Source organism: Streptomyces zhaozhouensis, assembly GCF_900230195.1.
GTDB lineage: Bacteria > Actinomycetota > Actinomycetes > Streptomycetales > Streptomycetaceae > Streptomyces > Streptomyces zhaozhouensis.
The window spans coordinates 226,342-282,669 of sequence record NZ_OCNE01000001.1 but is presented as its reverse complement, the minus strand read 5'-3'; the positions used below and the strand labels follow the sequence as shown (position 1 = coordinate 282,669).

Annotated in this window: 55 protein-coding genes (2 of these 55 cut by a window edge); 37 read left to right on the top strand and 18 right to left on the bottom strand. The window is 73.1% G+C overall.

Annotation, left to right across the window (positions count from 1 at the left end; translation table 11 throughout):
- The 9 genes from ftsW to CRP51_RS01285 form a co-directional block, all read left to right on the top strand.
- A protein-coding gene (gene ftsW / locus CRP51_RS01325) for a putative lipid II flippase FtsW (RefSeq protein WP_245880335.1) crosses the window boundary here: on the top strand, positions 1-797 show its 3' portion. The gene continues 529 nt to the left of window position 1, outside the view; only the last 797 of its 1,326 coding nucleotides appear in the window; the start codon falls outside the window, past its left edge; the stop codon is at positions 795-797.
- A gap of 6 nt (positions 798-803) precedes the next feature.
- Positions 804-1,895, top strand: coding sequence for an undecaprenyldiphospho-muramoylpentapeptide beta-N-acetylglucosaminyltransferase (gene murG, locus CRP51_RS01320; RefSeq protein WP_097229035.1), 1,092 nt, complete (start codon positions 804-806; stop codon positions 1,893-1,895).
- Between the two features lie 53 nt (positions 1,896-1,948).
- Positions 1,949-2,758, top strand: coding sequence for a cell division protein FtsQ/DivIB (locus tag CRP51_RS01315; protein WP_097229034.1), 810 nt, complete (start codon positions 1,949-1,951; stop codon positions 2,756-2,758).
- 293 nt (positions 2,759-3,051) lie between these two features.
- Complete coding sequence (gene ftsZ / locus CRP51_RS01310; protein ID WP_097229033.1) at positions 3,052-4,287, top strand: cell division protein FtsZ; 1,236 nt, start codon at positions 3,052-3,054, stop codon at positions 4,285-4,287.
- On the top strand, positions 4,284-5,015 hold the full coding sequence (gene pgeF, locus CRP51_RS01305; RefSeq protein WP_097229032.1) for a peptidoglycan editing factor PgeF: 732 nt from the start codon (positions 4,284-4,286) through the stop codon (positions 5,013-5,015). Before ftsZ ends, pgeF begins: the two co-directional genes overlap by 4 nt.
- Positions 5,012-5,743 carry a YggS family pyridoxal phosphate-dependent enzyme gene (locus tag CRP51_RS01300; RefSeq protein ID WP_097229031.1) on the top strand — a complete coding sequence of 244 codons (732 nt, stop codon included), beginning with the start codon at positions 5,012-5,014 and terminating at the stop codon, positions 5,741-5,743. Before pgeF ends, CRP51_RS01300 begins: the two co-directional genes overlap by 4 nt.
- Before the next feature lie 134 nt (positions 5,744-5,877).
- A complete protein-coding gene (locus tag CRP51_RS01295; protein ID WP_097229030.1) occupies positions 5,878-6,501 on the top strand; it encodes a cell division protein SepF in 624 nt (207 codons plus the stop codon).
- Positions 6,502-6,571: 70 nt separating this feature from the next.
- Positions 6,572-6,859 carry a YggT family protein gene (locus CRP51_RS01290; RefSeq protein WP_097229029.1) on the top strand — a complete coding sequence of 96 codons (288 nt, stop codon included), beginning with the start codon at positions 6,572-6,574 and terminating at the stop codon, positions 6,857-6,859.
- Between the two features lie 49 nt (positions 6,860-6,908).
- A complete protein-coding gene (locus CRP51_RS01285) occupies positions 6,909-8,225 on the top strand; it encodes a DivIVA domain-containing protein (RefSeq protein ID WP_097229028.1) in 1,317 nt (438 codons plus the stop codon).
- Between the two features lie 112 nt (positions 8,226-8,337).
- Here the strand turns inward: CRP51_RS01285 and ileS are convergent, their stop codons facing one another.
- Positions 8,338-11,478: an isoleucine--tRNA ligase gene (gene ileS / locus CRP51_RS01280; RefSeq protein WP_097229027.1), complete on the bottom strand. Its 3,141-nt coding sequence runs from the start codon at positions 11,476-11,478 to the stop codon at positions 8,338-8,340.
- Between the two features lie 463 nt (positions 11,479-11,941).
- On the opposite strand from ileS, the gene CRP51_RS01275 reads away from it, so the two are divergent.
- From CRP51_RS01275 to CRP51_RS01260, 4 genes are read left to right on the top strand one after another with little or no spacing between them, the layout of a single operon-like run.
- Entirely contained in the window at positions 11,942-12,406 is a 465-nt protein-coding gene (locus tag CRP51_RS01275; RefSeq protein ID WP_245880295.1) for a TraR/DksA family transcriptional regulator, read from the top strand.
- 42 nt (positions 12,407-12,448) lie between these two features.
- On the top strand, positions 12,449-13,102 hold the full coding sequence (gene lspA / locus CRP51_RS01270; protein ID WP_097229025.1) for a signal peptidase II: 654 nt from the start codon (positions 12,449-12,451) through the stop codon (positions 13,100-13,102).
- A gap of 25 nt (positions 13,103-13,127) precedes the next feature.
- Positions 13,128-14,069 (top strand): RluA family pseudouridine synthase, encoded by a 942-nt coding sequence (locus CRP51_RS01265; RefSeq protein WP_097229024.1) that lies wholly within the window; start codon positions 13,128-13,130, stop codon positions 14,067-14,069.
- A gap of 10 nt (positions 14,070-14,079) precedes the next feature.
- Positions 14,080-15,672, top strand: a complete 1,593-nt coding sequence (locus CRP51_RS01260) for a Na+/H+ antiporter (RefSeq protein ID WP_097229023.1) — start codon at positions 14,080-14,082, stop codon at positions 15,670-15,672.
- Positions 15,673-15,691: 19 nt separating this feature from the next.
- Here CRP51_RS01260 and CRP51_RS01255 read toward each other — a convergent pair whose 3' ends face one another.
- Positions 15,692-16,744, bottom strand: a complete 1,053-nt coding sequence (locus CRP51_RS01255; RefSeq protein ID WP_097229022.1) for a mechanosensitive ion channel family protein — start codon at positions 16,742-16,744, stop codon at positions 15,692-15,694.
- 150 nt (positions 16,745-16,894) lie between these two features.
- Here CRP51_RS01255 and CRP51_RS01250 point away from each other — a divergent pair, with 150 nt between their 5' ends.
- Complete coding sequence (locus CRP51_RS01250; protein ID WP_097229021.1) at positions 16,895-17,458, top strand: dienelactone hydrolase family protein; 564 nt, start codon at positions 16,895-16,897, stop codon at positions 17,456-17,458.
- Positions 17,459-17,474: 16 nt separating this feature from the next.
- On the opposite strand, the gene CRP51_RS01245 is transcribed toward CRP51_RS01250, so the two are convergent.
- The 3 genes from CRP51_RS01245 to CRP51_RS01235 form a co-directional block, all read right to left on the bottom strand.
- On the bottom strand, positions 17,475-19,031 hold the full coding sequence (locus CRP51_RS01245; RefSeq protein ID WP_097229020.1) for a serine/threonine-protein kinase: 1,557 nt from the start codon (positions 19,029-19,031) through the stop codon (positions 17,475-17,477).
- A gap of 118 nt (positions 19,032-19,149) precedes the next feature.
- Positions 19,150-20,094: a thioredoxin domain-containing protein gene (locus CRP51_RS01240; RefSeq protein ID WP_097229019.1), complete on the bottom strand. Its 945-nt coding sequence runs from the start codon at positions 20,092-20,094 to the stop codon at positions 19,150-19,152.
- 66 nt (positions 20,095-20,160) lie between these two features.
- A complete protein-coding gene (locus CRP51_RS01235; protein WP_097229018.1) occupies positions 20,161-20,844 on the bottom strand; it encodes a hypothetical protein in 684 nt (227 codons plus the stop codon).
- Positions 20,845-21,203: 359 nt separating this feature from the next.
- Between CRP51_RS01235 and dnaE the strand changes: the two genes are divergently transcribed.
- The 4 genes from dnaE to CRP51_RS28665 all read left to right on the top strand — a co-directional run bounded on the left by dnaE (position 21,204) and on the right by CRP51_RS28665 (position 26,455).
- On the top strand, positions 21,204-24,746 hold the full coding sequence (dnaE, locus tag CRP51_RS01230; protein WP_097229017.1) for a DNA polymerase III subunit alpha: 3,543 nt from the start codon (positions 21,204-21,206) through the stop codon (positions 24,744-24,746).
- Positions 24,747-24,855: 109 nt separating this feature from the next.
- Entirely contained in the window at positions 24,856-25,101 is a 246-nt protein-coding gene (locus CRP51_RS01225; protein WP_097229016.1) for a hypothetical protein, read from the top strand.
- 107 nt (positions 25,102-25,208) lie between these two features.
- Positions 25,209-25,808 carry an RNA polymerase sigma factor gene (locus tag CRP51_RS01220; RefSeq protein WP_097229015.1) on the top strand — a complete coding sequence of 200 codons (600 nt, stop codon included), beginning with the start codon at positions 25,209-25,211 and terminating at the stop codon, positions 25,806-25,808.
- A complete protein-coding gene (locus CRP51_RS28665; protein ID WP_097229014.1) occupies positions 25,805-26,455 on the top strand; it encodes a hypothetical protein in 651 nt (216 codons plus the stop codon). The genes CRP51_RS01220 and CRP51_RS28665 overlap by 4 nt, the downstream gene beginning before the upstream one ends.
- 72 nt (positions 26,456-26,527) lie before the next feature.
- On the opposite strand, the gene CRP51_RS28660 is transcribed toward CRP51_RS28665, so the two are convergent.
- Positions 26,528-26,671 carry a hypothetical protein gene (locus CRP51_RS28660; protein WP_170970390.1) on the bottom strand — a complete coding sequence of 48 codons (144 nt, stop codon included), beginning with the start codon at positions 26,669-26,671 and terminating at the stop codon, positions 26,528-26,530.
- Between the two features lie 183 nt (positions 26,672-26,854).
- On the opposite strand from CRP51_RS28660, the gene CRP51_RS01210 reads away from it, so the two are divergent.
- The 6 genes from CRP51_RS01210 (at position 26,855) to CRP51_RS01190 (ending at position 32,452) form a co-directional block, all read left to right on the top strand.
- Positions 26,855-28,045, top strand: a complete 1,191-nt coding sequence (locus CRP51_RS01210) for an NYN domain-containing protein (protein ID WP_097229013.1) — start codon at positions 26,855-26,857, stop codon at positions 28,043-28,045.
- A 118-nt stretch (positions 28,046-28,163) separates the two neighbouring features.
- Positions 28,164-29,180 carry an ABC transporter ATP-binding protein gene (locus CRP51_RS01205; protein ID WP_097229406.1) on the top strand — a complete coding sequence of 339 codons (1,017 nt, stop codon included), beginning with the start codon at positions 28,164-28,166 and terminating at the stop codon, positions 29,178-29,180.
- 32 nt (positions 29,181-29,212) lie between these two features.
- The gene (locus tag CRP51_RS01200; protein WP_097229407.1) at positions 29,213-30,001 is read left to right on the top strand and encodes an ABC transporter permease; all 789 of its coding nucleotides are present in this window, start codon (positions 29,213-29,215) and stop codon (positions 29,999-30,001) included.
- Between the two features lie 80 nt (positions 30,002-30,081).
- The gene (locus CRP51_RS01195) at positions 30,082-30,744 is read left to right on the top strand and encodes an ABC transporter permease (RefSeq protein WP_212615801.1); all 663 of its coding nucleotides are present in this window, start codon (positions 30,082-30,084) and stop codon (positions 30,742-30,744) included.
- A gap of 131 nt (positions 30,745-30,875) precedes the next feature.
- Positions 30,876-31,037: a hypothetical protein gene (locus tag CRP51_RS28655; RefSeq protein ID WP_170970389.1), complete on the top strand. Its 162-nt coding sequence runs from the start codon at positions 30,876-30,878 to the stop codon at positions 31,035-31,037.
- The gene (locus CRP51_RS01190) at positions 31,034-32,452 is read left to right on the top strand and encodes a glycosyltransferase (RefSeq protein WP_245880294.1); all 1,419 of its coding nucleotides are present in this window, start codon (positions 31,034-31,036) and stop codon (positions 32,450-32,452) included. Before CRP51_RS28655 ends, CRP51_RS01190 begins: the two co-directional genes overlap by 4 nt.
- A 25-nt stretch (positions 32,453-32,477) precedes the next feature.
- Here CRP51_RS01190 and ybaK read toward each other — a convergent pair whose 3' ends face one another.
- Both ybaK and CRP51_RS01180 read right to left on the bottom strand, forming a co-directional pair.
- On the bottom strand, positions 32,478-32,966 hold the full coding sequence (ybaK, locus tag CRP51_RS01185) for a Cys-tRNA(Pro) deacylase (protein ID WP_097229012.1): 489 nt from the start codon (positions 32,964-32,966) through the stop codon (positions 32,478-32,480).
- Positions 32,967-33,043: 77 nt separating this feature from the next.
- On the bottom strand, positions 33,044-33,826 hold the full coding sequence (locus CRP51_RS01180) for an LON peptidase substrate-binding domain-containing protein (RefSeq protein WP_097229011.1): 783 nt from the start codon (positions 33,824-33,826) through the stop codon (positions 33,044-33,046).
- 93 nt (positions 33,827-33,919) lie between these two features.
- On the opposite strand from CRP51_RS01180, the gene hisD reads away from it, so the two are divergent.
- From hisD to hisF, 8 genes are read left to right on the top strand one after another with little or no spacing between them, the layout of a single operon-like run.
- Positions 33,920-35,254, top strand: coding sequence for a histidinol dehydrogenase (hisD, locus tag CRP51_RS01175; protein WP_097229010.1), 1,335 nt, complete (start codon positions 33,920-33,922; stop codon positions 35,252-35,254).
- Positions 35,251-36,375, top strand: a complete 1,125-nt coding sequence (locus CRP51_RS01170) for a histidinol-phosphate transaminase (protein ID WP_097229009.1) — start codon at positions 35,251-35,253, stop codon at positions 36,373-36,375. Before hisD ends, CRP51_RS01170 begins: the two co-directional genes overlap by 4 nt.
- Positions 36,372-36,962, top strand: a complete 591-nt coding sequence (hisB, locus tag CRP51_RS01165; protein ID WP_097229008.1) for an imidazoleglycerol-phosphate dehydratase HisB — start codon at positions 36,372-36,374, stop codon at positions 36,960-36,962. The genes CRP51_RS01170 and hisB overlap by 4 nt, the downstream gene beginning before the upstream one ends.
- Positions 36,959-37,120, top strand: coding sequence for a CG2302 family histidine operon protein (locus tag CRP51_RS28650; RefSeq protein WP_170970388.1), 162 nt, complete (start codon positions 36,959-36,961; stop codon positions 37,118-37,120). The genes hisB and CRP51_RS28650 overlap by 4 nt, the downstream gene beginning before the upstream one ends.
- On the top strand, positions 37,114-37,764 hold the full coding sequence (gene hisH, locus CRP51_RS01160; RefSeq protein ID WP_097229404.1) for an imidazole glycerol phosphate synthase subunit HisH: 651 nt from the start codon (positions 37,114-37,116) through the stop codon (positions 37,762-37,764). The genes CRP51_RS28650 and hisH overlap by 7 nt, the downstream gene beginning before the upstream one ends.
- Positions 37,761-38,519 carry a bifunctional 1-(5-phosphoribosyl)-5-((5-phosphoribosylamino)methylideneamino)imidazole-4-carboxamide isomerase/phosphoribosylanthranilate isomerase PriA gene (priA, locus tag CRP51_RS01155; protein WP_170970387.1) on the top strand — a complete coding sequence of 253 codons (759 nt, stop codon included), beginning with the start codon at positions 37,761-37,763 and terminating at the stop codon, positions 38,517-38,519. The genes hisH and priA overlap by 4 nt, the downstream gene beginning before the upstream one ends.
- Positions 38,516-38,914 carry a Rid family hydrolase gene (locus CRP51_RS01150; protein ID WP_097229007.1) on the top strand — a complete coding sequence of 133 codons (399 nt, stop codon included), beginning with the start codon at positions 38,516-38,518 and terminating at the stop codon, positions 38,912-38,914. The genes priA and CRP51_RS01150 overlap by 4 nt, the downstream gene beginning before the upstream one ends.
- Positions 38,914-39,684, top strand: a complete 771-nt coding sequence (gene hisF, locus CRP51_RS01145; RefSeq protein WP_097229006.1) for an imidazole glycerol phosphate synthase subunit HisF — start codon at positions 38,914-38,916, stop codon at positions 39,682-39,684. Before CRP51_RS01150 ends, hisF begins: the two co-directional genes overlap by 1 nt.
- Before the next feature lie 192 nt (positions 39,685-39,876).
- Here hisF and CRP51_RS01140 read toward each other — a convergent pair whose 3' ends face one another.
- Positions 39,877-40,779 carry an AraC family transcriptional regulator gene (locus CRP51_RS01140; protein ID WP_097229005.1) on the bottom strand — a complete coding sequence of 301 codons (903 nt, stop codon included), beginning with the start codon at positions 40,777-40,779 and terminating at the stop codon, positions 39,877-39,879.
- Positions 40,780-40,866: 87 nt separating this feature from the next.
- On the opposite strand from CRP51_RS01140, the gene CRP51_RS01135 reads away from it, so the two are divergent.
- Positions 40,867-41,694 carry an NmrA family NAD(P)-binding protein gene (locus CRP51_RS01135; RefSeq protein WP_212615800.1) on the top strand — a complete coding sequence of 276 codons (828 nt, stop codon included), beginning with the start codon at positions 40,867-40,869 and terminating at the stop codon, positions 41,692-41,694.
- A 52-nt stretch (positions 41,695-41,746) separates the two neighbouring features.
- Here CRP51_RS01135 and CRP51_RS01130 read toward each other — a convergent pair whose 3' ends face one another.
- Positions 41,747-43,615: a glycoside hydrolase family protein gene (locus CRP51_RS01130; RefSeq protein ID WP_097229003.1), complete on the bottom strand. Its 1,869-nt coding sequence runs from the start codon at positions 43,613-43,615 to the stop codon at positions 41,747-41,749.
- 63 nt (positions 43,616-43,678) lie between these two features.
- Positions 43,679-44,743, bottom strand: a complete 1,065-nt coding sequence (locus tag CRP51_RS01125) for a LacI family DNA-binding transcriptional regulator (protein WP_097229002.1) — start codon at positions 44,741-44,743, stop codon at positions 43,679-43,681.
- 215 nt (positions 44,744-44,958) lie between these two features.
- Between CRP51_RS01125 and CRP51_RS01120 the strand changes: the two genes are divergently transcribed.
- The 3 genes from CRP51_RS01120 to CRP51_RS01110 are packed head-to-tail and all read left to right on the top strand — an operon-like array spanning position 44,959 to position 48,083.
- Positions 44,959-46,275, top strand: a complete 1,317-nt coding sequence (locus CRP51_RS01120) for an ABC transporter substrate-binding protein (protein WP_097229001.1) — start codon at positions 44,959-44,961, stop codon at positions 46,273-46,275.
- Positions 46,272-47,186 carry a carbohydrate ABC transporter permease gene (locus CRP51_RS01115; protein ID WP_097229000.1) on the top strand — a complete coding sequence of 305 codons (915 nt, stop codon included), beginning with the start codon at positions 46,272-46,274 and terminating at the stop codon, positions 47,184-47,186. Before CRP51_RS01120 ends, CRP51_RS01115 begins: the two co-directional genes overlap by 4 nt.
- Positions 47,187-47,192: 6 nt before the next feature.
- Positions 47,193-48,083: a carbohydrate ABC transporter permease gene (locus tag CRP51_RS01110; RefSeq protein ID WP_097228999.1), complete on the top strand. Its 891-nt coding sequence runs from the start codon at positions 47,193-47,195 to the stop codon at positions 48,081-48,083.
- A gap of 133 nt (positions 48,084-48,216) precedes the next feature.
- Here the strand turns inward: CRP51_RS01110 and CRP51_RS01105 are convergent, their stop codons facing one another.
- From CRP51_RS01105 to CRP51_RS01095, 3 genes are read right to left on the bottom strand one after another with little or no spacing between them, the layout of a single operon-like run.
- Positions 48,217-48,957 carry a succinate dehydrogenase/fumarate reductase iron-sulfur subunit gene (locus CRP51_RS01105; RefSeq protein WP_097228998.1) on the bottom strand — a complete coding sequence of 247 codons (741 nt, stop codon included), beginning with the start codon at positions 48,955-48,957 and terminating at the stop codon, positions 48,217-48,219.
- On the bottom strand, positions 48,954-50,942 hold the full coding sequence (locus CRP51_RS01100) for a fumarate reductase/succinate dehydrogenase flavoprotein subunit (protein WP_097228997.1): 1,989 nt from the start codon (positions 50,940-50,942) through the stop codon (positions 48,954-48,956). The genes CRP51_RS01105 and CRP51_RS01100 overlap by 4 nt, the downstream gene beginning before the upstream one ends.
- Positions 50,943-50,946: 4 nt before the next feature.
- The gene (locus CRP51_RS01095) at positions 50,947-51,669 is read right to left on the bottom strand and encodes a succinate dehydrogenase cytochrome b subunit (protein WP_097228996.1); all 723 of its coding nucleotides are present in this window, start codon (positions 51,667-51,669) and stop codon (positions 50,947-50,949) included.
- Positions 51,670-51,792: 123 nt separating this feature from the next.
- Between CRP51_RS01095 and CRP51_RS01090 the strand changes: the two genes are divergently transcribed.
- On the top strand, positions 51,793-52,686 hold the full coding sequence (locus CRP51_RS01090; RefSeq protein ID WP_097228995.1) for a LysR family transcriptional regulator: 894 nt from the start codon (positions 51,793-51,795) through the stop codon (positions 52,684-52,686).
- A gap of 92 nt (positions 52,687-52,778) precedes the next feature.
- On the opposite strand, the gene CRP51_RS01085 is transcribed toward CRP51_RS01090, so the two are convergent.
- The 4 genes from CRP51_RS01085 to CRP51_RS01070 all read right to left on the bottom strand — a co-directional run.
- On the bottom strand, positions 52,779-53,435 hold the full coding sequence (locus CRP51_RS01085; protein ID WP_097228994.1) for a hypothetical protein: 657 nt from the start codon (positions 53,433-53,435) through the stop codon (positions 52,779-52,781).
- Positions 53,436-53,440: 5 nt separating this feature from the next.
- Positions 53,441-54,385, bottom strand: a complete 945-nt coding sequence (locus CRP51_RS01080; protein ID WP_097228993.1) for a carbohydrate ABC transporter permease — start codon at positions 54,383-54,385, stop codon at positions 53,441-53,443.
- Positions 54,382-55,332: a carbohydrate ABC transporter permease gene (locus CRP51_RS01075; RefSeq protein ID WP_097228992.1), complete on the bottom strand. Its 951-nt coding sequence runs from the start codon at positions 55,330-55,332 to the stop codon at positions 54,382-54,384. Before CRP51_RS01075 ends, CRP51_RS01080 begins: the two co-directional genes overlap by 4 nt.
- 156 nt (positions 55,333-55,488) lie before the next feature.
- A protein-coding gene (locus tag CRP51_RS01070) for an ABC transporter substrate-binding protein (RefSeq protein ID WP_097228991.1) crosses the window boundary here: on the bottom strand, positions 55,489-56,328 show its 3' portion. It continues 468 nt past the right edge of the window; only the last 840 of its 1,308 coding nucleotides appear in the window; its start codon lies beyond the right edge, outside the window; it ends in the stop codon at positions 55,489-55,491.

Sequence of the window (56,328 nt, the reverse complement as noted above, 5' to 3'; positions counted from 1 at the left end):
AGGGGGAGCGGGCGCTGCTCACCCAGTGGCGGCACCTGCTGATCCCGCTGATCCCCGGCGCGCTGCTGGTGTGCGGGCTGGTGATGGTCGGCGGCGACATGGGCACCGTGATGATCCTCGTCGGCATCCTCTTCGCGCTGCTGTGGCTGGCCGGGGCGCCCACCCGGCTCTTCGTCGGGGTGTTGTTCGTCTCGGCCGCGCTCTTCGCGCTCTTCATGGCGACCGCCCCGCACCGGATGGACCGGCTGGCCTGCCTGGGCGCCACCGACCCGGGCCCCGACGACCGCTGTTGGCAGGCGGTGCACGGGATCTACGCGCTGGCCTCCGGCGGCTGGTTCGGCTCGGGGCTCGGGGCCAGCGTGGAGAAATGGGGCGAACTGCCCGAGCCCCACACGGACTTCATCTTCGCCATCACCGGGGAGGAGCTGGGTCTTGCGGGGACGCTGTCGGTCCTCGGTCTCTTCGCGGCTCTAGGCTATGCGGGTATCCGCGTGGCCGGACGCACGGAGGACCCCTTCGTGAGGTACGCCGCGGGAGGTGTGACCGCGTGGCTGATGACCCAGACCGTGATCAACATCGGTGCGGTGCTGGGTCTGCTGCCGATCGCCGGTGTGCCCCTCCCGCTGTTCTCCTACGGGGGTTCCGCCCTGCTGCCCACCATGTTCGCGGTCGGACTGCTGATCGCCTTCGCGCGCGGCGAGCCGGCCGCGAAGGCGGCCCTGGCGGCGCGGTCACACGGGCTGAGAAGGAAGACGATGAGACGGCGCGCGAGGTCGGCGCCGTCCGGAGAGCGGTGAAATTCGGTGCATGTAGTCCTCGCTGGCGGAGGGACCGCCGGCCACATCGAGCCCGCGCTCGCTCTGGCGGACGCCCTGCGCAGACACGATCCGACCGTGGGCATCACCGCTCTCGGCACGGAGCGCGGTCTGGAGACCCGTCTGGTACCCGAGCGCGGCTACGAGCTGGGGCTGATCCCCGCCGTGCCGCTGCCGCGTAAACCCACCCCCGAACTGATCACCGTCCCCGGCCGGTTGCGGGGCACGATCAAGGCCACCGAGGAGATCATCGAGCGGACCAAGGCCGACTGCGTCGTCGGCTTCGGCGGCTATGTGGCGCTCCCGGGCTATCTCGCCGCCAAGCGGCAGCGCGTGCCGATCGTGGTGCACGAGGCCAACGCCCGCCCCGGTCTCGCCAACCGGATCGGCGCCCGCTACACCCGTTTCGTCGCCGTCTCCACGCCGGACAGCAAGATGCGCCACGCGCGCTACCTCGGCATCCCGCTGCGCCGCTCCATCGCCACGCTCAACCGCGCGGCGGTCCGCGCCGAGGCGCGCGCCGCCTTCGGGCTCGACGCCAACCTCCCGACGCTGCTGGTCTCCGGCGGCTCGCAGGGCGCGCGCCGGCTCAACGAGGTGATCGCCTCCGCCGTCCCCGTGCTCCAGCGCTCCGGGATCCAGGTCCTGCACGCGGTGGGTCCGAAGAACGAGCTGCCGCAGCTGGACACCATGCCGGGGATGCCGCCGTACGTGCCGCTGGCGTACGTGGACCGGATGGATCTGGCCTACGCCGCCGCCGACATGATGCTCTGCCGGGCCGGCGCGATGACCGTCGCCGAGCTCTCCGCCGTCGGCCTGCCCGCCGCCTACGTGCCGCTGCCCATCGGCAACGGCGAGCAGCGGCTCAACGCCCAGCCGGTGGTCAAGGCCGGCGGAGGACTGCTGATCGACGACGCCGAGCTGACCCCGGAGTGGGTCAGGGACAACGTGCTGCCGGTGCTCACCGACGCCGGCCGCCTGCACGCGATGTCGACGGCCGCGGCCGAGTTCGGCCGCAGGGACGCGGACGACCTGCTGGTCGGCATGGTGCACGAGGCGATCGCGGCCCGCCGGGGGTAGCGGTCAGGTTGCCGGCGGCCCGACCGCCGGCGGAGCGAGGGAGTGGAGGAAGCGTGGCCGGAGCGACGACCGCCGAACGCGGCGAGGCACGCCGTCAGTCGGATGCCGGCCCGCCCTCGCCGGGGGCGCGCCGCCGGCGCCCGGACTGGCTGCCCAGGCCCCGGGTGCTGGTCGCCTGGACGGTGCTGCTCGCGGTGGTCGGCGGCTTCGGTGCCTGGGCGCTCTACGGCTCGGACTGGCTGCGGATCTCCCGCGTCTCGGTGCACAGGTCCGAGGGGCCCGAGAAGTTGACGGAGGAGCAGATCCTCCGGGCCGCCGCCGTTCCGGTCGGTTCCCCGATGGCCTCGCTGGACAAGGGGGCCGTCAGCGGCCGGCTGCGCGCCGAACTGCCGCGCGTGGACAGCGTCGACGTGGTGCGGGCCTGGCCGGACGGCGTCTCGCTGAAGGTCGTCGAGCGGCGGGCGGTGCTCCAGGAGGCCACCGACGAGGGCTACGCCGAGGTCGACGACGACGGGGTGGCCTTCGCGGAGAACGCGGAGGCGCTGGAGGGCGTCCCGCTGCTGGAGCTGGAGGAGCGCGACACCCCGAGCTGGCGCCGGTTCGGCGAGGAGCGGGTGCGCGCCGAGGCCGCCTCGGTGCTCGCCGCGCTGCCCGAGGAGGCGCGGGAGGAGCTGCGGGTGGTCTCGGTCGCCTCGTTCGACTCCATCACGCTGGAGTTGTCCGGCGACCGCACCGTCAGCTGGGGCAGCGCGGAGGACTCCGACGCCAAGGCGGAGGCGCTGCGTACGCTGTTCCACGCGGCCGCCGACGCACGGCACTTCGACGTCAGCGCGCCCAGCGTCCCGGCCGCGTCCCGGGGTTGACGCAGGGTTGACAACGGGACGCATCACCGCAGGCCAGACACCTGGTTGACGGTTCCGGGCCGTGATCACATAGGGTGAAAAGAAAAACAGGAGGTTCGGCGTGTTCGTTGAACGCGCACCACTTATCGACTTAGTGTCCGTTCCTAGGAATCCAAGGAACGGCAAGCACAGGTAACCCTAAACTTGAACGCTAGGGTTAGGGGCGGCTTATCACCCGTCCCATCGGCATCAGTCGGCGCACTGCGGCACCACGCGGAGCGGCGACACGTAAATCGAGGCGAGAGGCCTTCGACGTGGCAGCACCGCAGAACTACCTCGCAGTCATCAAGGTCGTCGGCATCGGCGGCGGTGGCGTCAACGCCATCAACCGGATGATCGAGGTCGGTCTCAAGGGCGTCGAGTTCATCGCGATCAACACCGATGCGCAGGCGCTGCTGATGAGCGACGCCGACGTCAAGCTGGACGTCGGCCGCGAACTGACCAGGGGTCTCGGCGCCGGCGCCAACCCCGAGGTGGGACGCAAGGCTGCCGAGGACCACCGCGAGGAGATCGAGGAGGTCCTCAAGGGGGCCGACATGGTCTTCGTCACCGCGGGGGAGGGCGGCGGCACCGGCACCGGCGGCGCCCCGGTCGTGGCGAACATCGCGCGTTCCCTGGGGGCCCTGACCATCGGCGTGGTCACCCGCCCGTTCACCTTCGAGGGGCGGCGGCGGGCCAACCAGGCCGAGGACGGCATCGCGAGCCTCCGCGACGAGGTCGACACCCTGATCGTCATCCCGAACGACCGTCTGCTGTCGATCTCCGACCGCCAGGTGAGCGTTCTCGACGCCTTCAAGTCCGCCGACCAGGTCCTTCTCTCCGGTGTGCAGGGCATCACCGACCTGATCACCACCCCCGGCCTGATCAACCTCGACTTCGCCGACGTCAAGTCCGTGATGTCGGAAGCCGGTTCGGCGCTGATGGGCATCGGCTCGGCGCGCGGCGACGACCGCGCGGTGGCCGCGGCGGAGATGGCGATCTCCTCCCCGCTGCTGGAGGCCTCCATCGACGGCGCCAGGGGCGTGCTGCTCTCCATCTCCGGCGGCTCCGACCTCGGTCTCTTCGAGATCAACGAGGCGGCCCAGCTGGTCAGCGAGGCGGCGCACCCGGAGGCCAACATCATCTTCGGCGCCGTCATCGACGACGCCCTCGGCGACGAGGTCCGGGTCACCGTGATCGCGGCCGGCTTCGACGGCGGCCAGCCGCCCTCGCGCAACCGCGACAAGAGCCTCTCCGCCTACGGCGCCAAGGAGGAGTCCGGCTCCCTTGGCTCCGAGCGGCCGAGCGAGCCGGAGCCCGAGCGCCCGTCGTTCGGCGGCCTCGGCACCCTGCCGCCCCGCGAGCCGGCCTCGCTCTCCGAGCGCGACAGCGAGCCCGCCCCGGTCGAGCCGGCGCGCGAGACCCCGAAGAGCTCCCCGCAGGTCCCCTCGGCCCGCCCGTACGAGGGTGGTCAGGCCGAGGAGCTGGATGTCCCCGACTTCCTGAAGTGATAACCCACGAGAGCACCGCGAGCGGCGCCCACTTCGCCTTCACCGACAGGGAGGGCGGGGTGAGCGCCGCTCCCCGTGCGAGCGCCAACCTCGGCGACGCCGTCGGCGACGACCCGGCCGCGGTCGCGACCAACAGAGCTTCCGCCGCCCGGGAGTTGGGCCTTGACCCGGCCCGGGTGCGCTGGATGCGCCAGGTGCACGGCGGCGAGGTCGCCGTCGTGGACGGAACGTCAGCGGACGGCGGTCCGCCCCGGGTCGACGGCCTGGTGACGGCCGAACGGGGGGTGGCGCTGGCCGTGGTCACCGCCGACTGCGTCCCGGTGCTGCTGGTCGACCCCGAGGCCGGAGTGGCCGGCGCGGCCCACGCGGGCCGGCCCGGGCTGCTGGCCGGCGTGGTGCCGGCGACGGTCGAGGCGATGCGCGCGTGGGGCGCGCGGCCCGAGCGCGTGGTGGCCCGCACCGGGCCCGCGATCTGCGGGCGCTGCTATGAGGTGCCGGCCGAGCTGGCCGAGACGGCGGACCAGGCGGTGCCGGGCAGCGCCGCCGAGACCTCCTGGGGGACCCCGGCGATCGACATCCCCGCGGGGGTGCGCCGGCAGTTGGCCGACGCCGGGGTGGGCGACGTCTCCTCGTCCGAGGTCTGCACCCGGGAGTCCGAGGCCCACTTCTCCTACCGCCGCGCGTCAATCACCGGCCGGCAGGCCAGCTATGTGTGGGTGGCGCCATGAAGGAGACGGGGGCGCGCGCCGCCGAGCTGGCCGCCAACCTCGCCCGGGTGGAGGAGCGCGTGCGGACGGCGTGCGAGGCCGCGGGGCGCGCCAGGTCCGAGGTGCGGCTGGTGGTCGTGAGCAAGACGTATCCGGCCGAGGACGTGCGGCTGCTCGCGGGCCTCGGTGTGCGGGAATTCGCGGAGAACCGGGACCAGGAGGCGGTCGCGAAGGCGGCGTCCTGCGCGGATCTTCCCCTGGTCTGGCACTTTGTGGGGCAGTTGCAGACAAACAAGGCCCGTTCGGTGGCGGAGTATGCGGATTATGTGCATTCCGTGGACCGGATAAAGCTGGTCAACGCACTCTCGGCAGCGGTGCGTCGGCGGGAGCGCCCCTCGCTGAACTGTCTGATTCAGGTGGCTCTGGAAAAGGAGTCGGGCGAGGGTGAGGGACGCGGGGGAGCGGCGCCGGCGGAGGTCGGGGCGCTGGCCCGCGCGGTGGCCGACGCCCCGGGGCTGCGGCTGGCCGGGCTGATGACGGTCGCTCCGCTCTCCGGAGGCTTCGCGGGACGCCCGGCGGCGGCCTTTGACCGACTGATAGAAATTTCCAGGGACCTGCGCGCGACCGATCCTGCTGCGAACATGGTCTCCGCCGGTATGAGCGCCGACCTGGAGGAGGCGATCGCGGCGGGGGCGACACACGTACGCGTCGGCAGCGCGGTGCTCGGCGTCCGTCCCGCCCTCGGGTAACGTCGCCAAACGAGGGGCCAGAGTCGAAAATATGGTCATCCCCGAGGAATTCGGGCAGATTAGCGCAGATTATCGTGGATCTTCCCCGGCCCTTCCGGCCGAAGCCGATCCACCACAGAGCGGAGGACGCAGCGATGGCTGGCGCGATGCGCAAGATGGCGGTCTACCTCGGCCTCGTGGAGGACGACGGCTACGACCGCCCGGGGTACGGCCCCGATGACGAGTTCGAGCCCGAGCCGGAGCCGGAGCGCAACCGGCGTCAACCGGCGCACGAACCACCGGCGAGGGAGCGCGCGGACGAGCCGGCACGGGTGGTCCACCCTCCGGCCCAACGGGAGACGGAGCCGACGCCCGCGCCCGTGCTCACGGACAGCAGACGACCCGGGAGGATCGCTCCCGTGTCTTCCATCACACCAGAACGACAGAACGTGGAGAAGAGCGCGCCCGTGATCATGCCCAAGGTCGTGTCGGAGCGGGAGCCGTACCGGATCACCACGCTGCACCCCAGGACCTACAACGAGGCCCGTACCATCGGGGAACACTTCCGCGAGGGAACCCCGGTGATCATGAATCTGACCGAGATGGACGACACCGACGCGAAGCGACTTGTCGACTTTGCGGCTGGTCTGGTCTTCGGTCTGCATGGCAGCATCGAGCGAGTGACGCAGAAGGTGTTCCTGCTGTCGCCTGCTAACGTCGATGTAACGGCGGAGGACAAGGCCCGGATCGCTGAGGGCGGGTTCTTCAACCAGAGTTGACAGCAGGCAGAGCAGGACCGAGTGACCCGGCACGGGGCCGGGCACGGACCAGGGGAGAGGTACCGGCGGGATGGGCATCGTTCAACAAGTGCTGTTGATCGCCTTGTACTGCTTCCTCGGGCTGTTGCTCTTCCGCCTCGTGATGGACTGGGTCCAGTTGTTCGCGCGATCCTGGTCGCCCGGCAGCAAGCCGATGATTGTCGCCCTGGAAGCCACCTACACTGTCACAGATCCGCCACTGAAGACGCTGCGGAAGGTCCTTCCGCAGCTCCGCTTCGGGGGTGTGGCCCTTGATCTGTCCTTCTTCGTGTTGATGATCATCGTCTACATCCTGATCAACGTCGTGGCCAGCCTGTGAACGAGTACGGTCTTGCCGCTATGCCGACGATTTACGTTGAGGTGAAGAGATGCCGCTGACTCCCGAGGACGTGCGGAACAAGCAGTTCACGACCGTCCGTCTGCGAGAGGGCTACGACGAGGACGAGGTCGACGCCTTCCTCGACGAGGTCGAGGCGGAGCTGACCAGGCTGCTCCGAGAGAACGAGGACCTGCGCGCGAAGTTGGCCGCGGCGACCAGGGCCGCCGCGCAGAACCAGCAGAACATGCGCAAGCCGGAGCCTCAGGAGCGACCGGGTGGCGGGCAGATGCCGGCCATATCAGGACCGGGTCAACAGCAGCAGCAGATGGGCGGCCCGCCGCAGCTGCCCGCGGGACCCGGTGGTCCCGGTGGCCCGCAGGGTCACCCCGGTGGTCCCGGTGGTCCGGGTCCGATGGGTGGTCCCGGTGGGCCCGGCGGTCCTGGGGGGCCCGGTCCGATGGGCGGCCCCGGCGGACCCATGGGCGGTCCCGGCCAGCAGCATCAGCAACACCCCGGCGCCCCGGTGCCGATGGGCGCCCACGGCGGTCCCGGTGGCCCGCAGGGTCATCCCGGTGGTCCCGGTGGTCCCGGTGGTCCGGGTCCGATGGGTGGTCCCGGTGGGCCCGGCGGTCCTGGGGGTCCCGGTCCGATGGGCGGTCCCGGCGGACCCATGGGCGGCCCCGGCCAGCAGGCCGGCGGCAACGAGAGCGCCGCGCGGGTGCTCTCGCTGGCGCAGCAGACCGCCGACCAGGCGATCGCCGAGGCGCGTTCCGAGGCCAACAAGATCGTCGGTGAGGCCCGCAGCCGCGCCGAGGGGTTGGAGCGGGACGCCCGCGCCAAGGCCGACGCGCTGGAGCGGGACGCGCAGGAGAAGCACCGGGTCGCGATGGGCTCCCTGGAGTCCGCCCGCGCCACCCTGGAGCGCAAGGTCGAGGACCTGCGCGGCTTCGAGCGCGAGTACCGCACGCGACTGAAGTCGTACCTGGAGAGCCAGCTGCGGCAGTTGGAGAGCCAGTCGGACGACTCGCTCGCCCCGCCGCGCTCGCCCGCCGCACCGGCGCCCTCGCTCCCGCCGTCGCCCCAGCCGTCGCTCGCGTCGGCCGGCGCGCCCTCCGGCGGTCCCGGCGGAGGCAGCCTCGGCGGCCACCAGTCGCTCGGCGGCAACCAGCAGATGGGCGGTCACGGCGGGCACGGCGGCGGCCACGCCGGCCCCGGCCAGAACGGCCCCTCCTCGTACGGCGGCCAGCAGCAGATGGCGCCGGCGATGACCCAGCCGATGGCACCGGTGCGGCCGCAGGGTCCGCAGCCGATGCAGCAGGCGCCGTCGCCGATGCGGGGCTTCCTGATCGACGAGGACGACAACTGACCTTCCGTCCTCGACGGTCGGATCACCGAAGGGGCGGGGCCCGGACACTGAGTCCGGGCCCCGCCCCTTCGCTGTCTCTCCGGGGGCCTTCGCGGGGGGTCTTCGCGCCAGGTCAGAGACGGCGGAGCCAGAAGGTGGCGCCCAACGCCTCGTCGCCGAACGGGCCGAGGAAGTCCTCCCCGCCGTCGCCCTCCGCGAAGTCACCGGCCAGCACCTCGCTGGAGACCAGCGCCTGGTGGTCGGTCAGCGCCCGCACGGTCTCCTGGTCCTCGGCGGCCCACCGGACGGCGATCCGGTCGGCGACCTCAAGACCGCTGTTCTTCCTGGCCTCCTGGAGCAGCCGGATCACGTCCCTGGCCAGCCCGGCCCTGCGCAGCTCCGGGGTGAGCTCCAGGTCGAGGGCGACCGTGGCCCCCGTGTCGGAGGCGACCGCCCAGCCCTCGCGCGGGGTCTCGGTGATGATGACCTCGTCCGGGCTGAGCGTGACCCGTTCACCGTCCACCTCGACGGTGGCCGTGCCGGCGCGCAGCGCCGCCGAGAGCTCCGCGGCGTCCGCCTCGGCGATCGCGCGGGCGACGGGCTGGGTGCCCTTGCCGAAACGGCGGCCGAGCGCGCGGAAGTTGGCCTTGGCCGACGTGTCCACCAGCGAGCCGCCCATCTCGGCGAGCCCGCCGAGGGTGAGGACGTTCAGCTCCTCGGCGATCTGCTCGCGCAGATCGTCGCCGAGCAGCTCGAAGCCCTGGGCGGCGACCAGCGCGCGGCTCAGCGGCTGGCGGGTCTTCACGCCGGACTCGGCGCGGGTCGCCCGGCCGAGCTCCACCAGCCTGCGGACCAGCAGCATGTCGCTGGAGAGATCGGCGTCCACCAGCGACAGGTCGGCCTCCGGCCAACCGGCCAGATGGACCGAGTCGGGCGCGCCCGGGGTGACCGGCACCACCAGGTCCTGCCACACCCGCTCGGTGACGAACGGGACCAGCGGCGCCATCAGCCGGGTGACCGTCTCCAGCACCTCGTGCAGGGTGCGCAGCGCGGCCGGGTCGGCCTGCCAGAAGCGGCGGCGCGAGCGGCGGACGTACCAGTTGGAGAGGTCGTCGACGAAGGTGGAGACCAGCTTGCCCGCGCGCTGGGTGTCGAAGTCGTCCATGGCCTCGGTGACCATCTTGACCAGCGCGTTCAGCTCGCTCAGCACCCAGCGGTCCAGCAGCGGGCGCTCGGCGGGCGCCGGGTCCCGCTGCCCGGGGACCCAGCCGCCGGTGCGGGCGTACAGGGCCTGGAAGGCGACCGTGTTCCAGTAGGTGAGCAGCGTCTTGCGCACCACCTCCTGGATCGTGCCGTGCCCGACCCGCCGGGCCGCCCAGGGGGAGCCCCCGGCGGCCATGAACCAGCGGACGGCGTCGGCGCCGTGCTGCTCCATCAGCGGGATGGGCTCCAGGATGTTGCCCAGGTGCTTGGACATCTTCCGGCCGTCCTCGGCCAGGATCAGCCCGAGGCAGACCACCGACTCGTAGGACGAACGGTCGAAGACCAGCGTGCCGACGGCCATCAGCGTGTAGAACCAGCCGCGCGTCTGGTCGATGCCCTCGCAGATGTACTGCGCCGGATAGTGCCGCTCGAACTGCTCGCGGTTGCGGTACGGGTATCCCCACTGGGCGAACGGCATGGAGCCGGAGTCGTACCAGCCGTCGATGACCTCGGGCACCCGGGTGGCCGTCGCCGCGCAGCCGTCCTCGGGGCAGCCGAAGGTGACCGCGTCCACGTAGGGCCGGTGCGGGTCGAGCCCGGACTGGTCGGCCCCGGTCAGCTCGGTCAGCTCGGCGAGCGAGCCGACGCAGGTCAGGTGGCCCTCCTCGCAGCGCCAGATGGGCAGCGGGGTGCCCCAGTAGCGGTTCCTGGAGAGCGCCCAGTCCACGTTGTTGTTGAGCCAGTCGCCGTAGCGGCCGTGCTTGACCGACTCCGGGTACCAGTTGGTCCGCTCGTTCTCCCGCAGCAGCTGGTCGCGCACGGCGGTGGTGCGGATGTACCAGGACGGCTGTGCGTAGTAGAGCAGCGGGGTGTGGCAGCGCCAGCAGTGCGGGTAGCTGTGCTCGTAGGCGACATGGGCGAAGAGCCGGCCGCGGGCGGCGAGATCGGCGGTCAGCGCCTCGTCGGCCTTCTTGAAGAACTGGCCGCCGACCAGCTCCAGCCCTTCCTCGAAGGTCCCGTCGGCGCGGACCGGGTTGAGCACCGGAAGACCGTAGGCGCGGCAGGTCAGCAGGTCGTCCTCGCCGAACGCGGGGGACTGGTGCACCAGCCCGGTGCCGTCCTCGGTGGTGACATACTCCGCGTTCACCACGTAGTGCGCCCGCGCGCCCCCGAAGTCCAGCAGCTCGAACGGCCGTTGGTAGTCCCAGCGCTCCATCTCCGCGCCGGTGAACGTCTCGCCCGTCGGCTCCCAGCCCTCGCCCAGCGCGCGGCCCACCAGCGGCTCGGCGACCACCAGGCGCTCCGTGCCGTCGGTCGCCACGACGTAGGTGACCTCGGGATGGGCGGCGACGGCCGTGTTGGAGACCAGCGTCCAGGGGGTCGTCGTCCACACCAGCAGCGAGGCGTCGCCCGCCAGCGGTCCCGAGGTGAGGGGGAAGCGGACGAAGACCGAGGGGTCCACGACCGTCTCGTAGCCCTGCGCCAGCTCGTGGTCCGACAGGCCGGTCTCGCAGCGCGGGCACCAGGGGGCGACCCGGTGGTCCTGGACGAGCAGGCCCTTGTCGAAGATCCGCTTCAGCGACCACCAGACCGACTCGATGTACTCGGGGTCCATCGTGCGGTAGGCGCCCGCGAGGTCGACCCAGTACCCCATGCGGCGGGTCAGCTCGTCGAACGCGTCGGTGTGGCGGGTGACCGACTCGCGGCACCTGGCGTTGAACTCGGCGATGCCGTACGCCTCGATGTCCTGCTTGCCGGTGAAGCCCAGCTCCTTCTCCACGGCCAGCTCGACCGGCAGGCCGTGGCAGTCCCAGCCGGCCTTGCGGGTCACGTGGTAGCCCCGCATGGTGCGGTAGCGCGGGAAGACGTCCTTGAAGACCCGGGCCTCGATGTGGTGGGTGCCGGGCCGGCCGTTGGCCGTGGGCGGGCCCTCGTAGAAGACCCACTCGGGCCGGCCCTCGGACTGCTCCAGGCTGCGGTCGAAGGTCTTCTCCCGCTCCCACAGCGACAGGATCTCGTGCTCCAGGGCCGGCAGCTCGACCTGGGGTGGTACATGGCGGTACTGCGTCATCGGACCGTCCTCCGGCGGGACATGGCGTTCTCCGTCCGGAGGGACGAGAGCACGCGCTCCCGCGGTACCACCCTCCTTGGCCGGGGCCGCTGGCCCGGCCCGCTCGTTGGGCCGCGATGCCGGATCTACTCGCCCGCTGGGCTTTCCGCCGGCGGCTCCGGGGTGATCTTCACATCGGGCGGACCCCCGGGCTTCCACCGTCCCCGGGTCGCTTCGGGCCGCTGACGACGCTACTCGTCCCCTTCCACGCCTTTCGCTGCGACCAGTGTACGGGCGCTCGGGGCCCCGCGTTGACCGGTTATCCGGGGGCCGGGCGGGGCACAACGCAGATGCGGACCGGCGTGGCCTCACGGCGGAGCCCCGTGGTCGATTTATCGTTCCGGACACGATTCGCCAGCAAGATCACACTATGTGAGGGATCGCGTCAGCGACGCGGGGGCCCGGGCAGACAGGAGCCGAGCAGGTGGCAACGAAGAAGAGCACCACGCAGCAAGGGGCCGAGGCCACCTCGACCATGGACCCGGCCGCGCCCGACGGGCTGGCGGTCCGTGCCGGTGAGGACCCCTGGACCGCCGAGGAGGTCGCGGAGGCCCGCGCCGAGCTGACCACCGAGGCCGACCGGCTGCGCGCGGAGATCAGCGCGGCCGAGGAGGCGCTCACCGGCCTGATGCGGGACTCGGGCGACGGCGCGGGCGACGACCAGGCGGACACCGGCTCCAAGAACGTGACGCGCGAGCACGAGATGGCGCTGACCACCAACAACCGCGAGATGCTCTACCAGACCGAGCGTGCCCTGCGGCGCATGGAGGCCGGCACCTACGGGCTCTGCGAGAAGTGCGGGAACCCGATCGGCAAGGCGCGGATGCAGGTCTTCCCGAGGGCCACGCTCTGCGTGGACTGCAAGCAGAAGCAGGAGCGCCGGTTCTGACGGACTTCCGAGCCTCGTACTGCCGTGTCGTACCCTCGTTCCGTGAGCGAGGCGGAGCGAACCATCGATACCCCCGAAGATTCCCCACAGGTCGCCGAGACCCCGGGGGACGCCGTGCGTGAGGACGACGCGAAGCCCGGGGAGGAGCCCGCCTCGGAGGAGGGCGCCGCGACGCGGGAGGACGAGCCCGCCGGCCCGCGCGGGCCGCGCCGGGTCGGGGTGCTCGCCGTGGTGGCGGGGCTGGCCTATCTGCTGGACCTGGCCACCAAGATCTGGGTCGTCGAGTACCTGGAGAACCCGGACCCCAACCGCAGCATCGACGTCATCGGCGAGTGGCTGCGTTTCGAGGCGGTGCGCAACCCCGGCGCCGCCTTCGGGTTCGGCGAGACGCTGACCGTCATCCTCACCTGCATCGCGGCCACCGTGGTCGTGGTGATCATCCGACTGGCCCGCAAGCTGCACAGCGCGCCCTGGGCGGTGGCCCTCGGCCTGCTGCTGGGCGGCGCCCTGGGGAACCTGACCGACCGGCTGCTGCGCTACCCCGGCGTCTTCGAGGGGCACGTGGTCGACTTCATCGCCCCGAAGCACTTCGCCGTCTTCAACCTGGCGGACTCGGCGATCGTCTGCGGCGGCATCCTGATCGTGCTGCTGTCCTTCCGCGGCCTCGACCCCGACGGGACCGTGCACCGGGACTGATGTCGTTTCGGGCATACTCGTTCGGGTGAGCACGCTTCCCGAAAACCGCACCCTGCCCGTACCTGAGGGACTGGAGGGGGAGCGGGTAGACGCCGCGCTCGCCCGGATGCTCGGCTTCTCCCGCACCAAGGCCGCGGAGCTGGCCGCGGCGGGCAAGGTGCGACTGGACGGGGCCGAGGTCGGCAAGTCCGAACGGGTGACCGGCGGTTCGTGGCTGGAGGTCGAGATGCCTGCGCCGCCCGCGCCGGTGCGGGTGGTGGCCGAGCCGGTGCCCGGGATGGGGATCATCCACGACGACGACGACCTGGTGGTCGTCGACAAGCCCGTCGGCGTCGCCGCGCACCCCAGCCCCGGCTGGCGCGGGACGACCGTGATCGGGGGGCTGGCCGCGGCCGGGTTCCGCGTCGCCACCTCCGGCGCGGCGGAGCGGCAGGGCATCGTGCACCGCCTGGACGTGGGGACCTCGGGGCTGATGGTGGTCGCCAAGTCCGAGTCGGCCTACAGCGATCTGAAGCGGCAGTTCCGCGAGCGGACCGTGGACAAGCGGTACCACGCGGTCGCCCAGGGCCATCCCGACCCGCTCTCCGGCACCATCGACGCGCCCGTGGGGCGCCACCCGACGGCCGACTACAAGTGGGCCGTGGTCGCCGAGGGCAAGCACGCGGTGACCCACTACGACCTGGTCGAGGCGTTCCGGGCGGCCAGCCTGCTGGACATCAGGCTGGAGACCGGCCGCACCCACCAGATCCGGGTCCATCTGTCGGCGCACCGGCATCCCTGCGTCGGCGACCTCACCTACGGCGCCGACCCGACGCTGGCGCGGCGTCTCGGCCTGACCAGGCAGTGGCTGCACGCCGTGCGGCTGGGGTTCGCGCACCCGGCCGACGGCCGCTGGGTGGAGTTCGCGAGCGACTATCCGGACGACCTCGGCCACGCCTTGACGGTTCTGCGCGAGGAGAGCGCGTAGGAAAGACCGTGTGGACCAACTGACGCTGCTCTTCGCCCTGTTGCTCGGCTCCGTCGTGACCGTGCCGCTGGCGGAGTGGCTGCGCGTTCCGGCGCCCGTGGTGATGACCGTCCTCGGCGGCGGCCTGGCGCTGCTGCCGGCGGTGCCCGAGGTGTCGCTGCCGCCGGAGCTGATCCTGCCGCTGGTGCTGCCGCCGGTGCTCTACGCGGCGGTGCAGCGCACCTCCTGGCGGCAGTTCGCGGCCAACGTCCGCCCGATCCTGCTGCTCGCCGTCGCGTTGGTCTTCGTCACCACGGGCGTGGTGGCCGCCGTCGCCCAGCTGGTGGTCCCCGACCTGCCGCTCGCGCCGGCCGTCGCCCTGGGCGCGCTGGTCGCGCCGCCCGACCCGGTGGCGGCCACGGCGGTGGCGGGCCGGCTGGGGCTGCCGCGCCGGATGGTGTCGATCCTGGAGGGCGAGGGCCTCTTCAACGACGTCACCGCCATCACGCTCTACCACGTGGCCATCGCGGCGGCCGTCACCGGATCGTTCTCCGCGTGGGGCGCCGGCGGCGAGCTGGTGCTGTCGGCGGTGGTCGCGGTGCTGGTGGGACTGGTCCTCGGCTGGCTGACCGCCCGGCTGCTCGTGGTGCTGGGGGACGCGACGCTGCGCACCGGGCTGACGCTGCTGGTGCCGTTCGCCGCCTACGCGGTGGCGGAGGAGCTGCACGGCTCCGGGGTGCTCTCCGTGCTGGTCGCCGCGCTGTTCCTGGGGGAGCTGGCCACCGACCCGGACGACGTGACCGGGCGGCTGACCGGGCAGAGCTTCTGGGCGGTGATGGACCTGCTGGTCACCGGCGTCGCGTTCGGGCTGATCGGCCTGGAGCTGAACGCGGTGCTGGCGGCGGCCGCCGGGCGGTGGGGCGAACTGCTGCCCGCCGCCGGCCTGACGCTGGTCGCCGTGGTGCTGGTGCGGCTGGTGTGGCTGCTGCCGGCGGCCTGGCTGGCGAAGCGGCTGCATCGCGGCGCCGACCTCCGGGAGGACATCCCGTTCAGCTGGCGGGAGACGGTGATCATGTGGTGGTCGGGGATGCGGGGCGTGGCCTCCGTGGCGCTGGCGTTGGCCGTGCCGCTGACGGTCGACGACGGGGGCGCCTTTCCCGAGCGGGACGCGATGGTCTTCGTCGCCTTCGCCGTGGTGGTCGGCACCCTGCTGATCCAGGGGCTGACACTGCCGTGGCTGGCGACCAGGCTCGGCGTGCGGGGGGACAGCGGGGCCGAGGAGGCGCTGGAGCACGAGCTGGCGGTGCGGGCGGCGAGCGCCGCCAAGGACCGGCTGCGGGAGATCGCCCGGGAACGCGAGCTTCCGGAGGAGGTCACCGAGGCGCTGCTGCGGCGGGCCTACGAACTGGGGACGCGGATCTCCCCGCGGATGGCGGAGGAGGAACGCCGCGACCAGGTCTCGCACCGGGTGCGGCGGGCGCGGGAGTTTTCGCTGCTGCACGCCGAGCTGCTGTCGGCGGCCCGGCGGGCGGTGCTCGACGCCAGGGCCGAGCCCGGCACCGATCCCGAGGTGGTGGACCGGGTGCTCAACGCGCTGGACCGCCGGGGCCTGCCGCACGGCTGAGCGCGGCGCCCTCCGCGGCTCAGACCCCGGGCGTCGGCGCGACGGCGGCCGGGGAGGTCGCCACGCGGGGCAGGGCGTAGGGGTGCTGGTCCCGCAGCCAGGTGATCAGCTCCTCGCGGACCGCGCAGCGCAGCGTCCACACGTCGTCCGCGTTCCTGGCCGACATCGCGGCCCGCACCTCGATGGTGGTGGGCGTGGTGTCGGTGATCACCAGGCTCCAGGAGCGGCCGTCCCAGTCCTTGCGGCCGAGCAGGAACTCCTGGAGGCGCTTGCGGAGCTCGGCGACGGGCGCGGTGTGGTCCAGGTGGAGGAAGACCGTGCCGGTGATCTCGTTGCCGCCGCGCGACCAGTTCTCGTAGGGCCTGCTGTTGAAGTAGGAGACCGGCATGGTCAGTCGGCGGTCGTCCCAGATGCGGACGGTGAGGAACGCCAGGGAGATCTCCTCGACGGTGCCCCACTCGCCCTCCACCACCACGGTGTCGCCGATCTTCACCGAGTCGCCGAAGGCGACCTGGAGGCCGGAGAACAGGTTGCCCAGCATCGACTGGGCGGCGACGCCGGCGATGATGCCGATGACGCCGGCCGAGGCCAGCATCGACGTGCCCAGGGTGCGCAGCCCGGGGAAGACCAGCAGTATCGCCACGGCCGCGGCGACCACGGCGAGGACGGAGGTGACCACCCGCCGCAGCATCGCCAGCTGGGTGCGGAACTGGCGCACCCGCGCCTCCTCCTGCGTGCGGGAGGCGTAGCGGGTGAGGATGTTCTCCGCGACCGCGTTGGCCACCCGGATCGCCAGCCAGCCGGCGGCGGCGATGGTGACGGTGGCCAGCACGCCGTGGAAGACGTCGTTGCGGCGCAGTTCGAGATCGAACAGGTCGTAGGCGATCTGCACGGCCGACGAGGCCAGCAGGACCTGGAGCGGCAGTTGGCAGCGGCGCAGCAGCCCCCAGATGCGGGTCTCGCCGTGGCGCGCGTCGGCGACCCGGAGCATCCGGTCGATGATCCAGCCTATGACCAGGGTGAGCGTGACGGTGCCGCCGATCACCAGCAGCGGGCGCAGCACGTCATCCATCGCATCCCTCTTCGTTTCCCTCGGGTTTCCCGGCCCCCCCGCCGGGTCGGTGTCGGTTCGTTCGGGCAGGGCCCTGGGGGCAAGGCTAACTGGCAGGATGGGAGCGCCCTGTCAGACGAGGAAGGCGGCCCGACGACCGTGAGCGATGTCATGCTTCTCCACTCCGCGTACGGCCTGCGGCCCGCCGTCCTGGAGGCGGCCGAGCGGCTGCGGTCCGCCGGGCACCGGGTGTGGACGCCCGACCTCTACGACGGCCGCACCGCCGAGACGGTGGAGGAGGGGATGGCGATCAAGGACGAGATCGGCCGCGACGAGCTGCTGCGGCGGGCGATCGCGGCGACCGCCCCGCACTCGGACGGCGGCGTGGTCTACGCCGGCTTCTCGCTGGGCGGTTCGCTGGCGCAGACCATCGCGCTCAACGACGCGAGGGCGCGCGGGCTGCTCCTCCTGCACGGAACGGCCGACATCGCCGAGGAGACGGCCGTCGACGACCTGCCGACGCAGCTGCACGTCGCCGACCCCGACCCGTTCGAGCCGCACGACTGGCTGACCGCCTGGTATCTGCGGATGGGCAGGGCGGGCGCCGACGTGGAGGTCTTCCGCTACCCGGGCGCCGGGCACCTGTACACCGATCCGGGGCTGCCGGACCACGACGCGGAGGCGGCCGAGGCGACCTGGCGGGTCGCGCTCGGCTTCCTGGCCGAGCTGGGCTGAGACGGCGGCGGGCCGGTCAGTCGTCCTCGTCGCACCGGCCGCTGCCGCCGTCGACCGGGTCGCAGACCAGCTCGACGTCGTCCGGGTCCTGGCTGAGATAGCGGCCCACGCAGGCCTCCTTGGTGATCAGCCCGGCCTCCGCGCAGCGGGCCACGGCCTCGCGCCCGTCGGCGAACGGGCCGGGGGCGTAGATCACCCAGTACCCGGGGTTGAGCGAGGCGTAGTCGTCGCTGCGCAGTACCTGGGCCTCGGGGATCAGCGTGCGCACCGCGGCCAGCCGCTCGTCCCTGGTCCGGGTGCCGGTGCCGACCGGCTCGGAGAGGAGCTGGGCCACCCAGCGGTCGCCGGTCTCCTCCGGCTCCTCGGTCTCGGTCTCCGACTCGACGGGGTCCGGCGGCTCCTCGTCCTCCTCCGGCTCCTCGGGAGCGCCGCCCCCGTCGTCGGTCTTCTCCGCGGTCTCCTCGGGCTCCTCGGGAACGGTGGCCCGTTCGCTCGGACCGGCGTCGGGGCGCGCGTCGTCCCCGCCGCCGTCCCGCAGCAGCCAGGCCGCCCCGACGCCGAGCAGCAGCAGGACGCCGGCCGCCGCGACGGCCAGCGGAGCCCGGCGGGCCCGGCCGCCGCCCGGCGGCGTGAGGGGCCCGGTCACCGCTCCGGGCGCCGGGGGCGCCTGCGGCGGGGCGGGCGGCGCCGGCCGGGGCAGGTCGGGCGAGGTCGGCGTCCGCGGCACCGCGGGGCCCGCCTCGGCGAGCCGCGCCGCCTCACCCAGCAGCCGCTCGACGGCCTCGGCGTCGGGGCGCAGGGCAGGGTCCCGTCGGAGCAGCGCGCCGAGCGTCGCGGTCAGCGGGCCCGAGCGCACCGGCGGCGGCACCGGCTCCTCCAGCACGGCGGTCAGGGTGGCCAGCGTGGTGCCCCTGCGCAGCGGCGAGTGACCCTCGGTGAGGACGTAGAGGGTGATGCCCAGGGACCACAGGTCGGCCGCCGGGTGGTCGGGCGCGCCCCGCACCCGCTCGGGGGCCAGGTACTCGGGGGAGCCGACGATCGCGCCGGTGACCGTGAGGGTGCCGGTGGAGCCGGCCAGGGCGGCGATGCCGAAGTCGGTGAGCACGGCGGAACCGTCCTCGCGCAGCATGATGTTGGCCGGCTTGACGTCGCGGTGGTGGATGCCGGCGGCGTGCGCCGCCCGGAGCGCGGCGAGCACGTCGCGCCCCCAGCGGATCGCGTCCGCCGGAGCGACCGGGCCCGCCTCGGCGCGGTCGTGCAGCGACTCGCCGGGCAGCAGCTCCATCACCAGCCACGGGTAGGGCCGCACGTCGACGATGTGGTAGATCCGCACCACGTGCGGATGGCTGAGCCGGGCCAGGGCACGCGCCTCGCGCAGCACCCGCTCGCGCAGCACCTCGGGGCTGGGCGCGCCCTTCCCCATATCCTCGGCGGGGCGCACCTCCTTGAGCGCGACCTCGCGGTGCAGGGCCAGGTCCCTGGCGCACCAGACGGTGCCCATGCCGCCCCGCCCGAGCCGCCTCAGCAGCTCGAAGCGTCCGTCCACGACCTGTCCGCGCTCCGCCCCCCGCATGGTCCCAGGGTAGAGCAGCAGGCGGCGCGCTCAGCCCAACGGACGGGCGTTCCCCGTGGGTTCGCCCGCCCGTCGTGCGGTGCCGTGCGGCCGGCCCGGCCCGTGCGGCCGGCGGCGGTCACTCGGTGCCGGGGTTCTCCTCGCCGCCCTCGGGGTCCTCGCCGGACCCGTCCTCGGCGTTCTCCTCGTCCGAGCCGCCCTCGGCGTTCTCGTCCGAGCCGTCCTCGGGCCGCTCGTCGACGAGCGCGGCGGCCAGCACGGCGTCCCAGTCCTCGGGGGTCCTGGGCGTCTCGATGGGCGTGCCGTTGACCTTGACGGTCGGGGTGCCCGTGACGTCCTCGTCCGCGTCGAACTTCTGCGACATCTGGAGCGCCCAGCCGGCGAACGCGCTGTTGTTGACGGCCTTCTCGAACTCGGCGTTGCCCTCCAGCTCGGGCACGTTCTGCGCCAGCTCGATCAGCCGCTCGTCGTCGCCGAACTCGTCGGTGCTCTCGGCCGGGTGGTTGTCCGCCGCGTAGAGCTGCTCGTGCAGGCCCTGGAACGCCTCCGGGCTCACGTCCAGCGCGGCGCCCAGCGCGGAGAGCGCGTTGCGGGAGCCGGTGCCGCCCAGGTTGTTGTCGAGGAAGGTGCCGAAGACGTACTCGACGTTGTATTCGCCGTTGGCGACGTCCTCGCTGATCGCGGCGCCCACGCCCTGCTCGAAGCTGGCGCAGGACGGGCAGCGCGGGTCCTCGTAGAGGGTCACGGTGTTGGCGGCCTCGGGGTCGCCGACCAGTACGGTCAGGCCGTCGTCGCCGGTGGCGTTCGAGGGGGCCAGGACGTCGTCCGGGCTCTCCTCGACCTCGGTGGAGACGGCGCTCCAGTCGGTGGCGTCGCCCTCGCCGCCGCTGTCCATGTTGGCGACGGCGACACCTATGCCGGCGGCTATCGCGAGGATGCCCACCACCGAACCGCCGACGGTCAGTTGCCGACGGATCTTGTCCTTCTTCTTCTGCTTCTGCCGCTCGGCGAGGAGCCGCTCGCGGGCGGCGCGCTTGGCCTCTTGGGAGTTGCGCTTGCTCATGGGTAACCGACGTCTTTCGTCTGAGGGGGTGTCCGCTTCCGTGTCCGCGCGCGCCGGCCGGGGGCCTCAGCGCGCGACGCGGGCGAGCGGGGGGCCCCGGCGCGGCAGGGAGTGGACCAGCGGCGGGGTCGTCGGCCGCTGCGGGCGGGCGCTGACCCGCGCGGGGCGCGGGGGCTCCTCGGTCCTGCGGGCGACGCAGGCCCAGGCGACGATCAGCGGTCGGAAGGTGGCGGCGCCGGCGGCGCGCAGCAGCCGGCCCACGGCGCGTTCGCCGCCGCGCAGCCAGCCCGCGGCGGCCAGGCCGACCGCGACGTGCGCGGCCAGCAGCAGCCAGGGCCCGGAGGCACTGCCGGGGGCGTCGGCCAGCGGCTGGTGTCCGCCGGCGACGAGCCGGGTCAACGGGGTGCCGACGTCGCCGCCCGCGCAGACCACGTCGAGCCCGAAGACCCGCAGCGGCCCGGGGGTGGCGGCGGCGCCCGGTCCGTAGCAGGCGCCCTGTCCCGCCGTGAAGACGGTGTCGGCGGCCAGCTGTGTCGGGACGAGCAGGGCGGCGATGGAGGCGAAGCCGCGTTCGCCCTCGCCGGCCAGGGCCCACGCCAGCGCGAAGACGCCGAGTGTGACCACCGCCACGGTGGGGGCGGGCAGCGGGCGGCCGGAGATCAGCACGTGGGCGCCGGTGGAGAGCATGACGCAGAGCGCGGCGAACACCGCCGCGCGCAGCACGCGTATACCGGAAGTCGACCTGCCCATCGTTGCCGAGTGTGCCACGCCGGGACGCGGTGCGATACGGCCGGGCGCGACCCGGTCGGGCCGGCGCCCGCGCGGGGCGCCGCCGGGGTGCCGTCACGGACCGTGCGCGGGGTGTGTTCCGGTCGGTTTCCGCAAGGCTTTCGGAAGCGGTCGCGGGACGGTCGCTGACCTTGGGCGTTGCGGGAGGAACCCATGGTGACCTGCGGAAACACTCGGGCCGTTGAGGTGGGGGAGAGCGGGGGCAACGGGCGGGACCAGAGGTAGGGTCGGTGTCCTGGCGCTCGCCCCCGCAGTGGCCGGTCGGTCCCGGGCGTTCGCGCCCGCGACGACCCCTGTCCCAGCTCCGGAAGGCCCGTGGAGTGAGCAAGCCCTTCACACACCTGCATGTGCACACCCAGTACTCGCTGCTGGACGGTGCGGCGCGGCTCAAGGACATGTTCCGTGCCTGTCAGGAGATGGGCATGAGCCACATCGCGGTCACCGACCACGGAAACCTCCACGGTGCCTACGACTTCTTCCAACAGGCGCGCGCCGCCGACATCACGCCGATCATCGGCATCGAGGCGTACGTCGCCCCCGAGTCGCGCCGCCACAAGCGCCGGGTGCAGTGGGGGCAGCCGCACCAGAAGCGGGACGACGTCTCCGGTTCCGGTGGTTACACCCACAAGACCATCTGGGCCTCCAACGCGACGGGCCTGCACAACCTCTTCCGGCTCTCCTCCGACGCCTACACCGAGGGGTACTTCGTCAAGTGGCCCCGGATGGACCGGGAGACGATCTCCCAGTACTCCGAGGGGCTGATCGCCTCCACCGGCTGCCCCTCGGGCGAGGTGCAGACCCGGCTGCGGCTCGGCCAGCCGGAGGAGGCGCTGAAGGCGGCCTCGGACTACCAGGACATCTTCGGGAAGGGCCGCTACTTCCTCGAACTCATGGACCACGGCCTGGAGATCGAGAAGCGGGTCCGCGACGGGCTGCTGGAGATCGGCCGGAAGCTGGACATCCCGCCGCTGGTCACCAACGACTCGCACTACACCTACGCGCACGAGGCCGACGCCCACGACGCGCTGCTGTGCGTGCAGACCGGCAAGAACCTCTCCGACCCCGACCGGTTCCGCTTCGACGGCGGCGGCTACTACCTGAAGTCGCCGGCCGAGATGTACGCCGTGGACTCCTCGGAGGCCTGGCAGCAGGGCTGCGCCAACACCCGGCTGGTCGCGGAACAGGTCGACATCTCCGGCTGGTTCGAGTCGCGCGACCTGATGCCCAAGTTCGACGTGCCGGACGGGTACACCGAGGTCACCTGGTTCCAGGAGGAGGTCCGGCGCGGCATGGCGCGCCGCTACCCGGGCGGGGTGCCGGAGGACCGGCAGCGGCAGGCCGAGTACGAGATGGGCGTCATCATCCAGATGGGGTTCCCCGGCTACTTCCTCGTGGTCGCGGACTTCATCATGTGGGCCAAGGAGCAGGGCATCGCGGTGGGCCCCGGCCGCGGCTCGGCGGCCGGTTCGCTGGTCTCCTACGCGATGGGCATCACCGACCTCGACCCCCTCGAACACGGCCTGATCTTCGAGCGGTTCCTCAACCCCGAGCGCGTCTCCATGCCCGACGTCGACATCGACTTCGACGAGCGCAGGCGCGGCGAGGTGATCCGCTACGTCACCGAGAAGTACGGGGCCGACAAGGTCTCGATGATCGGCACCTACGGCACCATCAAGGCCAAGGCGGCCATCAAGGACGCCTCCCGGGTGCTCGGCTACCCCTACGCGATGGGCGACCGCATCACCAAGGCGATGCCCGCCGACGTCCTCGGCAAGGGCATCCCGCTCTCCGGCATCACCGACAAGGACCACCCCCGCTACAGCGAGGCGGGCGAGGTCAGGTCGATGTACGAGAACGAGGCGGACGTCCGGAAGGTCATCGACACGGCCAAGGGCCTGGAGGGCCTGGTCCGCCAGATGGGGATGCACGCCGCCGGCGTGATCATGTCCAGCGAGCGGCTGGTGGACCATGTGCCGCTGTTCGCGCCGAAGAACGACGGCGTGGTCGTGACCCAGTGGGACTACCCCACCTGTGAGTCGCTCGGCCTGCTGAAGATGGACTTCCTCGGCCTGCGGAACCTGACGATCATGGACGACGCCGTCAAGCTGATCAAGCAGAACAAGGGCGTCGACATCAAGTTGCTCGACCTGACGCTGGACGACCCCAAGACGTTCGAACTGCTTGGCAGGGGCGACACGTTGGGGGTCTTCCAGTTCGACGGCGGGCCGATGCGTTCGCTGCTGCGGATGATGAAGCCCACCGACTTCGAGGACATCTCCGCCGTCGGCGCCCTGTACCGCCCGGGGCCGATGGGCATGAACTCGCACATCAACTACGCGCTGCGGAAGAACGGCCAGCAGGAGATCACCCCCATCCACAAGGAGCTGGAGGAGCCGCTCCGCGAGGTGCTGGACGTCACCCACGGGCTGATCGTCTACCAGGAGCAGGTGCAGAAGGCCGCGCAGGTGCTCGCCGGCTACTCGCTCGGACAAGCGGACCTGCTCCGCCGGGCGATGGGCAAGAAGAAGAAGGAGATCCTCGACAAGGAGTTCGTCCCCTTCCAGAAGGGGATGCGGGAGAACGGGTACTCGGACGAGGCGATCCAGGCCGTCTGGGACGTGCTGGTGCCGTTCTCGGGGTACGCGTTCAACAAGGCGCACTCCTCCGCGTACGGTCTGGTCACCTACTGGACGGCCTACCTCAAGGCCAACTACCCGGCCGAGTACATGGCCGCGGTGCTGACCTCCGTCCGCGACGACAAGGACAAGTCGGCGGTCTATCTCAACGAGTGCCGACGGATGGGCATCCGGGTGCTGCCGCCCGACGTCAACGAGTCGGAGGCGGTCTTCACCCCGCGCGGTGACGACGTGATCGTCTTCGGCCTGACCGCCGTGCGCAACGTCGGGCAGAACGTGGTGGACTCGATCGTCGCCACCCGCAGGGCCAAGGGGAAGTACAGCTCCTTCCCGGACTTCCTCGACAAGGTCGAGGCGGTGGTCTGCAACAAGCGCACCATCGAGTCGTTGATCAAGGCCGGCGCCTTCGACGCGCTGGACCACACCCGCAAGGGCCTCACCCAGCACTTCGAGTCGATGATCGACAACGTGGTGCAGGTCAAGCGCAAGGAGGCCGAGGGGCAGTTCGACCTCTTCGGCGGCATGGGCGACTCCGACGCCGGGCAGGACGGTCCCGGCTTCGGGATGGACGTGGTCTTCTCCGAGGAGGAGTGGGAGAAGTCCTATCTCCTGGCCCAGGAGCGCGAGATGCTCGGGCTCTACGTCTCCGACCACCCGCTCTTCGGCATCGAGCACGTGCTCGACGAGAAGGCCGACGTGGCGATCGCCGCGCTCAACGGCGGGGAGCACGCGGACGGCGCGATCGTCACCATCGGCGGCATCATCTCCGGGCTCCAGCGGAAGATGACCAAGCAGGGCAACGCCTGGGCCATCGCCACCGTCGAGGACCTGGCCGGCACGATCGACTGCATGTTCTTCCCCGCCTCCTACCAGCTCGTCTCGACCCAACTGGTCGAGGACGTCGTGGTGTTCGTCAAGGGCCGGCTGGACAAGCGGGAGGACGTGCCGCGGCTGGTGGCGATGGAGCTGATGGTCCCCGACCTGAGCGAGGCCTCGGCCAACGCGCCGGTCACCCTGACCATCCCGATGGTCAAGGTCACCCCGCCGCTGGTGGAGCGGCTCGGGGAGGTGCTGGGGCAGCACCGGGGCTCGACGGAGGTGCGGGTGCGTCTGACCGGCGCGCGCAGCACCACCGTGCTCCGGCTCGACCGCCATCGCGTGCAACCCGATCCGGCGCTCTTCGGTGACCTGAAAGCGCTCCTGGGCCCCGCCTGCTTGGCGGGATGATGGCGCCCGCTTTACCGATTCGGGAAAACCGCGGAGCTACCTTCGAAAACGGGGACCGCGCCACGAGAATCCGATAACCGTGGGCGGCCCCCGGAAGAAGGTGGGTCGGATGGACGCCCGGATGATAGAGAAAGCGGTGTTCCTGCTGCGCGAGGCGCACACCTCGACGACGGAGACCGTGCACGCGTTGGAACGGTACTTCCCCGGCTCGGCTCACGAGGACCGGGTGCGCTGCACCGAGGAGGCCGGCGACCTGGTGCACGGCGCCAGGCCCCCGGCGGCCCGGGTCGCCTCCCAGGTCGCCGACGCCCGGTACTTCGCCGCCGCGCACGAGCGCCACGCCTTCGGCGACTGACCGGGTCGCGGGACGCGCGGTCACCGCGTCCCGCGTCTCGACGTAACGCTCTGCCGCCCTCCGTCCAAGTACAGGTGTAAGCCAGGACGAGGACGGGAGAGCGCGACGTGCGCATCGTCACCAGGAGCCGCGGCGGTCCCGCCGCGGCCCGAGATCCGGAGCTCTTCGAGGAGTTCTACCGGCGCCACGTGGACGTCATCACCCGTTTCGTGGCCCGGCGCTGCCAGGACCCGCACACGGTCGCCGACCTGACGGCCGAGGTCTTTCTCGCGGTGATCGACTCCGGCCACACCTACCGGCCCGACCGGGGCGCCGAGCGCGCCTGGCTGTTCGGCGTGGCGCGGAACGTCGTCTCCTCCGAGCACCGCCGGCTGGCCCGGCAGCGGGCCCTGGACAGCCGGATCGCCGGCCGCCGGCTCCTGGAGCCGGACGACATCGCGCGCCTTGAGGACAAGCTCACCGCCGAGCGCGAGGGCCGCCGGCTGCTGGCCGCGATGGCCGAGCTTCCGGAGAGCGAGCGCCAGGTACTCGAGCTGGTCGCCGTGGACCAGCTGTCGGCGGCCGAGGCGGCGCGGGCGCTGGGCATCAGCCAGGTGGCCGCCCGGGTGCGGCTGCACCGGGCGCGCGGCCGGCTGCGCGCGCTCGCCGCCGCCGAGGACTCGACCGTTTCCGTTCCGCCCGTCACCTATGCGAGGAGCCAAGCGTGACCATCGACTTCGAGGACCGTCTGCTGGCCGAGCTGAAGCGGGAGGTGGTGCGGGCGTCGGCCGAGGAGCCGAGCCCCGCTCCCCGCCGCGTCAGGGGGTTCACCCCCGGCCATTTCGCCGTCGGGCTGACCGGGGCCACCGCCGCCGCGGCCGCCGTGCTGGTGCTGCCGGGCGGCGGCGCCGGCCCGGCGTACGCGGTGGAGTCCGACGGGGCGGGCGGAGTGGAGGTGCGGCTCACCGACTGGCCGCGGGGAGCGGAGGAGATCGAGGCGTTCCGCGCCGACCTGGCCGCCGCGGGTGTCTCCTCCGTGTACAACCCGCCGGCGGGTTACCACTGCCAGCCCTTCCCCGACGGCGTCTTCGTGCAGGCCCTGCGGATCGAGCTGGAGCAGGTCTCGCCCGAGTTGGAGGAGCACCTCGCCCATCACCCGGCGGGAGGCGCCCCGCTGCTCACGCCCGTCGCCCAGGACCGGCCCGACGCTCCGGGCGCCTCCCCAGTCGCCTATGTCCGGGGCGGTGACACCGAGTTCGCCGAGGACGCGACCTACCGACTGCACAGGGGAGACACGGTGCTGCTGGTGGACGAACCGACGTACGGCAGCATCGCGTTCGTGGACGGCGCCTGTGCGGAGGCGCCGGTGAGCTGACGGCCCCCGCGTCCGACCGCTCGCCGCCCCGGCCTTCGCGGGCCGGGGCGGCGTCTACAGGGCGTCGAACGGTCAGTTGTGACCGAACTTCCGCTCCCGCTTCTTGCCGCCGCGTGACTGCTCGGCGGAGTCCGGGGCCGGCGCGTCCGTCCTGGCGGGCGGCTCGGACCTGCGGTCCCGCTCGGACTCCTGCTCGCGCTTTCGCTCCTTGGCCATGATCGCCTCCTGGCTGGGTGTCCCCCGGCTGAAGTGGGCGCCGTCACCAGATTCACATGTGACCCGATACTTCGCATTCCGGAAGAGAAAGGCCTGTTTGCCACGCCGAAGATCGAGTAGCACAGATAACGGCCGCCCCGTCGGGCAGACTCAGTGAAACGTTCGGCGAAGGGAAGGTGCCACGTGGACCGCTGCGTCGTGTTGGTCGATGCGGGCTACCTGTTGGGCGCCGCGGCCAGCCTGCTCGCCGGAGAGCCGGCGCGTGCGCGTATCACCGTGGACCACGCCAGACTCATCCAGGGCCTGCGGGAGCGCGCCGAGGCCGACACCGGCTGCGACCTGCTGCGGATCTACTGGTTCGACGGCGCCCCCGACCGCGTCCCCCAGCCCGAGCACCGCAGGCTGCGGGTGATGCCCCGAGTCACCGTGCGGCTCGGCGCGTTGACGCGCAGCGACGGCCGGTGGGCGCAGAAGGGCGTGGACGCCGCGATGCACGCCGAGCTGACCGAGCTGGCGCGCAACCGTGCCTGTGCCGACATCGTGCTGGTCACCGGCGACGGGGACCTGCTGCCCGGCCTGATGTCCGCCAAGGAGCACGGGGTCGCCGTCCACCTCTGGGCCGTGCAGGCCGCCGACGGCGACTACAACCAGTCCGAGGACCTGGTCGCGGAGGCCGACGAGCGCCGGGTGCTGGACCGCGCCTGGATCACCCGTGCGGTGCGGGTCAGCGAGCCGCGCGCCGAGGGCGGCCTGGCCAGCGACATCGCCGCGATCCTCGCGGCCCCGCTCCCGGAGAAGGGCGAGCCGGCCGACCAGCCGGCCGCCCCCCAGGGCAGCGGCGCGCAGCCGGCGGTGGCCGGCTGCGAGGAGGAGGAGCGGGCCGCCGCCGCGCCCAGCGCCAAGGGCGTTCCCACCCCCAAGGACCTGGCCTCGCTCGGCCGCCCGCTGCCGCCGCCGGCGACCGCGACGCTGCGCTGGTCGTCCGACCGGGGCTGGGTCGAGCGCGGCCCCTCGGAGGAGTCAGCCGAGACGGCGGCGCTGCCGACGCTGGCCCAGCTCACCACCGCCGAGCAGCGCTGGGCCGACCGCGAGGAGGACATCACGGCGGTCGGCGGCGACCCGTTCGAGGTCGGGCAGGTCTTCGCCCGCCGCTGGACCGGGCGGCTGCCCGGCGAGTCCCCGCTGCGCCAGCTGGCCACCGAGTACCCGCGTATCCCGCACCGCATCGACGGCGAACTGCTGCGCTACGCCGCCAGGTTCGGCCTGCTGGCGCACAAGGACGACCAGATCGACGAGCAGGACCGTTACGCCATCAGGGCCGGGTTCTGGCGCGAGGTGGACACCCGCAGCGGGGCCGAGCGCGCGCCTTCCTGACCTTCCCCCGACGCCGCGCGCCGCCCGGGAAGCGCGCCCCGGCGTCCGCCGCGCGCCCGCCGCCGCGTAGGCTCGGCCCGTGGCCTCCTCCATCGGCCGGGCCGGGCCCCAGACCACGATGGCACCGCGCGATCCGGACAACCCAGCGACCCCACCCGCCGTGGTGACCGTCCGTGGCCTCACCAAGACCTACCGTGCGTCGGGCGGTTGGCGCCGCCGGGCGGCCGGCCCCGCGCCGCGCCCGGCCAACGACGCCGTGGACCTGCGGATCACCGCCGGTGAGATCTTCGGCCTGCTCGGGCCCAACGGCGCGGGCAAGACCACCCTGGTGCGCCAGCTCACCGGGCTGCTGCGGCCGGACGCCGGCACCGTCTCGCTCCTCGGCCACGACGTGGTCCGCCACCCCGAGCTGGCCTCCCGGCTGCTGGCCTACCTCGGTCAGGAGGCGGGCGCGCTCGACGAGTTGACGGTCTCGCTGGCCGCCGAGACCACGGCGAGGCTGCGCGGCCTCGACCTCGCCGCCGCCCGTGCCGCGCGCGACGAGGTGCTGGGCGAGCTGGGCCTCGAGCCGTTGGCCGACCGTCCGCTGAAGCGGCTCTCCGGCGGGCAGCGGCGGCTGGCCTGCGTGGCCGCGGCCCTCGCCGGCGACCGCCCGCTGCTGGTGCTGGACGAGCCGACCGCGGGGATGGACCCGGTGGCCCGCCGCGCCGTGTGGTCGGCGATCGACCGCCGCCGCGCCGAGCGGGGCGCCACCGTGCTGCTGGTCACCCACAACGTGCTGGAGGCGGAGACCGTGCTCGACCGGGTCGCCGTGCTCGACGCCGGCCGGGTCATCGCCTGCGACACCCCCGCCGGGCTGAAGACGCTGGTCGACGCGCATGTCCGCCTCGACCTGGTATGGCGCGGCGAGCCGCCGTCGACCGTTCCCGAGATCGACCGGCTGCGCTCCCTGGCGCGGGTCACGGGCCGGCGCTGGACACTGCGGCTGCCGCAGGAACGCGCCAGGGAGGTGGTCGCCACGGTCACCCGGGGCGAGGCGTTCGCCGCGCTGGACGACTTCACCCTGGCGACGCCCAGCCTGGAGGACGTCTATCTGGCCCTCGGCGGCCGGGGCGAGGGGCTGACCCGCCAGTGACCCTGATCGAACGAGTCCGGGACGACCACACCATGACCGAGGCCGCCCAGGTCCCCGAGGGGCGCGCCCCGCTGGCCCCGTCCGCCCGGCCGCTGCCGGCGCTGGCGGCCGTCTACCGGGCGCAGCTCTCCCGGGCGCGGGTGGCGCGTGTGCCGCTGCTGTTCGTCGCCACGTTCCAGTCCATCGGGATCATGATCCTGATGCGCGGGGTGGTGGACGGAGGCGCGGGTGCCGAGGCCAACGCGGTGGTCGCCGGCTCCTCGGTGCTGGTGGTGGCGTTCGTCGCGCTCAACCTCCTCGCCCAGTACTTCGGACAGTTGCGCACCGGCGGGCTCGACCACTACGCGACGCTGCCGGTGCCCGCCGCGGCCGTCGTGCTGGGGACCGCCGCCGCCTACGCCTCGTTCACGGTGCCCGGCGTCGCGGTCACCGCCGTCACCGGGGCGCTGCTGTACCAGCTGCCGCTGGGCGGGCTGTGGCTGCTGCTGGCGGTGGTGCCGCTGGCCGGCGCCGCGCTCGCCGGGCTCGGCGCGGCCCTCGGGCTGCTGGCGCCCCGGCCGGAACTGGCCACCCTCGCCGGGCAGCTGGGCATGTCGGCGGCGCTGCTGCTGGGGGTGCTCCCGGCCGGCCGGCTGCCGGAGCCGCTGCGCTGGACCAGGGAGCTGCTGCCGTCGAGCTACGGGGTCGACGCGCTCGCCGAGATGTTCGAGCCGGCGCCCGACGCCGGGCTCGTCGTCGCCCACCTCGGGGTCTGCGCCGGCGTCGGCGTGCTCGCGCTCGCCCTGGCGACCTGGGCCTACCGCCGGGCCGCGCGGGCCTGAGCGGGGGGCACCGGTGGGCTCATCAGCCAAACGGTCGTCCCCGAGACCGAACAGGTGGCCGTACCTGGCAGGATGACGGGGTGGACTCTCCCCAGCCGACGCCCGAGCACCGCCCCGTGACCAGCACGGGAGCAGCACCCCACGACCCCTGGGCCACCCCGCCGCCGCAGCCGTCCCCGGGGAACGACCGCGACTGGGCGGAGGAGATACGCCAGCTCGCGCTGGTCGCCGTGCCGGTGGCCGTGGTGACGGCCGTCGCGCTCGGGCTGCTGTGGGCGTGGCGGGCGCCGCGCGTGCCGCTTGAGCTGCGCGGCGACGAGGTGCTGCTGGCCAACTCCGAGGGGCAGCAGGCCATCGCGGCCGACGGCGCCTTCCTGCTGCTGGGACTCGGCGTAGGCGCGGTCGCCGGCCTGGTGACCTTTCTCGCACGCCGCTCGGGCGGCGTCGCGGTGGTGATCGGGCTCGCGACGGGCGCGGTGCTGGGCGCCTGGCTGGCGTGGCAGCTGGGGATGATGCTCGGGCCCAGCGACGACCTGGTGGGTCGGGTCGCCGAGCTGGAAGACGGCGCGGTCTTCGACGCCCCGCTGGAACTCAACGCCCCCAGCGTGCTGTTCGGCCTCCCGTTCGGCGCGCTGCTGGTCCATCTGCTCTGCGTCGCCGGCTTCGGGCCCCGCGACGAACAGCCCCGCCCCGCCGAGCGGCCGCCCCACTGGGAGACCCCGGCCGGCCCGGCCGCCGGCTGACCCTCCCGCCGGTCGCCCGGCTGGACGGCGGGTCACTCCGTCGCCCGCCCCGTGGTGCGGCGCCCCCCCCCCCGCGGACTCCTACCGTCGGCGTTGCTCAGGCGAATGAGATCACGACGCGGGAGGTTCACATGCCCTACGGATCGGTCGGGGGATCGGGCGGCGCGCTGGCCGCCACCGGGATGGCGACGGGACAGATCTGGCTGGCGGTGGCCAGCGTGACGCTGGTGCTGCTGGGGGTGGGGCTGGTGCGGCTGTCGTTCCGCAGGGGGCGCGGCCCGGTGGTCCGGTGACGCCCCGGCCGGCCGGCGAGGTGGCGGGCCGCTGGCCCGGGGTACCGCCCCCGCCGACCGCGCGCGCCGTCTCCGCACGCTGGCTGGTGCCGCTCGCCGTGCTGCCGCTGACCGGCTTCCTCGCCTGGGTCCTGGCCCACGGCTACGCGCTGCTCCGCTCGCTCGGCCCGGACGGCGCCGGTGGCCCGCTGGCGTTGCCCTGGCTGGTCTCCTTCCTGCTGCTGTGGTGGGTTCCGCTGGCCTGGCTCGAACGGCCCCGCCGGGCACCGGCGGACGCCGGCCTCGACGCGCTCACGATCACCGTGCAGGTCCCCGTCTACAACGAGGACCCGGACGCGCTCCGGGCCTGCCTGCACTCCGTGCTGACCCAGAGCCGCCCGGTCACCCGGCTCCGGGTGGTGGACGACGGCTCCACCCGGCCCGACGGCTCGCCGGAGACCTACCCCGAGGTGCGCGCCGAGCTTCTGGCCCTGGCCCCGGCCCACGGCGTCGAGGCCACCTGGGACCGGACCGCCAACCGCGGCAAGCGGCACGCCCAGATGCACGTGCTGGCCACCGACGACGCGGACGTCTTCGTCACCGTGGACAGCGACTCGGTGCTCGATCGGCACGCCGTCGCCGAGGGCCTCAAGCCGTTCGCCGACCCGGCCGTGCGCTCGGTCGCCGGGCAGGTCGTCGTCCTCAACCACGACGCCAACGCCCTCACCCGGCTGGTCTGCCTGCTCTACCTGCCGTTCACCCGGGGGCTGCGCAGTGCCCAGTCGGTGCTGCGGCGGGTGACCATCAACTCCGGGACGCTCGCCTTCTACCGGGCCGAGATCGTTCGGGATGCCGCCGGGGTGTACGAGAACGAGCGGTTCTGCGGCCGGCCGATGCAGATGAACGACGACTCGATGCTCACCTTCTATGCCCTGCTCGCGGGGGACACCGTGCACCAGCCGTCCGCGCTGGTCTTCACCCTGGCGCCCGAGCGCTGGCCGCACTACCTGCGCCAGCAGCTGCGCTGGATGCGCGGCACCACGGTCCGCCACCTGTGGTGGCTGCGCTACCTGCCGGCGACCGGCGTCGTGTGGTGGACGACGGTCGGCGAGTACCTGCACATCGCGCTCGGCCTGGCCATCCCCGCCGCCCTGATGCTGCACCCGGAGTACCGGGAGCACCTCGGTACCGTCCTGCTCCTGGGGGTGGTGGTCGGCGTGGTGATGAGCTATCTGATGGCGCTGCGGCTCTTCACCGTCGTCCGCGGCGACCTGCGCCGCCGGGACCTGGCGCTGCTCTACGCCGCGGCCCCGCTGGCCGCCGCCTGGCGGGTCCTGGTGCTGCGCCCGCTGTACCTCTACGCCATGCTCACCTGCCGCCGGATCAACCAGTGGGGCACCAGGGGCACCGTCGAGGTCCAGCTGTCCGGCCGCTGACCCGGCCGGGTCAGCCGGCCGTCGGTCACCTGGCGATCGGCGCCGTCCTGGCGTCGGTCAGCGCGGCCAGGTCGGCCGGGGCCAGCTCGATCTCCAGGCCCCGGCGGCCGGCCGACACCAGGATCGTGGGGTGCTCGGCGGCCGAGGCGTCCAGCACGGTCGGCAGCCGGCGCCGCTGCCCCAGCGGGGAGATCCCGCCTCGCACGTACCCGGTGGCCCGCTCCGCCACCGCCGGGTCGGCCATCGCCGCCCGCTTCCCGCCGACCGCCGCGGCCAGCGCCTTCAGCGACAGCGAGGCGGAGACCGGGACCAGTGCCACCGTCAGCGCCCCGTCCACCTCCGCCACCAGCGTCTTGAAGACCCGCGCCGGCTCCCGGCCCAGCGCCCGGGCCGCCTCGGCGCCGTAGCCGTCGGCCGAAGGATCGTGCCGGTACGCGTGCGTGCGGAACGCCACCCCGGCCCGGCTCGCCGCCACCGTCGCCGGAGTACCGCCGCCGCCGCGCCCACCAGCCATGCCCGTCCGCTCCCGTCTCGTCCTGTCTCGTACGTCCCGTCCCGTCCCGCCCGGCCGGCGACCGGGCCCCGCCGGTCTCAGTTCAGACTGGTCGGGCGGACGGTGTACTCCGCGCCCGGCACCGAGGGCAGCTTGCTGATCAACGATGCCTCCTGCCGCAGCATCCGCAGCTCGTCCGCCAGCCTGGTGGCCGTGTCGGGCGCCTGGAGCAGCCGCTGCTTGTCGGCGGTGTGCAGCACCGTCGCCGCCGCCACCAGGTAGGAGACCACCACCGGGTCGTCGGGCGCCTCCTGCGCCGGGCCGAGCGTCCGCTCGTTCGCGCCGGCCAGTGCCTTCTGGTAGCGGCGGAAAGCGAGCAGCACCCCGGAGGCGAGCGCGCCGGCGCCCTCCCCGGCGACCTCCTCCAGCGGCTCCACCTCGCCCACGAGGTAGGGGCCCGAGGCGTCCACCGACAGCAGCCGGAAGCGGCTGGTGCCGGTGGCCAGCACCTCGTAGCTCGCGGGCCCCCCGCCCCCCTCCGCCGGCTCCTCGCCCTCGCCCGCGACCTGGCGCGGGCGGATCGTGGAGGCGTCGGCGACGCAGCCCACCTCGTAGAAGCTCCGCATCGGGTCGGCGCCGAAGCCGGCCGTCGGGTCGGGCGGGGACTCCTCGCTCTCGTCCGGCAGCCCGGTGCCGCGCGGCACCGCCAGCTGTCCGTCCCTGATGGCGACGACCCCGAAGGGCCGCGGCTCGCTCTCCGGCAGCTCCAGCAGGTCGCGGAGCAGGGCGCGGTAGCGGGCCTCGAAGACGTTGAGCGGCAGGACGAGCCCAGGGAACAGCACGGTGTTGAGGGGGAACAGAGGCAGGCGGGTGGTCGTCACAACCGGCCAGCCTATCCGTACGAGCCGGAACGCCGGGACCGCATCGTGAAACGTGCCGCGGCGCTGTCGTACCCGTCTGCGAGACTGTGACACGTGCTGAAGCGAATCGATCTGCGGGACGACCCGGCCTCCGAGGCCGTCGACCGCGCGTTGCTGCCCCGCGCCGAACTCGACGTCGAGGCCGCCCTGGAGAAGGTGCGGCCCATCTGCGAGGACGTGCGCCATCGTGGCACCGCGGCGCTGGTCGACTACGCGCTGCGGTTCGACGGCGTCACCCTCACCCGCACCCGGGTGCCGGCCGAGGCGCTGGCACGCGCCCTGGAGGAGCTGGATCCCGGGGTCCGCGCCGCCCTGGAGGAGTCGATCCGCCGGGCGCGCACGGTCCACGCGGCGCAGCGCGGCGAGGACCACACGGTCACCGTCGTCCCCGGCGGCACGGTCACCGAGCGGTGGGTGCCGGTCGAGCGCGTCGGCCTCTACGTCCCCGGCGGCCAGGCGGTCTACCCGTCCTCCGTCGTGATGAACGTGGTGCCGGCCCAGGAGGCGGGCGTCCGCTCCCTCGCGGTCACCTCCCCGCCGCAGCGCACCCCCGGCGTCGAGTGGAGCGACGGCCTGCCGCACCCGACGATCCTGGCGGCCTGCGCGCTGCTCGGCGTCGACGAGGTGCACGCGGCGGGCGGCGCCCAGGCGGTGGCGATGTTCGCCCACGGCACGGAGGAGTGCCGCCCGGTCCGGCTGGTGACCGGCCCGGGGAACGTGTATGTGGCCGCCGCGAAGCGCCTGCTCAAGGGCATCGTCGGCATCGACGCCGAGGCCGGCCCCACCGAGATCGCGGTGCTCGCCGACGGCTCGGCCGACCCGGTGCTGGTCGCCGCCGACCTGATCAGCCAGGCCGAGCACGACGAGCTGGCCGCCGCCGTGCTGGTCACCCCGTCCGAGGCGCTGGCCGACGCGGTCGACGCCGAGCTGGCCACCCAGGTCGCGGCCGCCCGCCACCGCGAGCGGATCACCGCCGCCCTCGGCGGGCGCCAGTCGTACACGGTGCTGGTCGCCGACCTCGACCAGGGCTTGGCCGTCGTCGACGCCTACGCCGCCGAGCACCTGGAGATCCAGACCGAGGACGCGGCCGGGGTCGCCGCCCGGGTGACCAACGCGGGCGCGATCTTCGTCGGGCCGCACGCCCCCGTCTCGCTCGGCGACTACTGCGCCGGCTCCAACCACGTCCTGCCGACGGGCGGTTGCGCCTGCCACTCCTCCGGCCTCTCGGTGCGCTCCTTCCTGCGCGGCGTGCAGGTCGTCGCCTACGACCGCGAGGCGCTGGCCGGGGTCGCGTCCGAGGTGGTGACGCTGGCCGAGGCCGAGGACCTGCCGGCGCACGGCTCGGCGGTCCGGGCCAGGTTCGAGTGGAAGGTACCTCCCCGCACGTGACCGGCATCGACCAGCTTCCGCTGCGGGACGAGCTGCGCGGCAAGTCGCCGTACGGCGCCCCGCAGCTGCACGTCCCCGTCCAGCTGAACACGAACGAGAGCCCGCACCCGCTGCCCGAGGCGCTGGTGCGGCGGATCGCCGAGCGGGTCGCCGAGGCCGCCCGCACGCTCAACCGCTACCCGGACCGGGACGCGGTCGCGCTCCGCGCCCAGCTCGCGGCCTATCTGACCGCGACCACCGGGCATCCGCTCGACCCCGCCCAGGTCTGGGCGGCCAACGGCTCCAACGAGGTGCTCCAGCAGTTGCTCCAGGCGTTCGGCGGCCCCGGCCGCACCGCGCTGGGCTTCGACCCGTCGTACTCGATGCACTCCCTGATCGCCAGGGGCACCGGCACCGGCTGGATCTCCGGGCCGCGCACCGAGGAGTTCGGCGTCGACGTGGCGGCGGCCGAGGCCGTCATCCGCGCGCACCGTCCCGAGGTGGTCTTCCTCTGCTCGCCGAACAACCCGACCGGCACCGCCCTGCCGGCGGAGACGATCCTGGCGCTGTACGAGGCCGCGCAGGACGCCAGGCGCGCGGTGGACGGGCGCGGGGCGCTGGTGGTGGTGGACGAGGCGTACGCGGAGTTCAGCCACCGCCCCTCCACGCTGCCGCTGATCGAGGGCCGGCCCACCCTGGTCCACACCCGCACCATGTCCAAGGCGTTCGGCGCCGCCGGGCTGCGGCTGGGGTATCTGGCGGCCGACCCCGCGGTGGTGGACGCCGTCCAGCTGGTGCGGCTGCCCTACCATCTGTCGGCGGTCACCCAGGCCACGGCGAGCGCCGCGCTGGAGTTCGCCGACACGCTGCTCGGCTTCGTCGAGGAGCTGAAGGCCGAGCGGGACCGGGTGGTCGAGGAGCTGCGGGCCCTCGGCCTCGACGTCACCGTCTCGGACGCCAACTTCGTGCAGTTCGGCCGGTTCGCCGACGCCGGCGCCGTCTGGCGGCGGCTGCTGGACCACGGGGTGCTGGTGCGGGACAACGGCGTGCCGGGGCGGCTGCGGGTCACCACCGGCACCCGGGCGGAGAACGACGCGTTTCTGGACGCGGTACGCGCAGTGACGAAGGAGAGCGACGAATGAGCCGCGTGGGTCGGGTGGAGCGCACCACCAAGGAGACCTCCGTCACCGTCCAGATCGATCTGGACGGCACGGGGGCGGTCGAGGTGTCCACCGGAGTGGGCTTCTTCGACCACATGCTGGACCAACTCGGGCGGCACGGTCTCTTCGACCTGTCCGTCAAGACCGAAGGTGACCTGCACATCGACAGTCACCACACCATCGAGGACACCGCGTTGGCGCTGGGCGCCGCGTTCCGACAGGCGCTCGGCGACAAGCGCGGCATCACGCGCTTCGCCGACGCCTCGGTCCCGCTCGACGAGTCCCTGGCCCGGGTCACCGTCGACCTCTCCGGGCGGCCCTACCTGGTGCACTCGGAGCCGGCGGGCATGGCGCCGATGATCGGCTCCTACGACACCACGATGACCCGCCACATCCTGGAGTCCTTCGTCGCCCAGGCGCAGGTCGCGCTGCACGTCGACGTCCCCTACGGGCGGAACGCGCACCACATCGTCGAGTGCCAGTTCAAGGCGCTGGCCAGGGCGCTGCGGTACGCCAGCGAGATCGACCCGCGGCAGACGGGCGTGCCCTCCACCAAGGGCGCCCTGTGAACGGCACGTCCACGCTGCTGATCGCCGCCGGGCTCTTCCTCGGCACCGGCGTGTACTCGTTCGCCAAGCAGGGCCTGCCCAAGGGCGTCATCGTGCTGCTGGCCATCGCCAGCGCGATGTGCCTGGTGGCCGGCGTGCTGCGGTTGGACGTCTGGTGAGCGCCCCGAAGAAGTCCGTGGTCGTCTTCGACTACGGCTTCGGCAACGTCCGGTCCGCCGAGCGCGCGGTCGCGCGCGCCGGCGCCTCGGTGCGGATCACCCGCGACCTGGAGACCGCGCTGGCGGCCGACGGGCTGCTGGTCCCCGGAGTCGGCGCGTTCGCCGCCTGCATGGCGGGGCTGCGCGCGGCCCGGGGCGACTGGGCCGTCGAGCGCCGACTGGCCGGCGGGCGGCCGGTGTTGGGGATCTGCGTGGGGATGCAGATTCTCTTCGCCCGGGGCGTCGAGCACGGCGTGGAGTCCGAGGGCCTGGCCGAGTGGCCGGGCACCGTCGGCCCGCTGGAGGCCGAGGTCGTGCCCCACATGGGGTGGAACACGGTGGACGCCGCCGAGGGATCGCGCCTCTTCGCCGGCCTCGGGGCCGAGGAGCGGTACTACTTCGTCCACTCCTACGCCGTCCACGACTTCACCCTGCCGCCCTCCGGGAGTGCCGCCGTCGTGCCGCCGAAGGTCAGCTGGTCCACGCACGGCCGGCCCTTCGTCGCCGCCGTGGAGAACGGCCCGCTGTGGGCCACCCAGTTCCACCCGGAGAAGTCCGGCGACGCCGGAGCCCACCTCCTCACCAACTGGATTGAGACCCTGTGACGACCCAGACCGACACCACCCCCGCCTCCCGCACGCTGGAGCTGCTGCCGGCCGTCGACGTGCGCGACGGCCAGGCGGTCCGCCTGGTGCACGGCGAGTCCGGCAGCGAGACCTCCTACGGGGACCCGCTGGCCGCCGCGCTCGCCTGGCAGCGCGCCGGCGCCGAGTGGCTGCACCTGGTGGACCTCGACGCCGCGTTCGGCACCGGGGACAACCGCGCGCGGATCGCCGAGGTGACCGCCGCCATGGAGATCAAGGTCGAGCTGTCCGGCGGCATCAGGGACGACGAGACCCTGGCCGCCGCGCTCGCCACCGGCTGCACCCGGGTCAACCTGGGCACCGCCGCGCTGGAGACCCCCGAGTGGGTCGCCCGGGCCATCGCCGAGCACGGCGACCGGATCGCCGTCGGCCTGGACGTGCGCGGCACCACGCTGCGCGGGCGCGGCTGGACGCGGGACGGCGGTGACCTCTACGAGACGCTGGAGCGGCTCGACGCGGAGGGCTGCGCCCGCTATGTGGTGACCGACATCAACAAGGACGGCACCCTCCAGGGCCCCAACCTCGACCTGCTGCGGAACGTCTGCGCCGCGACCGACCGCCCGGTCGTCGCCTCCGGCGGGGTCTCCTCGCTGGAGGACCTCCGGGCCATCGCCGGCCTCGTACCGCTCGGCGTGGAGGGCGCGATCGTCGGGAAGGCCCTCTACGCCAGGGCGTTCAGCCTGGAGGAGGCGCTGGCGACGGTGGCCGCCGCGTGACCGGGCCGACGGCGGTGCGCCGCGAGGGCGGGGACGCCGAGTGGGAGCGGACGGTGGGCGCCTCGACGGCGGTGGCGGCCGGCCCGCTGGTGCTGGTCGGCGGCACGCTGCCGCCGGCGGCCGGGGCGGCGGCGCTGGGCGACCCCTACGAGCAGACGCGTTCCGCGCTGGCCGACGCGGTCGCGGCGCTGGAGCCGTTCGGGCTGGGCGCGGCCGACGTGGTGCGCACCCGCCTCTATCTGGCGCACGGCCGGGACGCGGAGGACGCGACGCTGGCGCACCGCGAGCTGTTCGGCGAGGTGCGGCCGGTGTGCACGGTGCTGGTGGTGGGCTTCCCCGACTCCCGGGTGCTGGTGCAGGTCGAGCTGGAGGCGTACCGGGGAGGCGGTTCCTGATGGGCGTGGCGGTGCGGGTGATCCCGTGCCTGGACGTGGACGCCGGCCGGGTGGTCAAGGGCGTCAACTTCCAGAACCTGCGGGACGCCGGCGACCCGGTGGAGATGGCGAAGGTCTACGACGCGGAGGGCGCCGACGAGTTGACCTTCCTCGACATCACCGCCTCCTCGGGGAACCGGGAGACCACCTACGACGTGGTGCGCCGCACCGCCGAGCAGGTCTTCATCCCGTTGACCGTGGGCGGCGGCGTCCGCACCACCGAGGACGTGGACCGGCTGCTGCGGGCCGGCGCCGACAAGGTCGGGGTCAACACGGCGGCCATCGCGCGGCCCGAGCTGATCCGGGAGATCGCGGAACGCTTCGGCCGCCAGGTGCTGGTGCTCTCCGTCGACGCCCGCCGCTGCCCGCCGGGCACGGCGACGGCGTCCGGCTTCGAGGTCACCACCCACGGCGGGCGGCGCGGCACCGGGATCGACGCGGTGGAGTGGGCGGAGCGCGCGGCCGGGCTGGGCGCGGGGGAGATCCTGCTGAACTCGATGGACGCGGACGGCACGAGGGACGGCTACGACACGGAGCTGACGGCGGCGGTGCGGGCGCGGGTCGTGATCCCCGTCATCGCCTCGGGCGGAGCGGGCAGCCTCGCCGACTTCCCGCCGGCCGTGGAGGCGGGCGCGGACGCGGTGCTCGCGGCCTCCGTCTTCCACTTCGGCGAGCTGCGCGTCGGCGAGGTGAAGTCCACGCTGCGGAAGGCGGGCCACGCGGTCCGCTAGCCCGCTGGGCCGCACGGGGGGCGACCAGGGAGCTTCGTGGTCGCGGTGGGTTGTCGTCCTCGGCTTGGCGGTGGTTGCTCGCGCGGTTTCCCGCGCCCCTTGTCGCGGTGGGCTCGGTGGGCGCGGTGGGTCAGGCGCGGGTTCGCCCGCGGTCGGTGACGCCTCCGTCGGGGCGCGGGGAACCGCGCGTGACTACCCCCGTGTGGGGTCGGGGTGGGGTGCCGGCGTCCGGTGGCTCCCGCGGTAGGTGCTGGGGCTGGTGCCGTGGACGCGTTTGAACGCGGTGCTGAAGCCGAACGCGTCCGCGTAGCCCACGCGTCGGGCCACCGAGGCCAGCGGCGCCGTCGAGTCGGTCAGCAGGTCGGCGGCGAGCGACATGCGCCACTCGGTGAGGTAGGCCAGCGGCGGTTCTCCCACGAGCCGGGTGAACCGGCCCGCCAGGGTCGTCCGCGACACGCCCGCCTCCCGCGCGAGGGCGGCCAGCGTCCACGGGCGCTCCGGCGCCGCGTGCAGCGCCCGCAGCGCCGGGCCCACCACGGGGTCGCCCAGCGCGGCGGGCAGCCCGGGCGCGGCGGCGGCCTCCTGGCCGTCGAACCAGCTGCGCAGGGTGCAGACCAGCAGCCAGTCGAAGAGCCGGTCCAGCACGGCCTGCTGTTCGGGCGGGGAGCCCGCGACCTGCGCGTCGAGGAAGTCCATCAGCGGGGCGCAGTCGTCCTCCTCGCCGTCCACCAGCAGCGTCGGCGGCAGCAGGCCGAGCAGTCGCCGCGAGAGCTCGCCGGTCACCCGGTACGTCCCGACCAGCAGCACGGTGCGCTCCGGCGCGTCCGCCGGCGCGCCGTCCCTCGGGCGGTCGGTCAGCCGGCCGCGGCCCGGTCCCCGGAGGATCACCGCGTCGTGCGCGCCGAAGCGCCGGGGGCGCGCGCCCTCCTCGTCCGGCCCGCCCTCGCACCAGCCGCCGCCGCGCAGCGGCGCGACCAGCGTCAGGGAGTCGGCGGCCGGGCGCAGCGGCAGCGTCCACGGTGGCGACAGCTCGACGCGCCGGAAGCGGACCTCGTCCGTCCGGACTCCGCGGAGCAGCTCGTCGTAGGGGTCCATCGACGAGGTCCAACGGCCGGACGGCCGCACATGTTCCGCGTACCGTCGGCCATGTCCCGCGCGCGGCGGCGGGCGTTGACTGAGGGCATGACGAACAACGAAGAGATCGTGGTCCTCGGCGGCACGGGCAAGACCGGGCGGCTGGTGACGCGCACGCTGCGGGAGGCGGGGCACCGGGTGCGTCCGGCGTCCCGCTCCGGCGAGACGCGGTTCGACTGGGCGGACCAGTCGAGCTGGCCCGCCGTGCTGGAGGGGGCGCGCGCCCTCTACCTGGTCGCCGGGCCGGCCGGGCTGAACACGCTCCTCGCCGCGCGGGCGGTCGAGGCGGGGGTGCGACGGCTGGTCGCCCTGTCGGGGCGCGGGATGGAGCACTGCACGCCCGACATGTTCCCCGCGATGACCGAGGCCGAGGCGGCCGTGCGGGAGTCGGGCGTGGAGTGGGCGATCATCCGGGCCAACAACTTCCACCAGAACTTCTCGCAGGACTACTGGCAGGAGCCCCTGCGGGCCGGGCGGCTGGCGCTGCCGACGGCGGGGGTGGCGGAGCCGTTCGTCGACACCCGCGACATCGCCGAGGTCGCCGCCGCGCTGCTGACCCGGGACGGCCTCGACGGGCGGGCGTACGACGTGTCAGGCCCGCGCGCGCTGACCTTCGCGGAGGCCGTCCGGCTGGTCGCCGCAGCGGCGGGCCGCCGGATCGACTTCGTCGACCTGAGCCCGGAGGAGTACGTGGCCGAGCTGCGGGCCGAGGGCGTCGCGGGCGGGGAACTCGCGGAACTCGTCGTCACGTTCGAGGTGCTGCGCGCCGGCCGTCTGGCCGAGCCCGCGGACGGCGTGCGCCGGGTGCTGGGGCGTGAGCCGATCGCGTTCGAGACCTTCGCGAAGGAGGAGGCGGCGAAGGGCACGTGGTCCTGAGCCCGGGGCGCCCGCGCCGCCAAGCGGCGCGGGCGGGGGCCGGCGGCCGGGGTCAGCGGCGGGCCGGGAGGACGGTGGGGAGCTCGGCGAGGCGGAGGCGGGCGCAGCCGTAGGGGACGAGCCGGAGGTCGCCGAGGGGGGAGCCGACGGGCACCGGGCTGTCGGGTGGGACGGCGGCCGAGTTGTCCTCGACGCGCCACGAGTAGACCCGGGCGCCCCGGCCGCGCACGGTGACCGGCGCGGTCGCGGCGGCGAAGGGGACGTCGGGGACGGGGGTGCGCCGGATCGGCCAGTTCTCCAGTCCGTCGCCGAGGTAGAGCCCGTGGTTCCAGGAGCCCAGCGGCGTCACCTCCCACTCGCCGAGCCCGCGCGCGTCCGGCAGCGGGCGCCAGGACTCGGGCACGGCCGCGACCAGCACCAGCGGGCCGAGGCGCAGGCCGAGCGCGCCGCGCTCGCGGCGTTCCCGGCGCAGCCGCATGGGGAGGGTGAGCGCCAGGCGCTCGCCGCCCTTCCAGGTGCGGTCCAGCACGGCGTAGCCGTCCGTGCCGGGGGCGAGCGGGTGCGGCTCGCCGTCGACGGTCAGGGTGGCGCCCTCCCGGCACCAGCCGGGAACGCGCAGCCGCAGCGGGAAGCGGACCGGCGCGGAGACGGCCACGTCGAGGCGGACGGTCTCCTCGAACGGGTAGTCGGTGGTCTGCTCGACGGTCACCTCGCTCCCGCCGACCCGGGTGCGCACCGTGCTGGGCGCGTAGGCGAAGGCGGTCAGCCCGCCGTCGGCCGACCGCATCCACAGCGAGGCGACGAACTTGGGCCAGCCCTGGTGCATGTTGGCCAGACAGCAGCCGAAGTGCGGTTCCAGGCCGAAGATGTTGGCGTCGTCGGAGCTGAGCGTCCAGCGGCGCTCGGCGACCGTGGCGGAGATCTGGTTGGCCTGCTGGTGGTACTGGTGGGCGCGCATCTCGGGGTCGAAGGCGGCGGGGAGGTGATTGAACGCGACCAGTTCTGCCAGGTCGCCGAGCGTTCCCTCGCCGAAGGCGAGCGCCGACTGTTCCAGGGTGAACAGGTACTCCATCACCTGGCAGGTCTCGATGCCGTGGTGCGCCTCCCGGCCGGCCAGCCACTCGTCCCCGGAGAACATGCCGTGCACCTGGCCGTGCCAGCGGTCCAACGCGGCCAGGCAGGCGGTGAGCCGGCCGTAGCCGTCCTCGACCCCGGCCTCCCGGCCGGACGCCTCGTCGAGCAGCGCGCGGACGGCGGGGACCTTCAGGCCCATGGCGACGTTCGGCCCGTGGGTGCGGTGCTCGAAGACGGTGGCGGGACCGGTGATCAGCTCCTCGCCGGTGAGGTAGCCGACCCAGTCGGCGTTCTGCTCCAGCAGCAGCTCGGAGAGGGCCAGCCAGCGCGGGTCGGGGTCGCGGGCGTGCAGCCAGAGCGCGGCCAGCACGTTCTCCGTGGCGCGCACCGCGCCCCACTCGGTGAGCGGGCGTTCGGGCAGGTGCGCCAACTGGTAGGCGAAGTAACGGGCGAGGAAGCCGGGCACGCGCGCGTCGCCGGTGGCCTCGGCGTGCTGGACCAGGACCTTGAGGGCGACCATCCGCGGCCACCAGTCGTCGTTGGTCTCCGGGCCGAACCGGCCGTCCGGGCGCTGGCTGGCCAGCATCCACTCGATCCACTTGGCGGCCTTCTCGCGCAGCGCCGCGTCGTCCAGCACATGCGCCAGCGGGAGGAGTCCGTCCAGGTAGTAGGGGCCGCGCTCCCAGTCCTCGCCGGGGCCGCCGAGCCAGCCGGAGTCCGGGCCGAGGTCGGGCCATATCTCCTCGACCCGGCCGGTCAGCCCCTCGGCCTGGAGGCGGAGTTGGCGGCCGAGCCAGCCGGCGGGCCGGATCTCGCCCAGGGCGAGCGGTGTGTGACGGATACCCATGTGCGTTTCGCTCCCTCTCGTCGGTGCGCCGGACGGACGGCCCGTGCCGGTCGTCCGCCGGTGTCAGTCGTCCGCCATGGAGGAGCCGCGCACCACCAGCCGGGGCGGGACCAGCTCGGTGCCGGAGTCGGCGAACCCGCCGTCGGGCTCGGCGGTGATCGCGGCGAGCAGCCGCTCCGCCGCGCGGCGGCCCAGTCGTTCCAGGTCCATGTCCACGGTGGTCAGCGGCGGTCGGCTGGCCTCCCACATGACCTGCCAGTTGTCGTAGCCGGTGACGGCCACCTCGTGCGGCACCCGGACGCCCCGCTCGCGCAGCCGGTCGCCGACCGCGCGGGCCAGCTGGTCCGAGGCGCAGACCACGGCCGTCATGGGGGGCCGCTCCGCGGCGTCGCCGCCGCGGCGGAGCAGCAGGTCGACGGCCTGCCGCCCCCAGGGCTCGCTCCACTCGCCCAGCAGCGGCTCGCCGACCAGCTCCATCCCGGCCTCGGCCAGCGACGCGCGCAGCGAGGCGAGCCGCACCTGGGAGGTGCGGTGCTCGGGACGGCCGCCGACGTGCGCGACCCGGCGGTGGCCGAGGGTCCGCAGATGGTCGACGACCAGCCGCATCCCGGCCGCGTCGTCGGGGACCACCGACATGTCGTCGGGGTCGGTCGAGGGCGCCAACGCGTAGACCACGGGCACCGGGACCGCTATCGGCTCCCTCGGGTCGGTGGCCTTGCCGGTGACGATGATGCCGTCCACCCGGCGCGCGACCAGGGTCCGCAGATGGTGCTGCTCCTGCACCGAGCCGCGCCGGGCCGTCGCCACCAGGGTGGAGATCTCGCCGACGCTGAGCGCGTTCTCCGCGCCGAGCATCACGGGGAGGCTGAACCGGCCCACGTTGTCCGTGGAGAGCAGGCCCACGATGAACGTGCGGCGCGTCGACAGGGCGCGCGCGCCGGCGTCCGACACGAAGCCGAGCTGCTCGGCTGCGGCGCGCACGCGTTCGCGGGTGGCCTCGCGCAGCGAGCCCGAGCCGTTGAGCGCCTTCGACACCGTGCTGGGGGAGACGCCGGCGGCGCGGGCCACGTCGGTGATCCGCACGGTCCTGACATCGCGCCCGGCCCCGTGGCTGGCGTCGCGCTTCATGATTCCTCCGAGTTTCCGCTCGTTCCCACGCACCGTAGCAGTGAGGGAACGGGAGCTGTCCAGGGCGCCTGACGTCTCTATTTTCCCCTGCTCACAGAGGGTTGACGCGCTCGGGGGTGGCTTTCTAGGGTCCCGGACATCGGTTTCCTTCGTTTCCGAAAACCGCCGACACGATGGCCGGAACGCGAGTCCGGGGACGGGAGATGGGGGCGCGGATGGGACTCACCAGGGGACAGTTCCTCAGACTCGTGGGGGCCGGTGCCGCCGGCGCGCTGCTCGGCGGCTGCGCCAGCTCGCCGCCGCCGATCGACGTCACCGCGCCGGAGTTCACCGACGCCGAGCCCTCCGGCACGGTCAGGCTCTGGTGCCGGGGCGGGCTCCAACCCACCACCCAGCGGCTCGTCGACCGCTTCCACGCCGCGCAGGACCGGATCCGCGTCGACCTCACCCCGGTGCCCGACGGCCAGTACGTCACCAAGCTGGCCACCGCCATCCGCGGCGGCCGGGTGCCCGACCTGGTGGACATCGACGACATCAACTCCGCGCTCTTCGTGCACCGCGGCGTCTTCGCCGACCTCACCCCGCTGATCGACGCGCTGCCCTACCGCGACCGGCTCAGCCCCGGACACCTCGCGCTCAGCGCCCGCGACGGCCGCTGGTTCGGCGCGCCCTCGCTCGCCGACAACTCCACGCTCTGGTGCAACGCCTCGCTGTTCGCGCGGGCCGGCGTCGACGTCGACGAGACCACCGGCTCCCTCGCCGGCTGTCTGGAGGCGGCGCGCGCCATCGCCGGGCTCGGCGAGGACACCCACGGCTGGTTCTTCCCCGGCAACGCCGCCGGCGCGCTCGCCTTCACCGTCCAGCCGCACGTCTGGGCCGGCGGCGCCGACCTCATCACCGGGGAGGTCGGCGCCCAGCGCGCCCACATCCTGGGCAACGAACCGCTGCGCGCCACCCTGGAGTTCCTGCGCGCCCTGTGGACCGAGGGGCTGACCCCGCCCGCGATCGACTCCGACGACGGGTCCCGCTGGGCCTCCCGGTTCCAGGCCGGGCGCGTCGGGATGATGCCCTGCGGCTTCGGCATCGTCACCACCGACGCCAGCGAGGAACTGCTCGCCGAGTGCGAGGTGCGGCTGCTGGCCGGGCCGGAGGGCGGCCGCTCCTTCTTCGACGGCGGCACCAACCTCTGCCTGCCCAACGGCTCCGACAACCCGGCCGCCGCCTGGGAGTTCGTCACCTTCTGTCTGGACCTGGAACAGCAGACCTCGCTGCCGGAGACCGGCTACATCCCGGTCCGCTCCGACGCCGCGACCGACGCGTTCCGCGCGAGGTGGCCGCTGGCGGCGCCCCCGCTGCTGGAACTCGACGCCGGCCACGCCCCGCTCTCCCTCGCCTACGCCCGCATCTACAACCAGAACGACGGCCCCTGGCTCGCCATGATCCGCGAGGCGGTCTTCGGCGGCGGCGTGGAGCGCGCCCTGCGGGCCGCCCAGCCCCGCTTCGACGAGATCCTGCGACAGGGGGACGCGTGACCACCCACCACACCAGGAGCCGGGCGCCGCGCCGGCGTGCGGGCTCCCTCACCCACCCGGCGCGCACGGGGCTCGCGCTGGTGCTGCCCGCCGTGCTGTTCGTCGTCGTGTTCGTCTTCACCCCGCTGCTGGTCGCCGTCTACATCTCGCTGACGGACTTCCCGCTGATCGGCGACTACGAGTTCATCGGACTGCGCAACTACGCACTCGCCTGGTCCGACCCGGTCTTCGGCCGGTCGATCCTGTACACGCTGCTGTACACGGCGATCGTCACCGGTCCCATCCTGCTGCTCGGCTACGCGCTGGCCGTGCTGGTGCGCTCCCACCGGCGTGGGGCGAGGCTGCTGCGCACCGTCTTCTTCCTGCCGTACATCATCGGCATCACCACCATCAGCTTCGTGATGCTGCTGGAGGCCCAGCCGCACAGCGGCGGCGTCAACGTGCTGCTCAAGGCGCTCGGCCTCACCGACGGCTCCACCGCCTGGCTGGCGGACGGGCCGATGGCCACCGGACTGATCGTGGTGCTGGTCGTCTGGGGCACCTCGGGGCTGACCATGGTGCTGCTGATGTCGGCCATGCAGGGCATCCCGCGGGAGGTCTACGAGTCGGCCGAGCTGGACGGCGCCGGCTGGTGGCGCACCGAACGCGACATCACGCTGCCGATGGTGCGCCGTTCGCTGGTGCTGGCCACGGTGATCTCGGTGATCGGCAGCTTTCTGGCGTTCGGCCAGTTCTACATCCTCACCCAGGGCGGACCCGGCTCGGAGACCACCACCGTGGTGATGTCCATCTACCGGCGCGCGTTCATCGACCTCCAACTGGGCGCCTCCGCCGCGATGTCGCTGATCCTCGTGGCGATCATCGCCGTCATCACGGCCGTGCAGTTCTGGCTGTTCCGCGAGAGGGACTGAGAGCCCATGACCACCGAAGCCTCCCGCCGCGCGACGGCCTCCCGCCGCGCGACCGGCCGCGACACCGAACCCCGGCTGCGGCGCACCCTCTACCTGCTGGGCGGGGGCGGGGCCGCGCTCGTCTTCCTGCTGCCGCTCGCCTTCGCGCTGGCCCGCTCGCTCCAGTCGAACGCGGTCATCGTCGAACGCCCCACCCCGGACACCTTCTTCGACTGGTCGGCGACGAACTTCACCACCCTGTTCGAGCAGGGCGCGCTGGCCCGCCCCATCCTCAACAGCCTGCTGGTCTCGCTGGCCACCGCCGCGCTCACCGCGCTGCTGGCCACCCTCGCCGGCTACGGCTTCGCGCGCTTCTCCTTCCGCGGCAGGGGCGGGCTCTTCAGCGTGCTGGTGCTGACCATGATGGTGCCGTTCCAGGCGATCCTCACCCCGCTCTACCTCCAGATGAACACGATGCGGCTGACGGACTCGCTGCTCGGACTCGTCCTCTTCTACTCGACGGTCAACCTGCCGTTCGGCGTCTTCGTGATGCGCAACGCGTTCGCGGCCGTGCCCGGCGAGTTGGAGGACTCCGCGCACGTGGACGGCGCGGGCACGCTCCGGATGCTGACCTCCGTGCTGCGCCCGCTGGTCACCCCGGGCGCGGCCACGGTGGCGCTGTACGCGTTCCTGGTCTCCTGGACCGAGTTCCTCGGCGCGCTGACCTTCCTCACCGACCAGGACCTGTACACCCTGCCGGTGACGCTGGCCAACCTCCAGCAGGGCACCTACGGCCAGGTCGACTTCGGCCTGCTGGCGGCCGGCGCGGTGGTCGCGATGGTGCCCTGCGTGGTGCTCTATGTCGCGCTGCAGCGCTTCTACGTCGCCGGACTGGCCACCGGTGCCGTCAAGGGGTGAACGGGCCCGGCGCCGGATAGCGTCCGGCGACCGCTCCCCACCGCCCGGCGACCGGGGACGCCGCCCGCGCGCACGCCCCGGCGACCGGCTCGGCCGCCCCCGCCTCCGCCGCCGGGCTGAGGCCGGCCGCCGTTCAGCCCTTGCGCAGGGCGCGGAGGTACTCGCGGTTCATGGTGGAGATCGACGCCAGCGGGATGCCCTTGGGGCAGACGGAGGTGCACATCCCGGTGTTGGTGCAACCGCCGAAGCCCTCGGCGTCCATCGTCTCCACCATGTCCAGCACCCGGCTCTCCCGCTCGGGCGCGCCCTGCGGCAGGGTGTTGAGATGGGTCACCTTCGCCGCGGTGAAGAGCATCGCGGAGCCGTTGGGGCAGGCCGCCACGCACGCGCCGCAGCCGATGCACTCGGCGTTCTCGAAGGCCGTGTCGGCCGCCGCCTTCGCCACCGGGGTGGCGTGCGCCTCCGGCGCCGAGCCGGTCGGCGCGGTGATGTAGCCGCCGGAACCGATCACCCGGTCGAACGCGGAACGGTCCACCACCAGGTCCTTGACCACGGGGAACGCCGCCGCCCGCCAGGGCTCGACGTCCACCGTCGCGCCGTCGTCGAAGTGCCGCATGTGGAGCTGGCAGGTGGTGGTGCGGTCGGGGCCGTGCGGCTCGCCGTTGATCACCATCCCGCAGGCGCCACAGATGCCCTCGCGGCAGTCGTGATCGAAGGCGACCGGCTCCTCGCCGTTTCCGATCAGTTCCTCGTTGAGGGTGTCCAGCATCTCCAGGAAGGACATCTCCGGGGTGACGCCGTCCAGTTCGTAGGTCCGCATCGCGCCCCGGTCCTCGGGGCCCGACTGGCGCCAGATGCGCAGGGTGATCTTCACGCGTAGCTCCGCTGGGTGGGGTGGACATGGGAGAACTCCAGGGCCTCCCGGTGCAGTACCGGCGCGTTGCCTGGCCCGGTGAACTCCCACGCCGCCGCGTAGGTGAACTCCTCGTCCCGGCGCGCCGCCTCGCCCTCCGGGGTCTGGCTCTCCTCCCGGAAGTGACCGCCGCAGGACTCCGCGCGGTGCAGCGCGTCCAGGCACATCAGCTCCGCCAGCTCCAGGTAGTCCGCGACCCGGTTGGCCTTCTCCAGCGACTGGTTGAGCGACTTCCCGCTCCCCGGCACCCGCACCCGCCGCCAGAACTCGGCGCGCAGCTCCGGAATCCGCTCCAGCGCCTTCCGCAGCCCCGTCTCCGAACGGGACATCCCGCAGGCGTCCCACAGCAGCTGGCCCAGCTCCCGGTGGAAGGACTCGGGGGAGCGGTCGCCGTTGTTGGACAGCAGCAGGTACAGCCGGTCGGTCACCTCGGAGACCGCGTCGGTGACCGCCGGGTGGTCGCGCGGCACCTCGTCGTGGGGGTGGCGCGCGAGGAAGTCGGCGAGCGTCGCCGGCAGCACGAAGTAGCCGTCGGCGAGGCCCTGCATCAGTGCGGAGGCGCCCAGCCGGTTGGCGCCGTGGTCGGAGAAGTTGGCCTCACCGATGGCGAAGAGCCCCGGGACCGTCGTCGCCAGGTCGTAGTCGACCCACAGCCCGCCCATCGTGTAGTGGATCGCCGGGTAGATCCGCATCGGCACCCGGTAGGGGTCCTCGTCGGTGATCCGCTGGTACATCTCGAAGAGGTTCCCGTACCGCGCCTCGACCGTCTCCCGGCCCAGCCGGGCCAGGGCGTCGGCGAAGTCCAGATAGACGCCCTGCCCGCCGGGGCCCACGCCGCGTCCCTCGTCGCAGACGTTCTTGGCGGCGCGGGAGGCGATGTCGCGCGGCACCAGGTTCCCGAAGGAGGGGTACATCCGCTCCAGGTAGTAGTCCCGCTCGTCCTCCGGGATGTCGGCGGGCGCGCGGGTGTCGCCGCGTTCCCTGGGCACCCAGATCCGGCCGTCGTTGCGCAGCGACTCGCTCATCAGCGTCAGCTTCGACTGGTGGTCCCCGGAGCGCGGCACACAGGTCGGGTGGATCTGGGTGAAGCACGGGTTGGCGAAGAGCGCGCCGCGTCGGTGGGCCCGCCAGATCGCGGTGGCGTTGGAGTTCTTGGCGTTGGTGGAGAGATGGAAGACGTTGCCGTAGCCACCGGTGGCCAGGACCACCGCGTCCGCGAGATAGGTGTCGATCCGGCCGGTGACCAGGTCCCTGGCCACGATCCCGCGCGCCCGTCCCTCCACCACGACCAGGTCCAGCATCTCAGTGCGCGGGTGCATCTCGACCGAGCCGGCGGCGATGCCGCGGGAGAGCGCCTGGTAGGCGCCGAGCAGCAGTTGCTGCCCGGTCTGGCCCCTGGCGTAGAACGTCCGCGACACCTGGACCCCGCCGAACGAGCGGGTGTCCAGCAGCCCGCCGTACTCGCGGGCGAACGGCACGCCCTGCGCCACGCACTGGTCGATGATCTCCACCGACACCTCGGCCAGCCGGTGCACGTTGGACTCGCGGGCCCGGAAGTCGCCGCCCTTGACGGTGTCGTAGAACAGCCGGCGCACCGAGTCGCCGTCGTTGCGGTAGTTCTTGGCCGCGTTGATCCCGCCCTGCGCGGCGATGGAGTGCGCGCGGCGGGGCGAGTCCTGGTAGCAGAACTGGAGGACGCGGTAACCCTGTTCGGCCAGCGTCGCGCCGGCGGCGCCACCGGCGAGGCCGGTGCCGACGACGATCACGGTGTGGGCGCGGCGGTTGGCCGGGTTGACGAGCCTGGCCTCGAACCGCCGGCGCGCCCAGCGCTCCTCGATCGGTCCCTCCGGCGCCTTGGTGTCGACCACGGGCTCGCCGACCCGGTAGTCCGTGTAGGCGGAGGGGGTTCGCGCGAAGGGGTCCTCCGCGAAGGGGGTTCCGTTCACCGTCTCACTCCACGATTCCGGTGGTCACGCCGATGGGCACGGCGAGGAAGCCGAGCGTCAGCACGAGCGCCAGCGCGTCGGCCGTCAGCCGCAGCGCACGGTCCCGGCCGACGGAGCCCGCGCCGAGGGTCTGGGCGGCGCTGAAGAAGCCGTGCCTGACATGGAGGCCGACGGCGACCATCGCGACGCCGTAGATCGCGTTGCCGTACCAGGTGCTGAAGGTGGCGACGACGTTCTCGTACGGGCGGCCCGCCTCGCCGTTGGGGTTCACGTGGCCGGTGGTCAGGTCCAGCAGATGCCAGACGACGAACAGCGCGAGGATCACGCCGCCCCAGCGCATGGTGCGGGTCGCGTAGCTGGTGCGGGCCCGCCGGTGCCGGTAGCCGACCGGGCGGGCCGCGATGTCCCGCCGGCTGAGCTGGTAGGCGGCCACCCCGTGCGCGACGACGGCGGCCAGCAGCCCGACCCGCGCCAGCCACAGGAACCACTCGTGGTGCAGCACGGGCTCGCCGACGGTGCGCAGCCAGTGGGCGTAGCCGTTCATGTCGTCGGGGCCGAAGAACACCTTGAGGTTCCCCAGCATGTGGAAGACCAGGTACAGCAGCATCAGCGCGCCGCTGACCGCCATCACGGTCTTCTTGCCGATGGTGGAACGCCAGAGCCGGACCGGGGTCGGCGGGGGACGTTCGGGCCGTCCACCGCGTGCGGTGCGCGTCGCCAGTGCCATGACACCCGACCGTAGGGAGCGGCCGCCGCATCGGTCCAAGACATAGATCCAGTGATTTCGATAGGCACTGGCTATGCTGGAATGAACCGCTGGTGACCGGGGTGCGAGACAGGAGGCGGCGGGGTGCAGTGGCAGCAGCTCAGATACTTCACGGCGGTGGCCGAGACCCGGCACTTCACCCGCGCGGCGCAGCGCGAGCACGTCTCCCAGCCGTCCCTCTCCCAGCAGATCCGCGCGTTGGAGCGGGAGTTGGGCGCGGAGCTCTTCCACAGGGCGCGCGGCCACATCTCGCTCACCGACGCGGGCGCCGCGCTGCTGCCGCTGGCCCGCCGCATCCTCGCCGACACGGAGACCGCGCGGCGCGAGGTGCAGGAGGTCGCCCAGCTGCGGCGCGGCCGGGTGCGGCTGGGCGCGCCGCCGAGCCTGTGCGCCAGCCTGGTGCCGGACGTGCTGCGCGAGTTCCGCGACCGCTACCCCGGCATCGAGCTGCTGGTCCACGAGGACGGTTCGCAGGACCTGGTCCGCGCGCTCGCCGCCGGCGAGCTGGACCTGGCGCTGGTCATCACCCCGCTGACCGGGCAGGCCCCGGCGCTGGCGACGGAGGAGCTGTCGCGCGAGGAGCTGGTGGTGATCTCCCCGCCGGTCGAGGACGAACGGCCGCTGCCGGCCGGGCCGATCGCGATCGAGGAGCTGCGGGACCGGCCGCTGGTGATGTTCCGCCACGGGTACGACCTGCGGGAGCTGACCCTGGCCGCCTGCCAGGCGGCCGGCTTCGAGCCGCGCTTCAGCGTCGCGGGCGGCGAGATGGACGCGGTGCTCAGCTTCGTCCGCGCCGGGCTCGGCCTCGCGGTGGTCCCCCGCATGGTCGCCGAGCGCGCGGGGCTGCGGACGACCCGCTTCCTCCCACCGGGCCTGAACCGCACGATCTCCCTGGCCCATCGCGGCGACGTCTCACCCCCGAGGGCGGCCCGCGAACTCCGCCGCATCATCCTCACCCACAGCGGGGTCGCCTCCTAGCCGGGAGTCGCGTGGGCCTTCCACGCCGGTGGCGGTCGAGGCGCGGCGGACCGCGCGGGCGGTGGGCCGCGCCCCGACCGCGCACCCGGCCGTCAGTGACCGTCGTCGTCCGCGCCGAGCCCCCTCGCGGCCCTGGACTCGACGGCGACCGACGCCAGGGCCAGCAGCCCCCCGGCCAGCAGCAGCAACGGCGGCAGCATCCACACGAAGGTCCCGCAGAGCAGCACCCCGGCCGCCAGCAGCGCCGACCCGCCGGGATCGCGCACCGCCGCCCCGGCCGCGCCGCGCAGCAGCGCGGCCGAGGCCCCGGCGCCGCCCTCCGCGCCGGGGCGCCACCCCGCCGCGACCCGCAGCAGCAGCACCGCCCACGCCAGCAGCAGCGCCCACGTCAGCACGCGCAGCCCGCCGGCGCCCGGCACCAGCCCGGCCTGCGCCAGTGACACGTTCCAGAGCAGGACCAGCGCGGCCGCCAGCGCTCCCACCGACAGCCGCCACAGCGCGCGCCACGCCGCCGCGAAGTCCCGCAGCAGGTCCGCCATCCGCACGCTGTGCCCGGTCAACTGCCGCCGCAGATGGGCGACCCCGGCGGCGAGCGCGGGCAGCAGCGTCACCAGGGGAACGGCCAGCAGCGCCACCACCGCGCCGACGATCACCACCTCGCCGAAGAGCGCGAGCCCACCGGCCCGCTCCCGTCGCGCGCCGGCACGTGTCCCCGCCCGCCCCCGCGCCGGGGGCCGCCTCGCCGCCATCCGCCTCAGCCCTTCAGACCCTGGGTCGCGACCCCGTCGACGATGTACCGCTGGAAGAGCACGAAGAAGATCAGCACCGGCACCAGCGCCAGCACCGCCGCCGCCATCTGCGCCCCGTAGTCCGACGTCGTCGTCTGGTCCGTGTACTGCCGCAGCATCAGCGGCAGCGGATAGGAGTCAGGCGAGCGCAGATAGATCAGTGGCGCCAGGAAGTCGTTCCAGCTCCAGATGAACGCGAAGATCGACGCCGTCGCCAGCACCGGCCGCATCAGCGGCAGCACGATCGAGACGAAGATCCGCGGATGGCCCGCGCCGTCGATCCGGGCCGACTCGTCCAGTTCACGCGGCAGGTTCCGCATGAACTGGACCATCAGGAAGACGAAGAACGCGTCCGTCGCCAGGAACTTGCCCACCAGCAGCGGCAGATAGGAGTCGGTCCAGCCGATCTCGTTGAACATGATGAACTGCGGGATGATCACCACGTGGAACGGGAGCAGCAGCGTCCCGATCATCAGCGCGAAGAAGACGCTCCGCCCGGGGAACTCGATCCGCGCGAAGGCGTAGGCGGAGACCGAGCAGGACAGGCAGACGCCGGCCACCGAGGCGACGGCCAGGAAGAGCGAGTTGCCGAAGAAGGTCCAGAACGAGATCCCGCCGATGCCCTCGAACGCCTTGCGGAAGTTGTCCAGGGTGGTCTCGTCGGGGATCAGCCCCGTCTGGCCGATGATCTCGTTGCTCGGCCGGAACGCGGAGAGCAGCATCCACACGCCCGGGTAGAGCACCACCAGCGCCAGCGCCCACGCCGCGAGGTGGAAGCCGAGCGTCCGCCCGCGCCTGCGGCCCGCCGCGCGCCGGGAGAGCGCGCCGTGCGCCCGCGCGCGCTCGCTCGCCGGGGCGGCGCCGTCCGCCGGTGGCTCCGGTCGGGGTTCCGTCTGAAGTGGAGTGCTCATCGGCCGTCTCCCGAGTAGTGGACCCAGTACCTGGAGGTCCTGAAGAAGACCAGGGTGATGATGCCGACCACGATCACCAGCAGCCAGGCCATCGCGGCGGCGTAGCCGAGCTGCCCCTGGCCGAAACCGCGCTGGTAGAGGTAGAGGGTGTAGAAGAGCGTGGAGTTGGCGGGGCCGCCCTGACCGCCCGAGATGATGAACGCCGAGGCGAAGATCTGGAACGAGTTGATCGTCTCCAGCACCAGGTTGAAGAAGAGCACCGGCGAGAGCATCGGCAGCGTGATCCGGAAGAACCGCCGCGCCGGGCCCGCGCCGTCCACCTGCGCCGCCTCGTACAGCTCGTGGGGGATCTGCTTGAGCCCGGCCAGGAAGATCACCATCGGCGCGCCGAACTGCCAGACCGCCAGCAGGATCATCATCGGCAGCGTCAGGTCCGGGTTGCCGACCCAGCCGCCGGCCGACATCCCGAAGAACTGGCCGATGTCGTCGACGATGCCCTGGTCGTTGAACATCGCCTTCCAGACGATGGCCACGGAGACGCTCGCCCCGATCAGCGACGGCGCGTAGAAGAGCGAGCGGTAGGTGCCCTGCCCCCGGCGCCGGGAGTTGAGCAGCATCGCCACGCCCAGCGCGGCCGCCAGCTTGATCGGCGTGCCGACCACGGCGTAGGTCGCCGTCACCTCGACGGAGTCCAGGAAGCGCGGGTCGTCGAGGAGCCGGTCGAAGTTGTCGAGGCCGATCCAACTGCCGCCCCTGATCGGGTGGTAGTCGGTGAAGGCGAGATAGAGGGAGGCGATCATCGGCCCCGCCGTCAGGGCGATGAAGCCCAGCAGCCAGGGCGCGAGAAAGGCGTAACCGGCCCGCGTCTCGGCGGTGCGCCGCCGGGAGGGGGGCGGTCCTGGCCGGCGCTTGGGCGCGGCCCGGGACGCCTGCGGGGACAGCGACATGGGCGTTTTCCGTTCGGGGAGGTTCCGGGAGGTCGAGGGGGGTTCAGGAGGCGGGGAGAGGGCGCGGGTTCCCCTGACGCGCGCGGGCGGCCGGTGCCGGTGGGGGCGCCGGCCGCCCGCGCGGTGGTCGGGGGCCGCGCGGTGCGCGGTGGGCGATCAGTAGGTGATCAGCAGGTTCTGCGCCTCGGAGAACCAGCGCTCGACGAAGTCGTCGACGCTCATGTCCCCGTAGCCGAACTCGTTCCCCAGCACCTGCACGTACTCCTGCTCGGCGGCGCCGAAGCCCTCCGGGTGGAACGGGGCCGACTCGGTGACATACCCCTCGTCCCGCACCCGCTGCTCGTACTCCACGACCCGCTCGTCGGGGCTGCCGGGCTCCACCTGGAGCGAGTCGAGGCGTTCCTGGGCGGCCGGGATGCCCAGCTCGGTGCCGATGATCTCGCCGGCCTCGGGGGAGTTGACCAGGAAGTCGATCAGCATCGCCGACTCCTCCGGGTGCGCGCTGTTCGCGCCGACCGCCAGCTGCATGGTCGGCTTCAGGAACAGGTGCTTCTCGCCGTCGGGGCCCGAGGGGGGCGGCATCAGCTGGAGGTTGTCGCTGCCGGCGTCCTGGGACGCCTGGCTGAGCATGTTGTCCCAGTTGAACTCGACGGGGGTCTCCGCCGAGGTGAAGCCGCTCTTCGGCAGCAGCTGCTCGGTGCGGGCCGTGGGGAAGGTGAGGTTCTCCGGCTCCCGCAGCGGGTCGGCCTCGGTGATGAACTCCCGCATGTCGTCCTCGGAGAAGTTCATCTCGCCGTTCTCGGCGAACGGCTCGACCCCCTGCTGCACCAGGTGGATCATGAACAGCCACCAGACCATCGTGTAGTCGTTGCCGCCGTAGACCTGCGGGTCCATCCCCGCACCGGCCTCGCTGGTGGTCCTCATGAACTCCCGGTAGTCGTCCCAGTCGTAGTCCCAGTCGGGCAGCTCGACGCCCAGCTCCTCGATCAGGTCCGG

Coding starts and splice junctions, on each gene's coding strand:
- CRP51_RS01300 (WP_097229031.1), top strand. CDS start 5,012: ATGAAGGAGACGGGGGCGCGCGCCGCCGAGCTGGCCGCCAACCTCGCC.
- CRP51_RS01295 (WP_097229030.1), top strand. CDS start 5,878: ATGGCTGGCGCGATGCGCAAGATGGCGGTCTACCTCGGCCTCGTGGAG.
- CRP51_RS01290 (WP_097229029.1), top strand. CDS start 6,572: ATGGGCATCGTTCAACAAGTGCTGTTGATCGCCTTGTACTGCTTCCTC.
- CRP51_RS01285 (WP_097229028.1), top strand. CDS start 6,909: ATGCCGCTGACTCCCGAGGACGTGCGGAACAAGCAGTTCACGACCGTC.
- ileS (WP_097229027.1), bottom strand. CDS start 11,478: ATGACGCAGTACCGCCATGTACCACCCCAGGTCGAGCTGCCGGCCCTG.
- CRP51_RS01255 (WP_097229022.1), bottom strand. CDS start 16,744: ATGGATGACGTGCTGCGCCCGCTGCTGGTGATCGGCGGCACCGTCACG.
- CRP51_RS01250 (WP_097229021.1), top strand. CDS start 16,895: ATGCTTCTCCACTCCGCGTACGGCCTGCGGCCCGCCGTCCTGGAGGCG.
- CRP51_RS01245 (WP_097229020.1), bottom strand. CDS start 19,031: ATGCGGGGGGCGGAGCGCGGACAGGTCGTGGACGGACGCTTCGAGCTG.
- CRP51_RS01240 (WP_097229019.1), bottom strand. CDS start 20,094: ATGAGCAAGCGCAACTCCCAAGAGGCCAAGCGCGCCGCCCGCGAGCGG.
- CRP51_RS01235 (WP_097229018.1), bottom strand. CDS start 20,844: ATGGGCAGGTCGACTTCCGGTATACGCGTGCTGCGCGCGGCGGTGTTC.
- CRP51_RS01225 (WP_097229016.1), top strand. CDS start 24,856: ATGGACGCCCGGATGATAGAGAAAGCGGTGTTCCTGCTGCGCGAGGCG.
- CRP51_RS28660 (WP_170970390.1), bottom strand. CDS start 26,671: ATGGCCAAGGAGCGAAAGCGCGAGCAGGAGTCCGAGCGGGACCGCAGG.
- CRP51_RS01205 (WP_097229406.1), top strand. CDS start 28,164: ATGGCACCGCGCGATCCGGACAACCCAGCGACCCCACCCGCCGTGGTG.
- CRP51_RS01200 (WP_097229407.1), top strand. CDS start 29,213: ATGACCGAGGCCGCCCAGGTCCCCGAGGGGCGCGCCCCGCTGGCCCCG.
- CRP51_RS28655 (WP_170970389.1), top strand. CDS start 30,876: ATGCCCTACGGATCGGTCGGGGGATCGGGCGGCGCGCTGGCCGCCACC.
- ybaK (WP_097229012.1), bottom strand. CDS start 32,966: ATGGCTGGTGGGCGCGGCGGCGGCGGTACTCCGGCGACGGTGGCGGCG.
- hisB (WP_097229008.1), top strand. CDS start 36,372: ATGAGCCGCGTGGGTCGGGTGGAGCGCACCACCAAGGAGACCTCCGTC.
- hisF (WP_097229006.1), top strand. CDS start 38,914: ATGGGCGTGGCGGTGCGGGTGATCCCGTGCCTGGACGTGGACGCCGGC.
- CRP51_RS01140 (WP_097229005.1), bottom strand. CDS start 40,779: ATGGACCCCTACGACGAGCTGCTCCGCGGAGTCCGGACGGACGAGGTC.
- CRP51_RS01135 (WP_212615800.1), top strand. CDS start 40,867: ATGACGAACAACGAAGAGATCGTGGTCCTCGGCGGCACGGGCAAGACC.
- CRP51_RS01130 (WP_097229003.1), bottom strand. CDS start 43,615: ATGGGTATCCGTCACACACCGCTCGCCCTGGGCGAGATCCGGCCCGCC.
- CRP51_RS01125 (WP_097229002.1), bottom strand. CDS start 44,743: ATGAAGCGCGACGCCAGCCACGGGGCCGGGCGCGATGTCAGGACCGTG.
- CRP51_RS01120 (WP_097229001.1), top strand. CDS start 44,959: ATGGGACTCACCAGGGGACAGTTCCTCAGACTCGTGGGGGCCGGTGCC.
- CRP51_RS01110 (WP_097228999.1), top strand. CDS start 47,193: ATGACCACCGAAGCCTCCCGCCGCGCGACGGCCTCCCGCCGCGCGACC.
- CRP51_RS01095 (WP_097228996.1), bottom strand. CDS start 51,669: ATGGCACTGGCGACGCGCACCGCACGCGGTGGACGGCCCGAACGTCCC.
- CRP51_RS01085 (WP_097228994.1), bottom strand. CDS start 53,435: ATGGCGGCGAGGCGGCCCCCGGCGCGGGGGCGGGCGGGGACACGTGCC.
- CRP51_RS01080 (WP_097228993.1), bottom strand. CDS start 54,385: ATGAGCACTCCACTTCAGACGGAACCCCGACCGGAGCCACCGGCGGAC.
- CRP51_RS01075 (WP_097228992.1), bottom strand. CDS start 55,332: ATGTCGCTGTCCCCGCAGGCGTCCCGGGCCGCGCCCAAGCGCCGGCCA.